This is a genomic window from Caballeronia sp. LZ032, from assembly GCF_031451315.1.
In the GTDB taxonomy this organism is placed as follows: Bacteria; Pseudomonadota; Gammaproteobacteria; order Burkholderiales; family Burkholderiaceae; genus Caballeronia.
Map to the genome: position 1 here is coordinate 1,321,410 of NZ_JARUXP010000004.1, position 57,502 is coordinate 1,378,911.

A 57,502-nucleotide genomic window follows, 5' to 3' on the forward strand; every position below is an offset into this window, starting at 1 on the left:
AAAAATTGTCCAAAATGTCGCGGAGCACCTTTTCTCGTGTTCCAAAATCATGCCATGCGCATTCGATCCGTGCCTGTTCGCTGCGCCCGCCTCTGGGGTGAAAGCTTCGTTCAAGGGTACGATTCTCTGTCATGGTCTGGTGCTGAAGAAACGTTTTCCTCAGTAGAGACTCAGGAACTTCTTTAATTCCCTTACTCTTGATTTCGTGGGCTGCATGCAAGACTACTGAACTTACTACCAAACCTGCGCGGTCATGACGAGCATATAAGTCGAAAGGATCGCGATTCGTCACATGGAAGCTCTCGTGCAGCAACGTATTGCGTAGCGCTTCTGGATAAGAAGACTTCGTCAGGGCTTCAAGCGACTTGATTCCAGAAGCGAAGGCTAACATCAGATACGGTAGGTCATACTTCTCCCACGGACTGGGATGAAGTTGCAGTTCTTCGTTCTCCTCGGTCACGTAGCGCGGGGGTTCATCATCTACGGAACATGTTCCCATGATCATGCCAGGCTCACCCACAGCATATCGAATATCCTTCGACGGCCGCAGACTCTCCAAGACAAGCTTGGAGGTGCGGATTCGGCTTTTCAGTTTGGCAATAGTCAGATCACCGTGGTCTCCAAAAAAGATGTCCAAAAGACGATCTCGCGGGGCGCGCAAGGACAGATCGTCAATTGCCTCCAATGCTGCTTGCGATGAGGTGGTGCATGGGAAGGCCTCGTTGATCGGCAAGATGCCAGGAGACCGGTGGCAGAAGTTCGCCAATCGGCGGGCTTACTTCGGCTTCATGTGGACGCATCCGGGGAAAAGCTTTTGTTCATGGGCGGCGAGTTCGGGCAGGTTGCGGAGTTCAATCACGATGAATCGCCGCATCGGCATCTGCTCGACGATGCACTGCATGGCGGGTTGCAGAAGTGCGTGCGCGACTGGTTTTGCGGGCGGATTGAGAGAGTCTTCCGGTGCAGCCATACTTTCGCGTGCTGGCCGCTTCACGGCTGGCACGCGGCTCTCTGCCAGGCGCTAGCTTCGACTCCAGTCGAGAACCAGCCGATCGTCATGCAGGAACGCCTCGTAATCTGCGAAGAAGTCATCGAGCGCGGCCGGGTTCCTGTTCAGCATCGCCAGTCCGTCCACCACGCGCATGAAGGAGTCGGGGTTATCGAACATATAGGGCGCAAAGTTGTCCAGTATGTCGGCAAGCATGGCCTTGCGCTCCGATTCATTCGACCACACTCGTTCAAGCCTCGCTTCATCCAGTCCATCGTCTTCGGCCAGGAAGGTGGGCACGGGTTCGTGGATGGAGTCCTTCGTCCGATGCATGAGCAAGGTCTTCTTCAAAAGCAACTCGTGCACGTTTTCCGCGCCTTTCGTCAGGACTTCATGCGCGGCGTGCGTGATCAGTGGCGCGACGTCCGGCTTTCCATCGACCCTGTCTTCGTAAATATCGAACTCGATGGGATTGGTGACATGAAAGCTCTCGTGCAGCAGTGTCTCGCGCATCGCACCAGCATAGCGGGTCCCTTCCTGCTCTTGCATATCCCGCATGCCGGCGTCGTACGCATACATCAAATACGGCCCCCTCCCGGCGTCACCCTCGCTGCGATGCAAATGCAGGCTGCTTCCTGAGCCCGACGTGAAACGGGGAGGTCGGCCGCCATAGACCGTGGACATGAATGCCCTCCCTTCGGCGGCACGATAGCGGATCTCCAGCGACGGACGAATGCTCTCGAGGACGCGCCGCGATACACGTATTCGCCGTCCGAGTTCATGAACTAGCGCTTCAGAACTGCCACCGAAGAATATGTCCAGCAAGCGCTTGCTTGCCCCGCTCAGCGCCGGAGCGTCGAGCGCCTCCAGTGCCTGGCTTGTCGACCGCGCTGCGGCATCCCGCGCCTTGCGCAGATCCGAACGCATCTCGCGAGCGCGTGCTTCCGGAACATCCGGGTCCCGAAAGCCAAAAGGCTTCGAGTCGTATTGCCAACCCTTGATGCGCCATCGGGGACTCAACGCCCAGCCGGATCCCCGCCAGAACACAGTTGCGCGATGCCTCGCCTGAGCGTTGGAATCGGACAATCTGAACCATTCGGTTTCGCTCACATACTCCACCTCGTGGAGTTTGCCGCTCATCGTGATGAAATATCGCGTCTCGTCGTCCTCGATCAACTCCTGAACGCCAAAGAAGGTCGCGGAGGGTTTGAGTTCGAACGTTCCGGCAGCGGACGGCGGCAGGGACCCTTGTCCCTCGTCGCGCTGATATTCCGCCGGACGACGCCAGGACACGGCATCTTCATCCTCGTCGATCTCATGCAGCGCCTGTGCATGCTGCGACCATCGCTTGAGTTCACCGGAAGCTTTTTGCCGTGGCCTGGAAACGGTCTTTCGGGGCGCAAGCGCTTTCACATGATTGGGCATGGCTTGGAGCGGGCTATGTGGGTCAGTACGGCGCAGGGAACGAGTCGGCCCCTTTTCGGGACTGGTATCGGCGTCGACATTTCAACGTGTTCGGGATTGCCAATGTAGCCCTGTCGCATTCATTCGGCACGCGCTTCTCACGGACGAGCGGTAATTTTTGTTTGCAGGCGGAGCGTCGTTTCTTCGATCGCGCTAGTTCCACCAGAGATTCTCCAGATGCGCGATGCAAATTCGGTCATCATGCACACGATCACGCTCGATCTCGTCAATGCACAACTCGATGCGATCATGCAGGCATGTCCTTAGCGTCTTCGTTCTGGAAATGCTGCCAGAACAAGTTTTCAGAGGGATCGGACAGATATCTGTTGTAGGCGGCGAAGAAGCGGTCGAGGGCTCCGGAATCGCGACTCAACATCGACAACCCCTCTACCACGCACATGAAAGATTCCGCGTCTGCCTGAGCAAATCCGCGCTGACTCTTCTGGAACCCTTGCTTCTTATCTCGTGCGCCGCTCAGGACCCGTCCAAGTACCGTGCGTCCCTCACGATTCATTGCTTGATATACCTCGAAACGGCACTTATCCGTTGCGTGTACGCTCTCATGAATCAAAGCGGCACTCAAGCTATGAGCGAAATGCGCTGCGGAATCAGCATTCACTTCTCCCATTCCGTGTTGACAGGCCTTCATCAAATAAGCAGCGTCGAAAAGCCCGACCGGATGACGATGAAGCGTCAGGTCATCGCCTGCGCCCGTCTTGAAACAAGATGGGCGGTCATCCAATGCGACCGTCGACATGATGGAGTCTCCAAACTGTTGTTCATAGCGAAGATCCTTCGACGGCCTGAGACTTTCCAGCACAAGCGGCGACGTACGGATCCGCGTTCTGAGTTTTAGCGTCGTTGCGCGCGCTGTTTCATGAAACGCACGACGCGGCATGAGCAGTTCCCGAAGGGTCCCATTGACGTCGCGAGCCGGCACAGGAACGGGATGACTCAATGTGTCCCGTCCAACGGACAAATTCCTTCGGTCAGGCGAAAATCGCTGTGGCGCGTTTTTTGCCTATCGTTACGCCACGTTGTAAAGCCGCACGACAACCAAAAGGACAGGCCCCATGGCAAATGCACTCCCCGACAAGTTGCTCCCCGGCGCGCCCTACCCGCTGGGAGCCAACTGGGACGGACTGGGCGTGAACTTCGCAGTGTTTTCCTCCAACGCACATCGCATCGAGCTGTGCCTGTTCGACAGCACGGGCCGCAAGGAACTCATGCGCTTCGACCTGCCCGAATGCACGGACGAGGTCTGGCACGGCTACCTTCCCGGCGCACACCCGGGCACCGTCTACGGCTTCCGCGCCCACGGCCCGTATCAACCGCAGCAGGGCCATCGCTTCAATCCCCACAAGCTGTTGCTCGATCCCTACGCGAAGAAGCTCGTCGGCCCCTGGCGCTGGTCGGACGCGCTGTTCGGCTATCGCGTCCATTCGAACCGGCTCGACATGTCGATGGACCGCCGCGATTCCGCGCCCGCCATGCCCAAATGCATCGTCACCGACGACGCTTTCGACTGGTCGCGCGACGTGCGCCCCGACACGCCCTGGGGCGAAACCATCGTCTATGAAACGCATGTGCGCGGCACCTCCATGCTCCGCGACGACATCCGCCAGCACGAACGCGGTTCGTTCGCGGCCCTCTCCTCGCCATGGTTCATCGAACATCTGCAGAAGCTCGGCATCACGGCCGTCGAATTCCTGCCCGTGCACGCGTTCCTCAACGACCGCTTCCTCGTCGAACGCGGTCTCAAGAATTACTGGGGCTACAACACCGCGGCGTTCTTCGCGCCGGAGCCGTCGTATCTGTCCACGCACCGGCTCAACGAAATGCGCATCGCCGTGCGCCAATTGCACGCGGCAGGCATCGAAGTGATCCTCGACGTGGTCTACAACCACACCTGCGAAGGCAATGAACTCGGCCCGACCGTGTCATGGCGCGGCCTCGACAACGCCAGCTATTACCGCCTGATTCCAGGCGATGAACGCCATTACATCAACGAGACCGGCTGCGGCAACACCGTGAACCTGTCGCACCCGCGCGTGCTGCAAATGGTCATGGACTCGCTGCGCTATTGGAGCACGGCGTTCAACATCGACGGCTTTCGTTTCGATCTCGGCGTCACCCTCGGCCGCGAAGGTCATGGCTTCGATCCCGGTTCGGGTTTTTTCGACGCCATCCGCCAGGACCCGATCCTCTCCACCCGCAAGCTGATCTCGGAGCCGTGGGACATCGGACCGGACGGCTATCAGGTCGGCAATCATCCGCCCGGTTTCGCGGAGTGGAACGACAAGTATCGCGACGGCGTGCGGCGCTTCTGGCGCGGCGACGCCGGCATGCGCCCGGATCTCGCCGCGCGGCTCACGGGCTCGGCGGAACTGTTCAACCGGCGCTTCCGCAAGCCTTGGGCATCGGTCAATTTCGTGGCGTCGCACGACGGCTTTACGCTCGCCGATGTCACCGCCTACTCGCACAAGCACAACGAAGCCAACCAGGAAGGCAACAACGACGGCCATAACGAGAACTGCAGCGCGAACTGGGGCGTGGAAGGCGCCAGCGACGACCCCGCCCTGCTCGATGTCCGCGCCCGTCTCGCGCGTTCGATGATCGCGACGACCATGCTCTCGCTCGGCACGCCGATGATGCTCGGCGGCGACGAATTCGGCCGCACCCAGCGCGGCAACAACAACGCCTACTGCCAGGACAACGAGATCTCCTGGATCGACTGGGATGCGGCGGCTCGCCCGGAAGGCGTCGTGATGACGGAGTTCGTCGCGCGCGTTATTGCACTGCGAAAAAACTACCCGGTCCTGCGCGAAACGCGCTTTCTCTACGGCGATCGCGAGGTGCTCCCGGGTCTCTACGACGTCAGCTGGTTCGACGAACGCGGCAACGCGCTTGCCATCGAGGCGTGGCAGGATCCCGAAGGACGCGCCCTCACGCTGCGGCGCGCCGGGCCGGGCGTCGACGGCGAGATCGACGTGCTGCTGATCATGTTCAATGCATCGGCCCAAACGCTCACGTTCACCCCGCCCGCGCCGCACTTGGAATGGAATGTGCTCCTCGATAGCGCGGAACCTGACGCGATCACAAAACCGCTCGTCGGCAGTGAACTGGAGGTGGCCGCACACAGCATCGTCGTGCTGCTGGCCGAGCCTACCGGCGAGGCGGACTGGCAAGCGGTATGGATGGCAGGCGCCCACCAGGGGCCGCGTCTCCTGACCGCGCTGCCGCCCGATCCCGGCACGATGTCCCCGCAACGCGCGCCAGACTCCGATCCGTCCCAGTGACAAGCGGACCGTGCTGGAGCGCGGAACTTCGTCGAAACACAACTGCATTGCAGTCACGAGAACCAGGCAGGCCACCATGTCCGAACGTCCGATCGATCCGCACAAGCATCAACATGCGTATTGCCTTCCTTTCGGCGCTCATCTGACGGGCGCCGCGCGCGAACATCCGCGCACGCGCTTTCGTTTCTGGGCGCCGTCGCGCGAGTCCGTGCAAGTCGAAATCGAGCGCGCCGGCGGCGTGCCGGAGCAGATCGCCATGCAGCCCACCGGCGACGGCTGGTTCGAAGCGGAAGCCGATGGCGGCGCGGGCACGCTGTATCGCTACCGGCTCGACGAGAATCTGGCCGTCCCCGATCCCGCGTCGCGCTTTCAGCCTCAGGACGTACACGGGCCGAGCGAAGTGATCGACCCGCGCGCGTACCGCTGGACCCACACGAACTGGCATGGCCGTCCCTGGGAAGAGACGGTGCTGTATGAACTGCACGTCGGTGCGATGGGCGGCTATGCAGGCGTCACCGCGCGCCTTCCCGAACTCGCGCAACTGGGCGTGACGGCCATCGAACTGATGCCGCTCAACGACTTCTCCGGCAGCCGCAACTGGGGCTATGACGGCGTGCTGCCGTATGCGCCCGACTCGTCGTATGGCCGTCCGGACGAACTGAAGCAACTGGTCGATACCGCGCACGGACTGGGACTGATGGTGTTTCTCGACGTGGTCTACAACCACTTCGGCCCGGACGGCAATTACCTGGATGCCTACGCGAAGACCTTCTTCCGCGAGGGCGTGCATACGCCGTGGGGACCGGCCATCGACTTCGAACGGCCGCAGGTGCGCGACCTGTTCTTCGACAATGCCCTGTACTGGCTCAACGAATATCGCTTCGACGGCCTGCGCCTCGATGCGGTGCATGCGATCAACGACGACGAATGGCTGCGCGAGTTGTCGCAACGCATCCGCAGTTCGGTGGAGGCCGGCCGGCACGTGCATCTCGTGCTCGAAAACGAACACAACACCGCGAACCTGCTGGAAACGCACTTCGAAGCCCAATGGAACGATGACGCGCACAACACGCTGCACGTGCTGTTGACGGGCGAGAGCGAAAGCTATTACGGCGCCTATACCGACCATCCCATCGAGAAGCTGGCGCGAATTCTCACCGAAGGCTTCGCGTATCAGGGCGATCCCTCGCCGATCCACGACGGCAAGCCGCGCGGCGAGAAGAGCGCGCACCTGCCGCCGACCCGCTTCGTGATGTTCCTGCAGAACCACGATCAGGTGGGCAATCGTGCGATGGGCGACCGCCTGCGCGCGCTGACCAATGACGAAGCGCTCCATGCGGCAACGGGCCTGTTGCTGCTTTCGCCGCAGATTCCGCTGCTGTTCATGGAGGAGCAATACGGCTCGACGCAGCCGTTCCTGTTCTTCACCGACTATCACGACCAGCTCGCCGACGCGGTGCGCGAAGGGCGTCGGAAGGAGTTCGCGAAGTTCTCCGCGTTCACCGATGAAAAGCGCCGCGCGCAGATTCCCGATCCGAACGACGTCAAGACCTTCGAGATGTCGTCGCCTCATGCGGTCAGCAACATCGCCAGTTCGGCGCACAAACAGGACGAGGAAGACCGGCTCGCCTGGCTGCACTTCTATCGGTCGGCACTGACGGTGCGCGCGAAGCTCATCACGCCACGCCTGAAGGGTGCCAAGGCGCTGGGCGCGACAGTGCTCGGCGAAAAGGCGCTGGTCGCGCGCTGGAAACTCGGCGACGGCGAAACGCTCACGGTCGCTTTGAACCTCGATGAAGCGCCCGTCGCGCTCGGCGAGACGCCGCAGGGAAAGGTGATCTTCGAGACGCCCGCGCGTGCGCAGGATCGCAGCCGCGACGGCGAACTCGGCGGCCGCACCTTCCTCGCGTGGCTGACCGGCGATGTGAACGAGTACGCGATCGCGCACGATGCGCGCCATTTCGAACCGGCGTCGGCCGAAGGAAAGAAGCTGTGAGCGCCGCCGATAAATCCGCTGCCGGTGCGTCGAGCAGCATCGAAACCCTCGCGGCACGGGCCGGCTTCGAAGTCGAATGGCAGGACGCGCACAAGCAAATGCGGCGCGTTCCCGAAACCACGCTGCGCATCCTGCTGGAGAAGCTGGGCCTGCCCTGCGGGAATGCCACGCAGATCAAGCAGAGCATGGCCGCCATCGACGCCGAAACCAGCGGCCGCAAGCTGCCGCCGCTCATCACGGCCGAAGTGGACCGCGCCATCGCGCTGCCGGTGTCGGCGGCGAAGTCGGGGGCACGTTATCGGATCGAGCTTGAAAGCGGCGAAGTGATCGACGGGCGCTTCACGTCGCCGAAGGGCGAGACCGCACTGCTCTCGCCCATCGCCGAGCCGGGATATCACACGCTCGTCATCAACGACCATCGCACGACACTGGCCGTCGCGCCCGCGCGCTGCTACACGATCGACGACGCCTGGCGCGCGCTCGACGATGACGCTGGAAGCGCGCCGCCGCTGTGGGGCGTCGCGGCCCAGGTCTACGGACTGCGCCGCAATGGCGACGGCGGCATCGGCGATTTCACCGCTCTCGCCTCGCTCGCCACGCAGACGGCGCGGCGCGGCGGCCATGCGGTCGCCATCAGCCCGATGCACGCGATGTTCAGCGCCGAGCCGAACAAGTTCAGCCCCTATTCGCCGTCGTCGCGGCTGTTCCTCAATGTCGCGCATGTCGATCCCGCCGCGGTGCTCGGCGCGCCCGCCGTGCGCGCAGTCGTCGAACGACTCGGTCTCGCCGACGAACTCCGCGCGCTGGAAGAACTGACGCTGATCGACTGGCCACGCGCCAGCCAGGCGCGCCTCGCGATTCTCCGCGCGTTGTTCGACACCTTCTCGCAGGACCACGATTCCGCCTTCGCGAAGGACTTTGCCGCATTCGTCGAGGATGGCGGACGCCCGCTCGAAGATCACGCGCGTTTCGAGGCCTTGCAGGCCGTGCAACTCGCCGAGAACGGCGAAGGCCACTGGCGCAACTGGTCCGAAGCGTTGCGCGATCCGCGCAGCGAGGCGGTCGCCGAATTCGCCAGCGCCAATCGCCGGGAAGTGGACTTTTATCTCTTTACCCAATGGCTCGCGGCGAAAGGACTGCTGCATGCCCAGCACGCCGCGCGCGATGCAGGCATGGCCGTGGGACTGGTCGCCGATCTCGCCGTGGGCTGCGACAGCGCCGGCAGTCATGCGTGGTCGTATCGCGATGAAATGCTGACCGGCGTCTCCGTGGGCGCGCCGCCCGACCTGTTCAACCAGGCAGGTCAGTCGTGGGGGCTCACCACCTTCTCGCCGCGCGCGATGCGCACGCAAGGCTTCTCCGCGTTCATTGACATGCTGCGCTGTGCGTTCAAATGCGCCGGCGGCATCCGTATCGATCACATTCTCGGCTTGCGCCGCCTGTGGCTCGTGCCGGAAGGCGAAAGCGCCAAGGACGGCGCGTATCTGCGCTATCCGCTGGAAGACCTGCTGCGTCTGATCGCGCTGGAATCCTGGCGGCATCGCGCGATCGTGGTCGGCGAAGATCTCGGCACGGTGCCGCCCGGTTTCACCGAGCGTCTCCAGGAACACGGCCTGCTGGGCATTCGCGTGCTGTGGTTCGAGCGCGAAGTGGACGGCCCCGGTTTCAAGCCGCCGCGCGAATGGGACAGCGGCGTCACGGCGACGACCACGACGCACGATCTGCCGACGGTCGCCGGATGGTGGCGCGGCGAGGACATCGTGTGGCGCTCGAAGATCGGCCAGACGATGGCGCGCGCCGACGGACGCGATGCGGTGGAAGTAGCGCTGGAAGAACGTGGCGATGATCGCGAACATCTGTGGCGCGCGTTTCAGGAGGCAGGCATCGCGCCCGCCGACGTCGAAGCGCCCGGCGTGGACAATCCGCCCGTGGACGAGGCGCTGGCCTTCGTTGCCGCGACGCCCGCACCGCTCGTCACCTATCCGCTCGAAGACCTGCTGGCGCTGGTGGATCAGCCCAACCTGCCCGGCTCCATCGACGAGCATCCGAACTGGCGCCGGCGGCTGGCCCTGCCCGTGGATGAACTGTTTCTGGACGACACCTTCGCCGACCGGCTGCTTGCCGCCGACACCGCGCGCAAGCGTTCTGCCCAACCGAACGAACCCACTTCGAATCCGACCGACTCACCATGACCGTTCCGCGCTCCACGCTCAGGCTCCAGCTGCACAAGGACTTCACTCTCGACGACGCCGCCGCGCTCGTGGACTACTTCGCGTCGCTCGGCGTGAGCCATGCGTACGTCTCGCCGATCACGACCGCCACCGCCGGCTCCACGCATGGCTATGACGTCGTCGATTACACGCGGATCAATCCCGAACTCGGCGGCGAAGACGCGCTGCGCCGTTTTGTCGAGAAGCTCCGGGCGCATGACATGGGCCTCATCGTCGATATCGTGCCGAATCACATGGGCGTAGGCGGCTCGGAGAACGCGTGGTGGCAGGACATTCTCGAATGGGGCCGGCACGCGGCGCACGCGCGCTTCTTCGATGTGGACTGGCACTCGCCGGACCCGGCGCTGCGCGGCAAGGTGCTCGCGCCGTTCCTCGGCGCCTCCTATGGCGACGAGTTGCAGGGCGGCAAGATCAAGCTCGAATATCGCGCGGATGAAGGGCGCTTCGTGATCGCGTATTACTCGCACGCGTTTCCGGTGTGTCCCGTCGACTATCCTGCCGTGTTCCAGGAAGCGCCTGAACTGGCGCAGCGATTCGCCGGCCTCACGACGCAACCCGCCGACCAGCCGCGCGCCGCCGATGCGCGTACGGCGCTCATTACGATCGCGGGGACCGAAGGCGGTCAGGCCGCGATCGAGGCGATCCTCGCCGCGCATTCGTCCGATACACCGGCAGGCCGCGACCGTCTGCATCGCCTGCTGGAGCGCCAGCATTATCGGCTCGCGTGGTGGCGCACTGCCGCCGACGAAGTGAACTGGCGGCGCTTCTTCGATGTAAGCACGCTGGGCGGCGTGCGCGTCGAGCGTCCCGAAGTGTTCGAGGCTTCGCACGCGCTGATCTTCCGGCTCTTCACCGAAGGGCAGATCGACGGCGTTCGCGTCGATCACGTGGACGGGCTCGCCGAACCGCGTGAATACTGCCAACGTCTGCGCGCGCGGCTCGAAGAGTTGTCGGCGGCGCGGCCCGAAGCGTTGAGACACGGCAACGGCCATACGTACTTCGTGGTCGAGAAGATTCTCGGACGCGGCGAACCGTTGCGGCGTGACTGGCAGGTGGACGGCACAACCGGCTATGACTTCATGAACGACGTCGGCGCGCTGCTGCACGATCCGGCCGGCGCCGAACCGCTTGCCGCACTGTGGGCCGAGCTCACGGGCAAGAGCGCGAACTTCGCGGATGAAGCGCTCAGCGCGCGCCGCAAGATTCTCGCCGAGAACCTCGCAGCGGAATTGGATCGCGTGACGCGCGCGTTGCACCGTATCGCGCGCGATGCACAGAACACGCGCGATTTCACCTTTACGTCGATTCGCCGCGTGGTCGCGGAACTGGTCGTGCACTTTCCGGTGTATCGCATCTACCCGCTGGGCAGCGTGCGCAGCGCCGAGGACGAGCGCTTCTTTTCGCAAGCGCTGGACGCCGCGCGCGCGACGCTTCCGCGCGCGGATCATGTCGTGCTCGATCAGGTCGCGCAATGGCTCGGCGGCAAGCTGCCCGACGAAGCGCCGCAGGAGGCGCGCGTCGAACGGGGACGAGACCGCGCGGCGGAGCGCAGTCGTGATCGCGACCGGAATCATGCTCAAGCGCAAGGCCAGGCGCAGGCCGGACAGAATGCACAGCAGCCGTCGAGCGGCTCACAACGCCGCGCCGCCCAGACCTTGTTCTCGCAACTGACCTCGCCCGTGGCGGCGAAGGCGGTCGAGGATACGGCGTGCTATCGCTATGGCCGGCTCATCTCGCGCAACGAAGTCGGCGCGGACCCGGGCGAGTTCGCGTTGTCGGTCGCGGATTTTCATGCGGGCAACCAGGAACGATTCGCCGCGTTCCCCCACGCGATGCTGTGCACGGCCACGCACGATCACAAACGCGGTGAGGACGTGCGCGCCCGCATTGCGGCGCTGAGCGAGATTCCGGATGAATGGGCGGCGACGCTGCGGCAATGGTCCACGCTGAACACGCCGCTGCGGCGCGGCGCGAATGGAGGTCTGGCCGAAACCGGCGACATCAATGATTGGGCCCCCGGTCCCGCCGCGGAAGCGATGCTGTATCAGACGCTCGTCGGTTGCTGGCCGCTCACGCTTGCGCCGGACGATGAAGCAGGCGTTCACGAACTGGCCGAGCGCGTTGCACAGTGGCAATTGAAGGCATTGCGCGAAGCCAAGCTGCGCACCAGCTGGTTCGCGCCGGATGAAGCCTATGAACAGGCGTGCAAGGACTTCCTGTTCGATATCGTCTCGCCGCAAAGGCGCAATGGCTTCCTGCAGGAACTGTCGGCGTTCGTCGCACGGCTTGGGCCGCTGGGCGCGGTGAACAGCTTCCAGCAAACGCTCTTGCGGCTGACGGCGCCCGGCGTGCCGGATCTGTATCAGGGCACGGAGCTATGGGACTTCAGCCTCGTGGATCCCGACAATCGCCGGCCCGTCGATTTCGATCTGCGGCGCAAATGGCTTGCGGAGATCGAGGAGAAAGGCGCGCCGTCCGAGCAGATCGGCAACTGGCGCGACGGGCGTGTGAAGCTGGCGGTCGTGCGACGCGCGCTGGCATTGCGCAAGCATTGCGAGTCGCTGTTTGCACAAGGCGAGTACATTCCGCTCGAAGTAACGGGTGAGCAAGCCGGACATGTGATTGCCTATGCGCGGCATGCGGGCAGTGCGTTTGCAGTTGTTGTCGCGACGCGGCTCGCAGCGCCTCTGCTCGACGCAGACGCGGACCTGCCGCTGGTTGCAGCGGAGCGCTGGGGCGATACGGCTATCGTGCTGCCGGAAGCGCTGCACTCGCGTGCGCTGTTCGACTGGCTGAGCCCGAATGCCCCGAAGGCCGAAGGCGCGCAACTCCTCGTACGCGATGCATTGGGCGCGATGCCGGTGGCATTGCTCGTGGAAGAAGGGGTGCCCCGGCCTTGAGCGTGCGGTTCGGCGGGCAATTCGGCTTGCGGTGTCTCATTGGAACCACTTCCATAGCAAGGGATCGTTGACCCCCGCCTGTGAGAACCGCGTGGTGAAATCGGCGAATCTCGCCGGATCCGCCTTGATGTCGCTCAGCACGATGACGAGGTAGGAAAACAGATCGGGGTCCGCCGCCCTTGCGGCCGTCGCGCTCTCTCCGGGAGACAGCGTGCGATCTGTTCTGAGCAGGCTGGAGATATCCACGCCCACCTCGTCGCCCGTCGCATTCCATCCCCGCGAACCCGCTTCGACGAACGCCGCTGAAGGTCTTGCGCTTCGCGGCTGTCCCTCGAACAAAAAGATTCCATATGTCTGCGACAGTTGATCGATGAACAACTGTCTGTCTGCATCCGAAAGCGTTGCCAGACGCAGCGGCTCCGACGCCAACAGTGCATCCCACTTTCGAAGGGATCTTCTGTTGCTCGTCGTCGCGACGAATCCTTCCCGGATCACGTTCCGACAGAGCTCGTTCGCTCGCACGAGATACGCTGTGACGTCGTATTGATAGGCCGATACATCAAAGTTATCGTCCCGTATTGCCATCGGTATGATCTCTGACCGCGCAATGAATCGAGTGGGCTCGGTAATCCTGTTTTCGCTGACGAATCCCGGACCTGTTATGGCACCAGCCTGTTGATTGTGATCAGCGTCCACGTCGTTCCCGTTGATCGAAGCGGCCACATCGCGCGTCTGCGCAAGATCGAAAGCCGAGCCCGGCATGGCGGACAGCCACGCTCCTTCCTGATTGTTCAAGTAGGCTACATCGTTTGAAACGCTGACCTGTGCCAGGTATTCCGCCTTGTCGTCTACCTTATACTTGACTTCACCAAAATATACGCTTTGCCCTTTTCCATGGGCCGTGAGATTGGAGAGTGCTTCACCAAGATAAGACTGCATGGCCTTGAGTGCCTCGCCATAGTCTCGTACATCGTTAGCCGACATCGGCATTGCCGGCATCCATTCCATGCCGGTTTTCCACTCGGTAACACTCTTCTCAATCCTGGTGCTCCAACGCTCGGGCAATCCTTCTGTTGTCACGCTTTTTGAAATGAAATAGAACAGACATGAGTTGTCTCTCAGCTTGATGAAATGCGCCCGACTCTTCGCACCGACCCAATCGATGTCCAGATTCACTAAGCGTCCCCATCCCCAGCTTCCCAGGATCACGAGCCCGCCCGATACGAGAAGTGCGACGCCCGCATACTTCGCGACGCGATCACATGCTGCCGGAGTCGACGCGGATCCCGAAAGGACGAGAGGCATTTCAACAATCTGGGATGCGTCTGTTGCCAACGGTCTCAGCGAGACCGCATCGGCATGGCCTGTCTGAACTCGATCTTTTCTATTGCAGACTTGCGACACGACGTTCAGTGGCAGGTTGAACATCCGATTGAAACCCTGCCTCCGGTTCACGGATACGTCCTGTCGAGGCAGACCCGGCTCCTCGAACGGTGACCGGGACGTGTACCAGTAATAGGTAAGTGACAGCAGGCCAAGCACCGACAGTCCGACACCCATGCCGATTGCCGTCCAGGGTAATGTGGGCTGCGAAAGTGCCCGTACCGCCGCTTCGAGCTGCTCGCAAGTCAGCTGGAAGTCTGGGAGTGCATTCCTCAAAGCGTCGGCATCTTCGTATTCGCAGGTGCCTGACTCAATGACGTCCAACAGCGCTTGAACTTCTCGCAGGAGGGACTCGGCTTCGATGCGTGCCAGTTCCTCGGTTGCGTCATCGTCCGCACCCCCACGCATTTTGTGGATAGCTGTGATGAGCCAGTGCCCATCACGGAAAACAATGGCGGGGCCGGTAGAGTGTCCAGCTTCCATCGAGTCATCGGGCTTCACGAGACGGATGATCGAGAAGTGGTTATCGAATGCAATGCCGAACGTTTTGCCTTCTACCCGGATATAACGTCTGACCTCCTTGTAATAGAGGCCCCGAGGGTCCGGCTCGCCCTCCGCTGTGATTACCCTCTCCTCTTCCGACAACGCAACATCGCGATGCTCGTATTCAGTTGCCAAGCCCCATTCCGACAACCTGGTTTCATTCGGCTGCGCACCGTGTAGTCGCGCGATTGCGCTGCTGATCAAGGGTAACTGGAGCCTCTCTGCTGCCCGTTTGAGTAGAGGGCCAGCCACGCGCCCCTATTTTGGAGCCAGCGCGATCCACGCCGCGTACTGTGAATCCGCCCGGGGAAAAAGGAAATCAGCCTTGACGCCATGTCCTGTTTCTCCAATCAAGCGAGGTTCGACAAGACGGTTAAATCCGTTCCGAAGCGAAGTCGCCACCTGGTTTGCAAGCGCTTTTCTCAACCGAAAGACAGGCGGCGCATTGCTCTCCGCCAGCATCGAACTCAGCTTGGCGCTCCATTCGAACCACGTATCCGCCTCCGGCAGTTCACGCTTCACGAGCATTCTTGCTTCGTAGAGATCGGAGAGCAACGGAGCGAGCGTGGCAAGCGGTCCGGCCCATTCATGACCGTGTGCCCGCAGTGTCTCCAGCGTGGCGGCAAGCGTCCGCTGTCGCTCTACGCGCTCTGCTTCGCCGGCGAACAGCAGCAGATACACGTCCAGGGCGAGATGAACCTCCCAGATGCGTTGACCCATCCCCTCCAGGATGTTCATACCCGCGCGTATCGATCCCTCCAGCGCCGGAGACGTCGAGGCGAATCGCTTGAGACGCTCCTTGATTTCCATGGCGTTCGGGCGACCGTTGAGAAAATCTCGAGCAAGCGTCGTTGCGAGGTCTTTGTATGACTGTTGTTCCCGTCCCGACGGCGCATTCGCATCGTCAGTCAGAAGCGTCCATAGCATTGGCCTGAAAATGATCGAATACAAGGCGTCTGCAAGTAGCGCCATGCCTGGATTCGCCGCGATGAGCGATCTCGCCATCGCGCTCCGGACCATGCTCTCGAGTGCCTGAAGGACCGCCTCCACGGTGCGTTGGCGAGTCGCCGCATCCGGGTCGCTCAATGCCATACCCAGGCCAATGCCCTGCTCCACCACGGTTCCGACACCGTAGAGCACCGTGTTGTCGACGTAGAACAAGCCAGCGGACAGCGCTTGCCGTGCAACGCCAACGGCTTCGCGAGAACACAATGCCGAATGGACACTGGACACCGTCAGGTTGTTGCTGTTGATCAACGGCAGGAGGCGCTTCAACAGCATGAGTGCAGCATCGTTCTGGATCAAAGCGCTTTGCCAGCGCTTCATTCTGTCTCCGTCGGCACCCATCAGCAGTTGCAGCGTATCCGCTTTGACGAGGTGTTCCCGCACCCATACACGCTGACTATCCCAGGACCCCAAGGCCGGAAAGCGAACGATCTCGCGGTACAGCTTGATGGCGTTCTGCGCAGCCTCCTTATGTCGAGCAGGCACGCCTGACAGAATCAGTTTCCCGGCATCGGGATGACCGAGCCATCTCACCAGCGCGCCGAGCTTCCCGACCTTCGAGACCGCGTCCGCCGAATCGAGCCTGTGCGCGCTTCGGTCCGGCTCCAGCGATTGCAGGATCGAGTCGGCCAGGCCCGAGACCTCTTCAAGCGACTCGGAGAGCGCAGTCCCGGTGCCCCTCATGTTCATGAAGTCGCGCAAGAATGTTTCGAACGTGGCTTCGTGATGAAGCTGCTTCTCCAGCAGACCTGCAATGTCCAGCGCCTGTGAAATCGTTTCGATCACGCGTGCAATGTGCCTGCTCGCTTCGACACCCATCGACTTCCGCACTAAGGGACGTTCCACAAGCTCCTTCAATGCGTCCAGCCCTTTCGCGATCCGTTCCATCATCTGCTGTTGCGTGTCCATGGAACCGAAAGACAGCGCGGTTGCAAGTGTGTCAAGCGTCTGGGGCACATCGACGAGATCCGGGCGGATATCCTCCGGGATCAGCGTCGACTGCGATATCAGGCGAGCAAGGCGCTTGAGCTTCTTCAGTAGCGGCACGTCGCGGTCGACCTCCGCGACCAGGCGCCCATGGATTCCCCGACGGTAGCCGAAGCTTTCGCCCAGCCCAGCAAGCACTTGTGTGGCCAGCCCAAGCGATCCGGCGAGCCGTTCGCCGAGCAACTGCCTCATGGTGGACAGGTCAAGCGCCGCACTGACCTGCGCCAGCGCATCCATCGCAGTTTCGGCTGTCAGCGTGCCGCTCAGAACGACACGAAGGTTGGTCAAGTCTTTGCACCATTGGCTGATCTGGATGGCGACATCAGGACCCGGATCGCATGAAGGGGAAGACCCTTGAATGTCGATCAAGCCCTCCGCAATCAGCGCTTTAATGCCCGGCAACGCCTCGGAAACGCTGCGTACCGTGCCCAATTTCTCGAAGTGCTCGCGTAGCCGACCCATCTTGTCGCGATAGGCCGGCCAAAACTCGCTCTCAACCGGCAAGTCGTGGAGAAAGTTCTGCAGCGGCCTGGGCAATCCGGATGCGCTCCTTGCAATCTCGGACCGGAGTGCGTCAATCGCGTCGGGACCGCCGCTTTCCGCCGCTTTGCACCGGCTTTCGAAACACTGGATAGCTTGCAAGGATGTCGTGAACTGTTTCTGAGCCTCGGCTGCATAAGCAATCCACCTGCTGGCAGCATCCGGTAGCGCAAAGGCCGTGTTCTCGTCTCGAGCGAGCGCGGACCAGAGCAGTCCAGCCTTGTCGTGCCACGCGAGATCGGGATTGTCGATCGTCTGCCGAAGCGACAGGCAAAGATGCCAGAGCCGATCCACCTGATCGAGCGCGTCGCATGTCGCGGCGACTTTCGAGCGCATTGCTTCAGGGAGCAATGGCGCGCACCTGCGCATGAAAGCACTCAGGTCTTCGAGAATCCGGGTCCAGTCTTCTTCTTCGGATGAGCGGAGCCGCGCGTACATGCGTTGCAGGTCGCCATAGGCACCTTCCATGTCGCGATAGCCTGCAAAGAGCGCCGTCACGATTTCGAACGCCATTTGCCCCGCCAACGGCATCAGAATTTCGATGAAGCCGCCCTGCGCGCCGACAGGTAGATCAGCACTGCCCTCGTCCGCGTCCTGATCCGATTCGTGGCTTTCAGTCGAGGCATGACCGAACACACCATGCGTTGCACTTTCGGGAACAGTTCGACGCCTGCTGCGCCGAGCTCCAAGCGATGCTGCATTTTTCGGGCGTGTCTCTTCATCGACTTTGGCTTGCGGCATGAATTGCGCTCCCACGCAGCTAACAGACGGCAGGTCCCGAGCGAGCATCACGTCAAGCGCGCCAAGGAGATTCCGGGGGCGCAAGGCAGCCATGGCCGACGTCAGATCGATGGCGCTCGCGTGCGGAAGCATCCTGAGTCGCGCATGCGAATCACGCTTGGACAAGAGATGAGAGACTCGTGCTGAGCCGCGAAGACTGAGCGATGCCGGTCAGGGTATTTCTCGTTCTTATCGTATCCGGACCCTGTCGCATGACTTAACCAGCGACACTATTCGACAATTCGCAGACAAGCACCTGACGGGAAGTACTCTGCGTGCGTGCAGGCGTCAACCGGTCGATGAATCCATCAACCGGCGTGACCGTCGAATGATGTTGAGACCGGATTCAACGGCAAGCGTGCCTATGCGCCATGTCAGAACCTTGCACGCTCACTCCGTTTCTTCGAGCGCTTCTTCTCGTGGATAGACCCGCACCAGCACGATGCGCGGCCCCTTCATCTTCTTCACCACGATATCGAACTGGTCGAACGCCACGCGTTGCCCTTCGCCAGGCAGATCGCCCAGCGCATTGATGACAAGACCCCCGACCGACTCCGCGCGCCCTTCATCGATATCGATACCCAGCGCCCGTTCCAGCGACACGACAGGCAAGCTGCCCTTGCCCATCAGCGTGCCGTCGTCCATGCGCGACCAGTCCGCATCGCCTTGACGGAACTCGTCGTGGATCTGACCGACGAGCGCGCCGAGCAGGTTGTCGAGCGTGATGAAGCCGATCGGCTTCGCGCCCTTGCGTCCCACGATGGCCAGATGCGGCGCGCCCTTGCGGAAGCGGCGGAACAGTTCGAGCGCCGAGAGGTTCGGCGCCACATACTGCACCGGCCGCACATGACGGGCGAGTTGATCGAGCTTATCGGCGTGCTTCGTGAGATGGAAGTTGAAGCCGCGCCCCTGGCCGTCGCCTGCGAGAAGCAAATCCTTCAAATGAATCATGCCGATCACGCGTTCACCCGACGCATCCGCGAACAGCGGATAGCGCGAGAAGCGATGCCGCGAAATCACGGCGAGGTTATCGCGCATCGGCAGGTCGTTGCGCAAGCCGACCAGTTCGTGCGCGGGGCGCATCAGGTCGGACACGGTCATGCGGCTGAAATCGAGCGAGTGCGCGATGGTATTCCACTCGTCCTCGTTATACGAGGAAGCGCCGCCGTGCCGCCGGCCGCGCAGGATCAGCTTGAGTTCATCCGTCGAGTAATGCGTGTCGTGACCGTGTTCCTCCGACATGCCGAAGAGACGCAAAACGAAGTTGGCACTCGAGTTCAGCACCCAGATGAACGGATACATCAGCCAGTAGAATCCGTACAGCGGCATGGCGAGCCACAGCCCCACCTGTTCCGAGCGGCGGATGGCCCACGACTTCGGCGCGAGTTCGCCCACGACGATGTGCAGGAATGAAATGACCGTGAAGGCGAAGAACAGCGAGATGGAATCGATGAGCTTTTCCGACTCCACGCCAATCAGCGCGAAGAGCGGATGCAGCAAGGTCGCGAAGGCCGGTTCGCCGATCCAGCCGAGACCGAGAGAAGCCAGCGTGATGCCGAGCTGGCAGGCGGACAGATAGGCGTCGAGCTGCCCGTGAACCTTCGCGAGCAGACGGCCCGGCAGGCCGTTGGTCCGCGCGATTGCCTTGACGCGCGTGGGCCGCAGTTTGACGAGCCCGAACTCCGCCGCGACGAAAAAACCATTCAACGCGACGAGCAACAATGCGCCGATCAGCGCAACGACCTGAGCCAAGGCAACTCTCTTCGAAAGTGGAAAGCGTCAGTATAGAGGCGACAGCAAATCGAAAGTAAATTCACATCCCTGCGACAGGAATGCGCACCGACAACGTAACCTCGGCGTTATCCGCGATGTCGCTCTGCTCGAAGCCGCCGCCATGCGCCTCGGACACGCGCTTGCACAAAGCGAGCCCCCACGCGATGCGCCCGCCTTCACGCGGTTCCAGCGCCTGGCGGCGCGCGAACGCTTCGAGCACATGAGGGGAAGCTGTATCGCTGAGCGCCTGCGCCGACGCGGTGAAGCGCACATCGGTCCGCCACATGCTGCCTTCGATGTTGCTGGCCGCCCGTACGGCCGCGCCGGCCGGGCTTGCCTCGGCGGCAAACGCCAGCATCAGCCAGAGCGTTTGCAGAAGGCGCTCTGCATCGCCCTCCACTTGTTCTTCGGCGAGCGGCGTATCCAGTTCGATGGTCACGCCGCGCGCGTTTGCCACACTCGCACGCGCCAACGCCGCGCTTTGCTCCAGCAACGGACGCAAGGCGACCGGCGCGAGCGCGACCTGCAGGGCCTTGGTTTCGGCGCGCGTCGTATCGACGGACCGCTCGATCAGCTTCACCTGCTGCTCGACGCCCGAGCGAATGCCGGCCAGCGCGCGTTGCGCGGCGGGATCGTTCGCGTCGACCTTGCGCTCGAGTACATAACCCCAGCTGTGGATGGCGTTCAGCGGACCACGCAGATCATGCGACACGATGGACAGCACATGATCGCGCATGAAGAGCGCGGCCTCGGCGCGCAGATGCGCCACACGGTCAACGTGTTCTTCACCCCGTTCCGACGCCGACGGCGACACGATCAGCGTGACGCAATCCTGACCCGGCAGCGCGATGATCGCGAAGGAACGCGTCCCGGCGTCCGCGCCGATGCTCACCTGCGCGCGACGCGTGCCGTTGCCGGCCAGCGCGGCGTCGGCGACTTCGCCGAGCACGGCGGCAAGCGGACCGGGCAACGGCGTTTCCGCCAGCGTACGGCCGTTCAGTGAAGCGGAATCCAGATCGAAGAGATGAGCAAAGACGGCGTCGGCCGACAGGCACCGCTGAGCGGCGTCGAGCACCAGCACGCCGTCGTTACCTGCAACGGCCGCGTCGAAGGTCCGGGCGCCGCCCGGTTCGACCGTACTGGAAAAAGACGTTGTCACGGTTAGGGTCCTTGCTATTGGGCTGATGCGGTTGATGTCAAGGGAAGGCAACGCTTCGCAACGACGCTGAAGACATGCGGATCATGAAGGCAGACGGCTTTCATGAATGGATTCTGCAAGTCATTATATGTGAGTGCCTCCTGTGCATGCTGCCGCCCTCCGTGCTCGTTTCCCGTCTGAAGCCAACGCGCAAACGTTACACGTCATCACGTTGTGCGCTGCACCGGTTTCAGCGGACAAGCTTCCAGTCCGTAAGAACCGGACGCTTCGGGCTCGCAGCATGTTTCGCTCCTGACATAAAGCGGCGTTACTCGTCTTGCAAATTTTTAAACACGCGTTACAAATTCGTGGGTTATCTGTTTTGATATAACCACAGCAGGCAATTAATCAATGCGCGTATGCGGATCTCGAGCGGCGCCCGCAAACGCAATGGCGACGGGGCATTGCGCGTATCGATGAGTGAACGGAACTGTTTTGAACGGGATAAGCGCTTGAACCGGCTTGGCGTCCGCTTTCAAATATGCGCCGTCGCGCAAATAAAAAAATAAATCGGCAGCCGCGAATTTCCATGCGTGCGTACGCGAACATTCCCGGCTTACAACTCCCTATAGCATTCCACCTGACCAATGACGCATTGGACAGCCGGCGCGCATGAACCGGCCTCTGCCACGGTGGCCTCAATACCAACACTAACCGGTGACACGAGCTATGACACGCGTCCACAACGGTACTCGCAAGACCCTGCTGTCGGTGATCATTCCCGCGTATAACGTGGAGCATTTCATCGCCGCCTCGCTGGCGTCCGCGCTCTCGCAACCGCGCTCGGAGGAGATCGAGCTCATCGTCATCGACGACGGTTCCACCGATCACACGCTCGAACGCATTCTCGACGTGCAGCGCACGGAGCTGGGCCGCAACATCCGCGTGATCCATCAGGAGAACCGCGGCGTGTCCGCCGCGCGCAATCGCGCGATCGCCGAAGCAACGTCGCCCTACATCGGCTTCCTCGATTCGGACGATGTCTGGTCCGAGGACTTCACGCAGAAGATCATGCCGCTGCTGGACCAGAACGTCGCCGACATCATCGAGTTCAATGTCGGGATCATCAATTCGGCAGGCAAGGTGATCGACAAGGTGCAGCTGATCGATCCCGCGACCGTCGGCACGCGTCCGTGCAATCTCGACGCGCTGCTCGACTTCGCCCGCGTGTATCAGGTCTTCCCGGCGGCACGCGTGTACCGGCGTGCGCTGTGGGACGGCATCGAGTTTCCCGCAGGCCGCGTGTATGAAGATGCCGCGGCCATCCCGCTCGTCTATGCGCGCGCCAGCACGCTGTTCCGTCTCGCGGACAATCTCTACTTCTATCGGCGCCGCGCCGGCAGCATCACGACGAGAGCGACGCCCTATACGGTCACGTCGCTCACGATCTGCGCGGAAGAGACCATGGAACGCTGCAATGGCGGCCCGCTCGATGCCTTCTGGCTCGCGATGTTCCACAAGGTCTTCTCGTACGCGTGCCATCAGGCGGCGCGTGTCGATGCAAGTGCGTTCGCCGAAGCCATCCGGACCGTCGAGGCCACCGCTGCGCACTATCGCGCGTTTGCGGCGAATCGGCGGGATACGCCCAGTGAGTTGTTGTTCCACAAGAAGATCGTCGCGGATCGCCGCTGGTTTCAGGCCAAGCGCGTGGTCAAGCGGGTACTCGGACTCGAACTGCGTCCGCCTGCCGCGCCGGCGCGCGCCGTGCCGTCCGCCAATCTGCGCGGGCGTCCGTCCGCGGGCAGCCAACAATGATAAAAATGCCGTAAGGGGCCTTCAGCATGCAGATCTACCCGAAGAGGCCCGGCTTCACCGCGGGCGAGTCGTTCGAACTCGCGGTGCAGCCGGGTTCGCGTTTTTCTGTCGCGATCTATCACCAGGGCAATGACGAAACGCTGACCAGCATGGGCGGCATCGTCGTGCAGCCGGGCGGCGCCGTGCAGGCGCAGTTGCAGAACGGCAGATACGTGTTCCAGTCGCCGGGCCGCACGGGACGGCCGCGTCACGATGAAGACTGGAACTGGCCGACCATCTCAATCAGGCCGAATGCCGACGACATCGAAAGCGGCGCGTACGTTGCGATCGCCTATGAAGTGGGCGCGAACGGCGAGCCGCGCGACGAACTCGGCCGGCGCGCGGCCGCGCACAAGCCGATCTTCGCGGGACCGCCCGCTTCGGACAGCATGGCGCTCGTCATCGCGCGGCCACGCAAGCCGTCGGCGGAGATTGCGTACATCGTGCCGATCAACACGTACCACGCCTATAACTCGATGGGCGGCGGCTGTTATTACGGCGACCCGATCCACCGCACGCATCCGCAGACCACCGTGAGCGTCCAGCGCCCCGGCGGCGGGTTTGGCGCGCAACTGGGCGAGCCGACCGATCCTTATGATCCGCGCTCGCCGCGCCAGCAGTTCACACACTGGGATGCGAAGTTCATTCGCTGGCTGCGCGCGGAAGGCATCGCATGCGACTTCTATACCGATCACGATCTGCATCGCGGCACGGATCTGAAGCTCGAGAACTATCGCTGCATGTTGAGCGTCGGGCATCACGAATACTGGTCGACGCAGATGCGCGAGCGCGTGGCGCAATTCATCGCGCAAGGCGGCAATCTCGCGATCTTCAGCGGCAATACCTGCTTCCGTCCCATCGACTTCGGCGACGCGCCGATCGACGGCGACTATACGGTGATGAACCGGCTCGGCGAGAAATGGCCGGGCTATGACGAGTCCAACCTGATCGGCCTGAGCTACGCCTATGGCGGCGGCAAGTACGGCGTGTGGAAGCGTTTGCGCGGCGGCTGGATCAAGCGCGAACGCGAGGCGATCGGATATACCGTGCGGCAGGCGGACCATTGGATCTTCGCGGGTACGGGCCTCGTCGATGGGCAGACCTTCGGCGCGCAGGACCGCCTGGTGGGCTATGAGGTGGATGGCGTGCCGCCCGAGCCGAATGGCTTCGTGACGCTTGCGGACACGGTGCAGTTGACCGGATGGGACATGGGCGGCGTCGGCGCGATGGGCGTGTTCCAGCCGGATCGCAACGGAGGTCCGCAACAAGGCCTCGTCTTCAACGGCGGCACGACCGACTGGCCGCGCGTGCTGATGGACCCGGAAGCGGAGAGCCGTGTCATCGTCGATCAGATCACGCGCAACGTCGTGCGCCGCTTCATCGGTTTGCAGCCACGCGTGATTGCGCGCATGGACGTGGGAGCGGATGAGCCGTCGAAAGGGGTTGCAGCGTTGGCAAGAGACGGTGCCCTCAACGGCGCCCTCGCCTGAGCGGAAGCCCCCAGACTTCGCTGGTTTGCTGCCCGCACCCTGACAGTCCTAACAGGGGTGTGCCGGATTTTCAATCGCTCAAAATCGTTGCGACTCCGGCATTGCGTGGGCCAACCCACTGATGATTGCGGCCGCGGCCTGTCAAATGCATACGGTAGTACAAGTCGCGTCGTCACCGGGCAAGCGAGTGCTCGGAACCGGTGCGTTTCGTGCTGTACCCGTCCATCGACCTGAACAGCGTGCGGGCATGCAGACATGCTTTCGCTGCATGCTGCATTGACGGCGCGGCGTACAAGCGAAACTATTCGCCTGTGGCGCTGTCATGTTTAGGCCCACCGCTCAGGCGCAAACGCACGACGTTTGCAGCCTTTGCCCCTCAGTCATCAAGATCACGCACAGCTCCAAGCCGGGAAAACCGTTCAATGGCTTCATTCAAGAAGAACTTTACGATTTTGATGACGCTGCAGGTATCCACCTACCTTGCACCGCTCTTGACGTTGCCGTGGCTCGCACGCGTGCTGGGGCCAAGCGAATATGGACGCCTTTCGTTCGGCCTCGCATTTACCGCATATTTCATTTCACTCACGAATTACAGCTTCTCTCTTACCGCTACGCCGAAGGTCTCGATCAATCGTGGAGACCGCGCGTTGCGTTCGCAGGTCTTCTGGGAAACAATCCTCACGCAGGCTGCACTGGCCGTCGCCGGCCTGGTCGTCCTGATCGTGCTGACCTCCGTCATTCCTTATCTCGAAGAGAATCGCGAGCTACTGTTGCTCGGCTACGGCCAGGCCATCGGCGCCATGCTGATTCCGACGTGGTACTTCCAGGGCATCGAAGACCTGGGGATGCTGAGCGGCTTCGTCTTCGTAGGCCGCGCGCTCAGCATTCCGGCGATGTATCTGTTCGTGCGCCAGCACGACGATGTCTATATCGCGATGGCCGTGAATGCGCTTGTCCCACTTTTGTCGGGTGTCGCAATTTGCATTTATTTGTATTTTCGACACGAGCTCGATTTCGTCAGAGTGTCGTTCAAGACCATTGTCGAACGTCTGAAGGAAGGCTGGAGCGTGTTCATTGCGACGTCGCTGGTGGATATCTACGCCTCGAGCAACATCGTGCTGCTGACCTTCATCTCCGGTAACGTGGCGGCCGGCTACTTCGCTGCCGGCGACAAATTGATCCGCGCGGCATTGAATATGCTTCAGCCGCTCAAGACCGCTGCTTATCCCCGTGTCAGCTTCCTCATGCACCACGCAAAGGATGATGCGTTTGCGTTCTTGCGCAAGATGTTCGTGTTGCAAGGCTCGATCGTCTCGCTCATATCAGTCTGCATCTTCTTCGCGGCTCCGCTTGCAGTAAAGCTCTTGTATGGTCCGCAGTTCTTGCCTACGGTAGAAGTGCTGCGCTGGATGGCGTTCGTGCCGCTCATGGCCGGACTGTCGGATCTCTTCGGCGTTCAGACGATGCTTCCGCTCGGCATGAAGAGCCACTTCAGCCGTGTGCTGATCGGTTCGGCGGTGCTGAACTTCGCGTTGCTTGCCGTGCTGGCGAAGCTTTTCGGCGAGCAGGGCGCCGCAGCCACGGTGCTGATTGTCGAGACCTGCGTAGCAGGCGCGATGGCCCTGACGCTGCATCTGCAGAAGGTGCCGTTCCTGCGCCGGCCCATCACCGAAGGCGCGGGATCGGGCACGTGATCGCGTTATGTGACCTGCCTCTCCTAAGCCGCCGAGTTACACGGTCGAGCGCACGTAATGGCTAAAACAGTGCGTGCTATAAAAGCATCAAGTGTGTCGTGCAGGTTATGGAAGGCATTGGGCCAGCAGTGTGAATGACTGCCCCTCAATGAAGAATCCGTGCGCGGCGTTGGTGCGGCGCAGCGCTTTCGATAGCGACCTACTCCAAAAGTTGCATGCTTGTATGTGGAGCAGCGCACGGACCAGAGCGAGTCGAGTCGATATCGTATTGGTACGAACAGTTATTTAATTAAGTGAGCGGTCCGACATGGAATCAGAGGATACGTCGATCGAGCGTGTGCAGAAGCTGGTCGAACAGGCGCAGAGCCTGCGCATGCAATCGGTCGCGGTCCCGCTAAAGGATCTGCGCATGCTTCTGCAGGTCTGTGAAGCGGTGATCGCTCAGCAGAATTCTTCCACCGCCAAATAACGGCGATGAAGAAAGTAATGAAACAGCCATATCAGCAGAGTAAAGCTTTGTGTTGATGGGTCCTGAGCACGGGCTCAAGGAAAGTGCTCAGGCCGTTCCGAAAGGCACGGCTTCGAGAAGTCAAAAATATGATTGATCAATCGGGCTTTACGTCTCGCGGCAGGTGGTCGTAATCAGACGGCCGACCTGCGCCTTATCGGCGCGACGCGAAACAATTTTCGCAAAGACCGGTATCAAGGCGTCTTCCGGGCCTGCTCAGGCTGGCCCAGAGGCTCCTGGAATCCAGGCTTGGGGAGCAAGCTCGACGGGGTTTCTCGCGGAGGTCGTCGCGAGGAACGAGTAATGCTTGGGTCGGAGCGCGTGGCACGAATGGATCGGTTTGTTTTACGGTCCATTAGTACTCCAACGCGCACATTACCGGATTCTTTAATGTGCTCTTTGCAGGTGGGCTAGCGCCCGCCCACCTTGCATGCATTCGGCGTGCTTGAAAGTGTGATGTCCTTAACTGATAACGATTAGGCCGCTTCCTTCTCATGCGGTCGCCGCGGGCGCTCGGCGACACGCCAAACGATGAGTTCAATATGAAAGAGATCGTACATATAACCGAGGCTTTCGGAGGCGGAGTTCTGTCAATGCTGACGCAGCTTTCCAATCGCGCAGCGGCCGCTGGAGTCGGCGTAACGATCCTTCATTCGATCCGGCAGGAAACACCGATTAACTTTTCCAAGCTCTTTCATCCGGCCGTCAAGCTTACCTACGTCAGCATGTTCCGCGAAGTAAGCGTCAAGAACGACTGGACCAGCTTGTGGAACCTGGTGCGCAAGCTCAAGGAACTCGATCCTTCGGTCGTGCATCTGCATTCGTCGAAGGCCGGCGTGCTGGGCCGCGCCGCCGCACGCATTGCCGCGCCGCGTGCCCGCGTGTTCTATTCGCCGCATGGCCTGGCGTTCCTGCGGCGCGATGTCTCGCCCGTCAAGCAGTTTGCCTATCTGAGCTTCGAGCGCATCGCCGCTCGCATGGGCGGCACCATCGTCGCGTGTTCGAAGAGCGAGCTGAGCGAGATCGAAACTCGAATGGGTGCGCGCGAGGCGCGCATGATCGAGAACGGCGTGAACGTTCCTGAGATTCCGCCGCGCATCGAGCGCAATCCCGGCGATGTCGTCGTCGGCATGAGCGGTCGCGCTTCTTATCAAAAGAACCATCAGGCATTCGTGAAGCTCGCCACCGACCTGAGCGGTCCGTCGGTCAAGTTCCTGTGGATCGGCGGCAATCTCGAGGAGCTGCCGGGTCAGATGCCGAGCGGCGCCGTCACGTGCAGCGGCTGGGTCACGCGCGAACGCGCACTCGAACTGACCTCCGAACTCGACATCTACGTGCAGACCTCGCGCTGGGAAGGCATGCCGATCGCGCTGATCGAAGCACAGGTCGCGGGCATTCCCGCCGTCGTGACCGACGTGGTCGGCAACCGCGATGTCGTGCAACACGGCGTGACGGGCTTCGTTGCATCGAGCGTGGAGGACATGGCCAGGTACGTTGCCATGCTGCGCGACGACCCCGCATTGCGCGCCCGCATGGGCGCTGCAGCGAGGGAATCCGCCAGCAAGCGCTTCTCGATGGACGCCATCTTCCGTCAGTGGCTCTCGGTCTACCAGCTCGGCTCCGACCGGCCCACGCGCGAGCCGCTCGCCTCCAAAGAGGCAGCCTCGTATGAAACCAGCTCCGACTCCCAGTTCTGACGCCTCTCCCATGGACACTTCCATCGCTACGAACAAGCTTGTCTATAACGGACGCTTCACGAGCCAGAAAACCACCGGCGTCCAGCGCGTCGCGCGCGAACTCGTCGCCGCGCTCGGACAACTGCCGCAGGGTTCGCATGTGACGCTCGCCGTGCCGCCGCAAACCGGTCTGGATCCCGTCGATGGCGTCGAGACCGTCAAGCTCGGCTTCGGCAAGGGCGTCTTCTGGGAGCAGCTCGTATTGCCGCTGTTCGCAGGACGTTCGCGCATCGTGAATCTGTCGAATTCCGGCTCGATCTTTCGAGCGAACCAGATCATCTACATGCACGATGCCGCGGTGTTCGACACCCCGTCGCATTTCTCGTGGAAGTTTCGCACCTGGTATCACGTGATGTTCTGGATCCTCGCGCGTACCTCGAGTTGCGTGCTGACCAATTCGAAGTTCTCGCGCGATCGCCTGGCGCATCATGTGGGCGTGCCCGCGGAGCGCATCGGCGTCGTGCCGCTCGCGGCGGATCATCTCGATCACATCACGCCGGATACGTCGGTGCTCGACGAACTCAAGCTCACGAAGAACCGCTATGTGCTAGCCGTGAGCAGCATGAATCCGACCAAGAATTTCAAGCGGCTGGTCGAGGCTTTCATGCGCCTGAACGATCCGTCGATCGATCTCGTGATCGTCGGCATGAAGAACGCCACGATCTTCGGCAAGGCCCAGGACCTGTCGAGCGCGCCCAACATCAAGCAGGCGGGCTATGTGAGCGACGAACGACTCCGGGCGCTTTATCAACATGCCGCATGCTTCCTCTATCCTTCCATCTATGAAGGCTTCGGCATTCCGCCGCTGGAAGCCATGCGCAACGGCTGCCCGACGCTCGTCGGCCGTGCCGCTGCCCTGCCGGAAACCTGCGGCGATGCCTCGGTGTACTGCGATCCCTATTCGGTCGATGACATCGCGGGCAAGCTGCGCGAACTGCTCGACTCACCCACGCTGAGCGAAGAGTTGCGCCGGCGTGGTCTCGCGCACGCCGAACGTTTCCGCTGGACGGAGAGCGCGCGTCTGCTCAAGCAGTTCATCGACAAGCCGCAATGACGGGCGCACGCGCGCTGCAAGGGAGAAAGCCGGTGAAGTTGGGAATCTATTGCGACTCGGGCGTCAACGGCGGCCATGAGGAAATGCTGAAGCGTTTCATGCTGGCGCTGGTCGCGAGCGCGCAGGTCGAGACCTTGCACGTCCTCGTGCCGGCTGCTAACGAAGCGTTGTCGCGTCATGTGCGCGAACTCGCGGCCCAGCATCCGAAGGTCAAGGTCATCGCGCTGACCTACACGGCCGAGTCCATCCGCGGCAACATCTTCGCGCTGCTGCGCATGATTCGCTCGACCGCGGCCACGCTGCGCACGCTGCATCTCGACAAGCTCATGATCGCGCAAGGCACGATCGCCTCGGGGCTCGCAGGACTGATCGCCGCGCGCCGCGCGCGCACGACGGCGGTGAGCTATCTGCCGCTGGTGGATGACGCGCCCGTGAAGGCCGGCCGCGCGGAACAGGTCAAATGGCTCGTGAAGCGCGTGCTGTACCGCATGCCGGACGAATACGTGACGCTCAACGATCATCTGCGCGACAAGCTGCGCAAGCTCGCGCCCAAGGCGCGCACGATGATCCTGGAGAACTACGTCGACGACCGTTTCAGCCGTTCGACGCTCTCGAAGGAAGCCGCGCGCGAGTCGCTCGGGCTGCCTGATGACGGCACGACCATCGTCGCGCAGATCGGCCGGCTGAATTTCCAGCAGAAGCGTCAGGACTTCTTCATGGAGGCCATCGAGCGCAATGCGAAGGCTTTCAGTCATACGCTCGTGCTGATCGTTGGAGAAGGTCCGGATGACCCGCGCCTGCGCGAGCGCATCGCGGCCAGTCCCGCGCTGTCCGCGTGCGTGCGCATGGTCGGACCGCAGAAGGACGTGCTGCCCTATATCGTCGCAAGCGATGCCCTCGTGCTGCCATCGGCCTATGAAGGCGTGCCGCTCGTGATGATCGAGGCCGTGCTCGCTGAGCGGCCGATTGTCGTATCGCGGGTCTCGGGACTCGATTCGTACTTGCCCGACGCACTGCTGTTCCCTGCCGATGACCGCGAAGCCTTCGTCGAGCGCATTTTCACCGCACGCGACTTCTCCATGGCCTCGCTGCGCGGCGAATTCAGGCGTCGCTTCTCGCGTGAAGCCTTCGACGCGCAAGCGCAACAGGTGCTGCTGCACACCAGCGCTCCGCGCGATGCAGGCGCTCATTCCGCGCCCAACCATACCGACGTGCTGGCCAAGTAACCGCGCGCACCTTTTCAGAGGTCAACGCCGATGCGTACCTTCCTGGTCGCCGTATCCGTATTGGGCGCATTGTCTTGCGCGGCCCTTCTGATGTCCTCGCGCAGCGGCTCGCCTGATGCGCATCACAGCAACCGCTCGATCATCGCCGATGCCGAAGCCGCCGAGCCGCCCCCGCCGAAGCTCGCTTGCGGCAAGGGCACGACCGGCGTGTTCTATGGCATTGCGGGTCATCTCGAACATCGCGGCGCGTATCGCATGAGCGATTACGATCTGCAGATCTCGCAGTTGCGCGACCTGGGCATCACCATGTATGCGCAGGATGTCTCCAGCGAAGGCAGCGCGCACATGGTCGCGGATTTCGCGCGCGCGGCCGCGAAGCAATGCATCGGCGTACTCGCGCTCGTCACGCCCTTTGAACAGGAGAAGCGCGCGAACGAGCAGGAGACATACGAACGCGCCTATGCGCTCGGGAAGACCGCGGGCCGCGTGCTCAAGGGGCTGGTTACGTACTACCAGGTGGGCAACGAGTACGACAACTGGACCATCAAGGGCGCCGACCGCAGCGGCGAGCATCCGTCAGACTATGACAATGCGATGTTCATGAAGGCGCGCGGCTCGATTCTCGGGCTCATCAAGGGCATTCGTGAGAGCAATCCGGATGCGAAGATCCTGCTGACGTCGTTCAGCTGGCTTCACTACGGCTTCACAGACATGCTCTTTGCGGGCACGCAGCCGGACGGTTCGAGCGGTCACCCCATTCCTCAATGGGACATCACCGCGTGGCACTGGTATTCGAACATGGGTTCCATCACGGCGGCTGGCCAGAACAAGGTCAACGTGCTGGAACGTCTGCGCGACAGCTATGGCAAGCCCATCTGGATCACCGAGTATGGCGTGCGTCCGAATCATCAGGATCCGGGCGGCTATCTCGTGGGCAAGGATGCATTGAAGGGTTTCGTGTCGCTTGCGAAGACCTACAATGTTCAGAACGTGACGCTCTATGAGCTCTATGACGATCAGCGCTATGGCGGCGACGGCAACTACGGCGTGATCGGCGACGATGGAAAAACACGCAAGCCCCGCTTCAATACCGTGCGCGATTTCATCAAGGCTAATCCAATGCCTTAAATTTTTAACGCTTTGATGCTACCAATACTGTCGCAGCGGAACCGCCGATTATCGCGCGAAACAGGCCGTGCGCAAGTGCCGTTCCCGACCTTGCAAGGCATCGAACGTTCGCTACTTAACAGACGCGCCCACCTCGTGACCGGAAGATGGCCTTGATGCTAATTGCTTCAAGGCCTTTCGTGTCGTTGCGCAAGCGAATCGTCGCAATGAAGGTGCGGTGACGCGCACGAGGCGGCAGCCACGGTGTCGAGGCACGAAGTGTGCTTCCATTCACCAGCGATCGTACTCCGACGGGCCCACGTGTTCCGTCAATGCGAACCAGAAGCGCCACGCGCTTCGCTCGTTCTACCTGCCTCTCGCGTCTCTGGTCTTGAAGTTCCAACGGCCATGCGCCGGATCAACAACAACGTAAGTCGCAACGCGGACATGCCGCGCGGATCTTCGCTTTTTCAATGGTCCGGGAATAACTGCTCAACTTATCGAACTGAGGACGGCGCCTTTGAACACCCTCTATGTCAACTCAGCATCTTCGCGGCACGGCAAGGAAGACGGTGAATTTACCGCGGGCGACATGCTCCGGCTGCTGCGCGATCACCTCGGCATGCTGCTCCTGTTCGTCGGGGTCGCGGCTGCCCTCGCGTCCGCCTATGCATTTCTTGCCAAGCCCATCTATTCATCGGATGTAGTCGTGCGGGTCGATCCGCCGGATCCGAATGCGCTCGGCATCGCGCCGCAAAACCAGCAGCAGATGCAGCAGCAAGGGCAAACCGTCAACCAGATTGCGCCCGCCGAGATCTCGGTGATGCAGAGCCGCTCGGTGCTCGAGCCGGTCGTCAAGCAGTTCCACTTCGACATCCGGGTCAAGCCCAACACGTTCCCGATCCTCGGCCAGCTTGCGAACATGTTCGCCAAGAAGGGGCATCTTGCACCGGCGTGGTTCGGTCTCGACTCGTACGCTTGGGGCGGTGAAGACCTGCAGATCGGCCGCCTCGATGTTCCGCCCGCACTGGAAGACCAGAAGCTCGACTTCGTTCTCCTCGACAACAACCAGTACGAGCTGCGCGATCCGGACGGCGAAGTGATCCTGCACGGCACGGTGGGCCGCCCGGCGTCGGCGAACGGCGTATCGATGCTGGTCAATCATGTCGTGGGCCACCCTGGCGTGCATTTCGACGTGACCCGTCTCAACACGCTCGACGCCATCGCGCTGATGAAAAAGACGACGAAGGTCGCGGAATCGTCGAAGGATACGGGCGTCGTGCAGATCACCTTCAACGCCGACGATCCGCAACTCACCGCCGACGTCGCCGACGCGCTGGCTCAGGCGTATCTCGGCGCCGCCGTGCAGGCGCGCCAGGCCAACGATACGAAGACGCTCGAATTCATCCGCGGAGAACTGCCGCGTCTCGAATCCGATCTGAAGAAAGCCGAAGGCAACCTGAGCGCCTATCGCGCGAAGTCGCAATCGGTCCAGCCGATCAACGAAGCGCAAGCCTATTTGCAAGGCAGCATCGTGTCGATGCAGCAGCTCGCCACGCTCAAGCTGCAACGTACGCAGATGCTGCAACGCTTCCAGCCGAGCAGCCCGCAGGTGCAGAATCTCGATCAGCAGATCGCGCAGCTCGAGTCGTCGAACCAGCAGATCCAGTCGCGCTTCGACAGCATGCCGGCATCCGAGCGCCAGAACGCTGAACTGACGCGCGATGCGCGCGTGGCCGAGACCATCTATATGGGCATGGTCAACAAGGCCGAGGAGCTCTCGGTGCGCCGTGCGAGCACGAGCGGCGGCGCGCATATCGTCGATACCGCGCTGCGTCCGTATCGTCCGGTGAAGCCTAACAAGCCGCTCGTGATTCTCGCGGGCACGGGCCTGGGCTTTTTCGTCGGCACGTTCTTCATCTTCCTGCGCCGTCACGCAATGATCGGCGTCACGGATCCGATGTTCGTGGAGCGCCGCTTGTCCGTACCGGTGCTGGGCGAAGTGCTGTACAGCCGCCAGCAGGCAATGCTGGATCACGAGATCGCAGTGTCGCCGGTCGAGCATGCGCCGCTCACCTATGCGGGTGCGCAAGGGCATGCCGCGCCCAAGGCGCTGGCCTACACCGAGGCGCCGCGGCATGATGCCTTCGCGATGCCGCACGTGCCCGAGTCTCATCGCGACGCCCGCGTGCTTGCCTCGCGCTATCCGCACGATCCTGCCGTGGAAGCCCTGCGCGCAGTGCGAACCGAGCTGTATCGCGACCTGGCCAACGCGCCGAACAACATCGTGATGCTGACCGGCCCGATTCCTTCAGCGGGCAAGAGCTTCGTCGCGGCGAACCTGGCCGTGCTGCTCGCGGAAATCGGCCTGCGCGTGTTGCTGATCGACGCCGACATGCGTCGTGGTCATATCGCCTCGTTCTTCAAGCAGTCGAATCCGGGCGGTCTCTCCGAAGTGCTGAAGGGCGAGATGCCGCTCGGCGACGCGCTGCGCTATGTGGGCGTGCCGGGGCTGTCGTTCCTGTCGTGCGGCGGCTATCCGGAGAATCCGTCCGAGCTGCTGATGATGCCCGGCTTCCGCGATACGCTTGCGCGCATGAGCGATCAGTTCGATCTCGTGCTGGTGGATACGCCGCCGTTCCTCGTCGTCACCGACGCGGCGATCGTGGCAAGCGATGCCGGCTCCACGGTGCTCGTGCTGCGCTCCGGCATCCAGAGCGAGGAAGAGATCGAAGAGACGGTGAAGAAGGTGCAGCGTGCGGGCGGCAGGCTCGTGGGATCGGTATTCAACGCGATTCCGCGTCGTCCGAGCAATCGCCGCAGTTACGGTTATGCGGCGGCTTATACGAGCACCTTCAAGGCACAGAACTGACGTCTGCATTCCGATGTCGAACACAGCGCCGCGTGACATGTCACGCGGCGTTTCAAGTTGTAGGGCGACAAAAGGCTGAAGGGGTTGCGGCGCGGATGCCGACGTGTGGCGCGCAGCCGACCGGATCGGGGAAGAGTACGCACAAGGTGACCCAATGGGCGCGCGTTTTTCCTTCAGGCATCGGCTCAAGCAGTGTCCGCGTTGTCGCAGGCCGGTCGGGGCCGATGTTCCGGTCTGTCCGCATTGCGACTTCCATCGGCTGCCGGAGCGCGCCTTCGTACCGAGGCTGCCCGCGCCGGCGAATTCGACGCCGCAGCCACGCGTCGTGAAAGCCGCCCGCAGGCGACCGCCGTTGCGGGCACTACTGGTTCTCGTGATGGCGCTGCTGTCCATCAGCGGTTACATCTCGCTGCGCGAATCAGGCATCGAAACTCGCCTGAAGTCGCTCAGTTCGCATCACTGGCTCGGCTCCGTCGATGAACAGCCGAACCATGCACCCGAAAACGAAGCTGCAAGCAGTGCGCCGGTTCCGATCGGATCACTGAATTTTGAAGAAGCCCGTTCCACGCGGGTATAACCATTCGACGATGAAAGAAAAAGCGGCGCTGACCGACCTCTACTACAGGATCTGGGCCTTCGCGATGCCGGTGACGTCGTTTTTGCTCGTCCCGTCCATCCAGGGCACGACCATCGGCTACATGATGTGCTTCCTCTCGGTGCCGCTCGTGCTGCTGTTCGGCGGCCGGGCGCGCAAGAGCTGGATGCACTTCGTGGGCGCGGCGCTCGTGGTATGGCTGCTGATGCTCTGCACGACGCAGGTCGCGGACGTCATGGCCCCCTACGATCCCGACTTCTCCAGAATCGTGCTGGTCGAGGAAACCGATCCGTTCACGTTCATCCTGCGCAAGAGCATGTTCACGCAGTCGGTCTATGTGGCCGCCGTCGTGCTCTACGCGGCCTACGTGTACCACTACTACAAGCCGACCTGGGACCAGTGGCTGCTCGCCGCCATCACGCTCTTCGCGCTCTACGGGATGTTCGAAGTCGCGTACTTCGTCATCACGGGCCAGCCGGGCGACTTCATCTCCAACCGTGCATTCGGCGACCAGTTCGGCAAGGGTATCGTGCGCTCGGACGGCACGGTGAACGGCAGTTCGTTCCAGCAGATGGACATCGGCGGCATGCGCTTCCAGCGCCTCAAGGCGCTGACCGGCGAACCCTCGATGTACGCCATGTCCATGTTCCCGTTCTGGGTGTATTTCAACGCCACCTCGCGGGTGCGCTGGCCGGTCTGGATCATCGGCATCTCGCTGCTGATGAGCACCTCGTCCACCGTGCTGATCGGTTATGCGGTGTTCGCGCTGATCCGCATGCGCAAGCTCGGCATCAACCCGGTCAAGGCGCTCATCGGGCTGTTCGTGCTGTGCGTGATCGCGTATATCGCGCAGGACTACATCGCCGATCTCTTCAAGCAGATGGTGACGAACAAGCTCGAACAGAAGGACGAGTCGGGCTCTGACCGTGCGCTGCTGTTCGTCGAGTCGATGCGCCTCTGGTTCCACGGGACGCCGATGAACCAGCTGTTCGGCATCGGTTTCGGCTACGTCCGCTCGACCGACCTGTTCTCCACGTTGATGGTCAACACCGGCATTATCGGCACGATCTTCATCAGCGGGCTGATGCTCTATCCGGCATTCAAGCTCGACTGGGATGCGCGCGGCATGGCGTTGCGCCAGTGCTGCGTGGCTACCTGGACGATGATGATGGTCTCGGTGCCGGAGTTCGCCTATCTCGCGCCGTGGACCCTGGTCGCGATGGCCTATGTCCGGGTGCGTGCGCTCAAGCTCGCGAGACAACAGCGCGGCGACGAAGCCGCTGCCTCGGCCATGGAAGACGCGCAACTGGGCGCGAACATCGGCACGTCGATTGGCCGGCATGTCGCGCCGGAACTCGGGCCGCGCATCGGCTCGCGTTTCGGGCCGCGCGGCCGGCATCTCTGAGGACTTTCAACCCTTCCACGCATGAGGTTCGCGCGCCGCCTGCTTCCGGCGGCGTTCTACAATGGCGGTTTCGACCACCGACAACCTGGGAGCAACCATGTCGACTGTCACGACCGATTCCGGTCTCAAATACGAAGATCTCACTGTCGGCGAAGGCGCCGAAGCTGTCGCCGGCAAGACGGTCAGCGTGCATTACACGGGCTGGCTCACGGATGGCCAGAAGTTCGATTCGAGCAAGGACCGTAACGACCCGTTCGCCTTCGTGCTGGGCGGCGGCATGGTCATTCGCGGCTGGGACGAAGGCGTCCAGGGCATGAAGGTCGGCGGCGTGCGCCGTCTCACCATTCCGCCGCAACTCGGCTATGGTGCACGCGGCGCGGGCGGCGTGATTCCGCCGAACGCCACGCTGGTGTTCGAAGTCGAACTGCTCGACGTCTGAGCCAGGTTTGCGTGAACGCGCCGCGGCCCCGCCCCGCCGTTGCACTGCGCCGCTATGCCGCGACGCAGGCGTCCGAGGTCCACGACTTCCATCAGATCGTGCTGGGTGTAGAGGGATCGATGGAGATGGCCGTGGACGGACGCGGCGCGCGTATCGACCGAAGCGGCGCGTGGATCATTCCAGCGGGCGCGCGCCACGATTACTGGGCCGCCGGCGACAACCGCCAGCTCGTGCTCGATCTTCCGCTGGCGTCGCTCGCCGTGCCCGAGCGCTTCTTCGAGCAGGCGCGTTGCATCACGCTTCATCCTTCCATCACGCGGCTGGTCGCCGGGTTCGCACCTGGCGCGGGCGTCGGTCAATCGCATGAGTGTCATCGCTTTGCCTGGCAAGCGGCCGCGCATCTGTGCGGCGCGCTCATGCACGATGCCGGCAATGCCGCATTCCCTTCGAAAGGCCTCGATTTCGCCCGCATCGACGCGTGGCTGCGCCGGCATCTCGCCGAGCCGCTGCGCATCGCCGATCTCGCGGCGCATTGCGGCTTCGGCATGCGGCGGTTCCACCAGCTGTTCAACGATGCCTTCGGCGAGACGCCGCATCGCTATGTGCAACGTCTGCGGCTCGATACCGCGCTGACACGATTGGCCGATCCGCTCGCCGCGCTCACGGACATCGCGCTCGATTGCGGCTTCGCCGATCAGAGCACGTTCACGCATGCCTTCACGAAACGTTTCGGCATGGCGCCGGGACAATGGCGTGCGGGCAGCACGCGCACGCACTGATTCTGCAAAAAGCCCGCTCGTCCTCACAGACGAAGCGGGCTCCCAAGATCACGCCGTAAAGCGCGTTACTCGACCGATAGTTGCAGATGCAACTGTGAGCGCGCCATGCCGCCATCCATCGCTTCGCTCGCAGCATCGCGATCCGATTGCGACTGCGGCGCCAGACGCGCCGACTCGATGCGATCCAGATAATCGGTCGTCACGTCGCCGGTGATGTAGTTGCCGTCGAAGCACGAGGCCTCGAAGTCCTTCAGTTCCGGATTGATGTCACGGATCGCGTTCTTCAGGTCTTCCACGTCCTGATACACGAGATAGTCCGCGCCGATCATGCGCGCCACTTCCTCATCCGTGCGGCCGTGCGCCACGAGTTCGCCGCGCGTCGGCATGTCGATGCCGTACACGTTCGGGTACTTCACCGGCGGCGCCGCCGAAGCGAAGATCACCTTGTTTGCGCCCGCGTCACGCGCCATCTGCACGATCTCGTGGGACGTCGTGCCGCGCACAATCGAATCATCGACGATCAGCACATTCTTGCCCTTGAACTCGATGCCCATCGCATTGAGCTTCTGGCGCACCGACTTCTTGCGCACTGCCTGGCCCGGCATGATGAAGGTGCGGCCCACGTAGCGGTTCTTGAAGAAGCCCTCGCGATACTCGACGCCCAGCTTCGCGGCGACCTGCATCGCGGCGGGACGCGAGGAATCGGGAATCGGCATGACGACGTCGATGGCCACGTCCGGCAGCACGCGCTTGATCTTCTCGGCGAGGTAATCGCCCATGCGCAGGCGCGCGTTGTAGACCGGCACGCCGTCGAGGCACGAGTCCGGACGCGCGAGATAGACGAGCTCGAAGATGCACGGATTCAGCGCGGGCTTCTCGGCGCACTGGTGGCTGTGCAGGTTGCCGTCGCTGTCGATGAAGATCGCTTCGCCCGGTTCCACGTCACGCACGAATTCGAAACCGATACCTTCGATCGCCACCGATTCCGATGCCACCATCCACTCGACGCCCGTCGTCGTTTCCAGCTTGCCGAGCACCAGCGGACGAATGCCGAACGGATCGCGGAAGGCCACGAGTCCATAGCCCGCGATCAGCGACACGATCGCATACGAGCCCTTCACCCGGCGATGCACGCCGGCCACGGCCTTCCACAGCGCGGCGGCGTCGAGCTGCAGGCCGGAGCTGGCGAGCTGCAGTTCGTGGGCGAAGACGTTGAGCAGAACTTCGGTGTCGGATGCGGTGTTGATGTGCCGGCGGTCGATGCGGAACATCTCGTCCTTTAACTGCGGCCAGTTCGTCAGATTGCCGTTGTGCGCGAGGATGATCCCGAACGGCGCATTCACGTAGAACGGCTGCGCTTCTTCCTCGCTCGCGGCGGAACCGGCGGTCGGATAACGCACCTGGCCGATGCCGACGTTGCCCGGCAGGCTGCGCATGTTGCGCGTGCGGAACACGTCGCGCACCATGCCGTTGGCCTTGTGCATGTGGAAGTTGTTGCCGTTCGCCGTGGCAATGCCCGCTGCGTCCTGGCCGCGATGTTGCAGCAGGAGCAGGCTGTCATAGATCAGCTGGTTGACGGGGCTTTGGGAAACTACACCTACGATGCCGCACATGGCATGGTCCTTCAAAGAGTCGAAACGGGGTGAGAAGGCGTTGCTGGTCCAGCGGACGCATTCACGCGTCCGGCTGCACGAAGCTGCCCTTACCGGGTCGAGGTGGGTCTTCGAGCCGTCGCGCGCCCCATGTAGCCGGCCGTTCGTCTATTGTGCGGCGTTTGGCGCCATGCCGCTGGAGCCAACAGCGGGGGCGACGTGCACATACGCGGCGAGCGTATCGGGGAGCAGCAGTTTCAGTTCACGCACGCCCTGCTCGGCCGTCGGCCTCAGCAGCGCATTGCGCCAGAAATCTTTCTGAGGTAGTTCGGTCAAGCCCGCCAGGCCGACCAGAATGACTACCAATATAGCGCCTCTGACGAGGCCGAAAAGCAAGCCCAGCGAGCGGTCCACGCCGCGCAGGCCGGTCACTTCCGTGACGCGCGTCAGCAATGCGGACAGTACGCTTGACAGCAACAGCACCGCCGCCACGACCAGCAGGAACGCCACCAGCCATTGCGTGAGAGCGCCGCCCGGCCAGGTGTCCGGAATATACGGAACGACGAGCCCGACAAAACGCCCCGCGATCAGGATGGCGGCGATCCACCCGACCAACCCGAAGGCCTCGGCCAGCAGGCCGCGCCACATGCCGCGCAGGGCGGACAGGCCGATCACGGCCATCACGCCATAGTCGAAAGCGGTGAACATCGGAGGCGCTTAGTTCGATGTCGACCGGGTGCCGCCGCCGAGACCGGCCTGGCGCACCTTGACCAGCGCCGCCTGCGCCGCCGCGCGATCCGCGAACGGCCCGGCGCGCAGCAGCGAACGGGTCGAGCCGTCCGATTGCTTGCGATGTTCGAGATATGCGGGCACACCCGCGGACTTCAACTTGCTGACCCAGTTCTGAGCGGCGGTTTCGTCGTCGAACTGGCCGATCTGCAGCACGAAGCGGCTGCCGGCCGGCGATGCCGGCGTGTTCGCGGCGCTCGCAGCGGCGTTGGCCGCGGTGGTCGCGTTGGCGTCTTCGGAAGGTGTCGTGGCCTGCGGCTTGGCTGCGGGGGGCTTGGCAGCCTGAGTAGCGGTGGCGGCAGGCTTCGATGCCTGCGGCTTCGCTTCGGGCTTGGGTGCTTCCTTGGCGTCCGGCTTGGCCTGCGCCACCGCCGCCGACGACGCGGCCTGCGGCGGCGTCATGCCGCCGGTGACACTACCCGACGCGTTCACCGGGCCATCGTGGGCCACGCCCGCTTGCGTGTCGGCGTCGTTCGCGTCGCGCGACGGCTTCATGGCCGGCGCGGGGCGATTCGGAATGTCGATGGAGATGTCGTCGGTGACGGGCTTCGGGCGGGAGTCGAGCACCATCGGCAGGATGATGACCGCCGCCAGCACCAGCGCAATGGCGCCCACCAGCCGGCGGCGCGCGCGCTGCTTTTCCGGCAGCGTGGGGTCGAGCATCATGGCGTCGGCGTCGGTGCGCTCGGATCTGCGCGTGCGGCGTTCCGTGCGGACGGTTTGACGCGAACCGCGTCCGGAGTCCGAATATGCGTCGCGACCGGAGTCGTCTTTCTTGCCGAACGAGAAGAGTCCCATGTATCGCTTGGTGCAGATGGGTGCCCGCGAGTGCTGATCCTGCGAATGCTGCCGATCAGCGCCGACGGCCGCCCGTCTCAGTGATGCCGCTCAATGATGTTGCGACTTGCGGAAGGCCATGACGCCGGCCACCGTGTAGAAACTGCCGAAAACCAAAATTCTATCATTTTCGGAGGCCCTGCTTAATGCGTCTTGAAAGGCGGCGGCAGGGTTTTCAAAACGGGAAACGCTGCTGTCGGGTCCGTCGTTGACCCCGGCATCGCGCAAAGCGCTCTCCAGCAGCTCCGCCGATGCACCCCGCGGCGTTGGCAGCGCGGTCACGTTCCAGTGATCGATCTCGCCTTTCAGATGCGTCAGCACACCTTCGATGTCCTTGTCGCGCATGGCGCCGAACACCGCGTAAGTGTACGGAAAGTAGCCCATGTTGCCGAGATTTTGCGCCAGTACCGCGGCTGCATGCGGATTGTGCGCGACATCGAGAATGACTTGCGGCTTGCCGGGCAACACCTGGAAGCGGCCTGCCAGCTCCACGTTGGCAAGTCCGAGCCGGATGTCCTGCGCCGACACCGGCACGCGGTCGCGCAAGGATTCCAGCGCCGCCAGCGCCGCCGACGTGTTGATCAGCTGGTTCGCGCCGCGCAGCGCCGGATAGGCGAGCGCCGAACGACGCTGCTCACGGCCGAGATAGCTCCACTGCTGGCGCTCGTTGCCCGGCTGCGCTTCGTAACGGAAGTCGCGGCCGACCAGCCAGAGATCCGCACCGACTGCTTCGGCATGATCGATCAGGCTTTGCGGCGGCGACGGATCGCCGCAGATCGCGGGCTTGCCCGAGCGGAAGATGCCTGCCTTCTCGAAGCCGATCTTCTCGCGCGTGTCACCGAGAAAGTCCGTATGGTCGATGTCGATGCTCGTGATCACCGCGCAATCCGTATCGACGATATTCACCGCGTCCAGACGTCCGCCGAGCCCGACTTCGAGCACCACCGCGTCCAGCCCGCGCGACGCGAACAGATGCAGGATGGCCAGGGTCGTGAATTCGAAGTACGTCAGCGACACCGGCTCAGGCAGGCTCGCGCGCGCCTTTTCCACGGCCTCGAAGTGCTCGAGCAGGTCGGCATCGCTGGCCTCGGCGCCATCGATGCGCGCCCTTTCGTTGAAGGTCAGCAGATGCGGCGACGTGTGGCAGCCCACGCGATAACCCGCGCGCAGCAGGATGGTTTCGAGGATCGCGCAGGTCGAGCCCTTGCCGTTCGTGCCGCCGACCGTGATCACCGGGCAGTCGAAGTGCAGGCCGAGCGCGTCCTTGACCCGGCCGATGCGCGTCAGCCCCATGTCGATGCCGACCGGATGCGCGGCTTCCAGATGGGTAAGCCAGGCGTCGAGGGAGGGAAAAGTGTTCATATGCGGAATGATGAAAGCAAAAACGCCGCGCGGAACCTTGAGGGTTCACGCGCGGCGCGGCGCTGCGTGGGGCACGCTCAGGCGACGGCGTCGGCCGGCTGCCGGGTCATCAGCGCCATCAACTGGGCGATTTCCTCGCGCAGCTTGCGGCGGTCCACGATCATGTCGACCGCGCCCTTCGTCAGCAGGAATTCGGCACGCTGGAAGCCTTCCGGCAATTTCTCGCGCACGGTCTGCTCGATCACGCGCGGACCGGCGAAGCCGATCAGCGCCTTCGGCTCGGCGATGACCACGTCGCCCAGGAACGCAAAGCTCGCCGACACGCCGCCCATCGTCGGATCCGTCAGGACGGAGATGAAAGGCAGCTTGGCGTCAGCCAGCTTGGTCAGCAAGGCAGTGGTCTTGGCCATCTGCATCAGCGAAAGCAGGCTTTCCTGCATGCGGGCGCCGCCCGAAGCCGTGAAGCAGATGAACGGCACGTTTTGTTCGAGCGCATTGCGCGCGCCGCGGGCGAAGCGTTCGCCGACCACCGAACCCATCGAGCCGCCCATGAAGGAGAACTCGAAGCAGGCGACCACGCAGGGAATCGTATGGATGGCGCCGCCCATGACGACCATGGCGTCGGTTTCGCCGGTGTCGTCCATTGCTTCCTTGATGCGGTCCGGGTACTTGCGGCTGTCCTTGAACTTGAGCGCATCGACCGGCACGACTTCCTGGCCGATTTCATAACGGCCTTCCGGATCCAGCAGGCGGTCGAGCCGCTCGCGCGCGCCGATGCGCATGTGATGGCTGCACTTCGGGCAGACATGCAGGTTCGCCTCGACGTCGTTGCGATACAGCACGGCCTCGCACGACGGGCACTTCACCCACAGGCCTTCGGGAATGCCCTTGCGGCTTTTGGGATCGGTTTGCTTGATCTTGGGCGGCAGCAGTTTGTCGAGCCAGCTCATCGTTTTTCCTTGACTATTCAGTCGCCGCACGGCGCGCCCAGAATCGGGCGGGCCGCGGCGGCGCGTATTTTACTCAGGCATCGAGCGCCTGACGAATTTCCGCGATGAAACTCGTCAGCGACGCGGCAGCGGTGTCGGGCTTGGCTTCCTCGAGCAGTTGCACGAGGCGGCTGCCGATCACGACGGCATCCGCGACTTCGGCGACGGCGCGGGCGGTTTGCGCGTCGCGAATGCCGAAACCGACGCCGATCGGCAGGGGCACATGCGACTTGATGGCCGGGATTTTACTCGCGATGCTGGAAACGTCCAGATTTGCCGAGCCGGTCACGCCCTTGAGGGAGACGTAATAGACATAGCCGCTCGCAATTTTGCCGACCGCCGCCACGCGCGCGTCGGTGGACGTGGGCGCGAGCAGGAAGATCGGATCGATGCCGGCCGCGGTCATGGCCTGACCGAAGTCCGCAGCTTCCTCGGGCGGGTAGTCCACCACCAGCACGCCGTCCACGCCAGCTTCCTGGGCGGCTTTCGCGAAGTGCTGGGCGCCCATGCGTTCGATCGGATTGGCATAGCCCATCAGGACAACGGGCGTCGTGTCGTTGGTTTCGCGGAAGCGCGCCACGTCGGCGAGCACGCGCTTCAGCGTAACGCCGCGCGCCAGCGCCCGTTCCGAGGAACGCTGGATGACGGGACCGTCCGCCATCGGGTCGGAAAACGGCACGCCCAGTTCGATGACGTCCGCGCCGCCCTTGGCCAGCGCATGCATGAATTCGACCGTCTGTTCCGGGTTCGGGTCGCCGGCGGTAATGAACGGGATCAATCCCTTCCGGCCTTGCGTGGCCAGCGCCGCAAAAGTGTTCTTGATACGGGACATGAGAATTCTCGATTCGGATTCGTTGGCCTCTGAAGTCGTGCGAACATCGGAGGCGATCTGCGACGAAAATGCGTGCTACGGGCGTTATTCGGCCGTTTCAGTCGCGGCGTCGATCACGAGCGGCGGTCGGCGGCGGGTCTCCGGCAGTTTCGGCTTGCGATCCTCGGCCAGCCGGTTTTCCGCAATTGCACAGTAATCCGCGTTGATCTCGTAGCCGGTAAAAGCTCGGCCGTGACGGGCACAGGCCACTGCGGTCGTGCCGCTGCCCATGAACGGATCGAGCACGCGCCCGCCCGGCGGACAGCTCGCCAGCACCATGCGTTCGACGATCTCCAGAGGCTTTTGCGTCGGATGATCGACCCGCTCCGCGTGCTGCCGATGCAGCCGCGATACGGACCAGACATCCTTCGGGTTATAGCCGAGCTCCAGCCACTTGCTGCCTTCGAAGATCTTGCGCGAGCGCGCCTTTTTCGTCTCTGCGTCGTAGGGGATGCGCACCGGATCGAGATCGAAGTAATAATCCTTCGATACCGCGAAATAACCGATGTTGTCATGCACTGACGTGAATTTACGCGTCGTTCCCCCCATGCTCGGCACACGGCGGTCCCAGACGATCTCGTTGATCATCAGCAGGCGCCGCTTCAGGAACACGAAGAGTTCGGGCGAGTATTGCCACGTGCAGAAGATGTACAGCGAGCCGCTGGGCTTCAGCTTCGGTATCGCCAGGTCAAGCCATCGATACGTCCACTCCAGGAAAGCCTCGCCGGACAACATGTCCGAGTCGTTCCCGTAATCCTTGCCCAGACCATAAGGCGGATCGGCGACGACCAGATCAATCGACGCATTGGGGATGTTCTCGGCATCGGCCAGAAAGTCACGGTTGCGAATGTCGCTGCCGGCGCTGGTGAGAGCGCCGGCGGACAAGGGCTCGTCGATGACGGTGCGCATCTATCGGGGGCTCAGAACTGGATGCCCGATCGCTCGGCGACCGTATGCATGTCCTTGTCACCCCGGCCCGACAGATTGACGAGCAGCACCTTGTCGCGCGGCAGCGTCTGCGCGAGCTTCGCGCCGTAGGCGAGCGCGTGGCTCGATTCAAGCGCAGGGATGATGCCCTCGATGCGGCAGCAGTCGTGGAAGGCCTTGAGCGCTTCGTCGTCGGTGATGCCGACGTATTCGGCACGACCCTCGTCCTTCAGCCATGCGTGCTCGGGGCCCACGCCCGGGTAGTCCAGGCCCGCCGAGATCGAATGCGTCTCGATGATCTGCCCGTCCGCGTCCTGCAGCAGATAAGTACGATTGCCGTGCAACACGCCGGGGCTTCCGCCCATCAGCGAGGCAGCGTGACGGCCGGTGTCGATGCCGTCTCCCGCCGCTTCGACGCCGATCAGCCGCACGTCCTTGTCGTCGATGTAAGGATAAAAGATGCCCATCGCATTCGATCCGCCGCCAACGCACGCGATCACCGCGTCCGGCTGACGACCGGCCATCTCAGGCATCTGCACGCGGCATTCGTCGCCGATCACGCGCTGGAAGTCGCGCACCATCATCGGATAGGGATGCGGACCCGCTACCGTGCCGATGATGTAGAACGTGTTCTCGACATTCGTGACCCAGTCGCGCATCGCTTCGTTGAGGGCGTCCTTCAACGTCTTCGAGCCGGATTCCACCGGCACGACCGTCGCACCGAGCAACTTCATTCGATAGACATTCGCGGCCTGCCGGCGCACGTCTTCCGCACCCATGTAGACCACGCATTCCATGCCGAAACGCGCCGCGATGGTCGCCGTCGCCACGCCGTGCTGGCCCGCGCCGGTTTCCGCGATCACACGCGGCTTGCCCATCTTGCGGGCGAGCAGCGCCTGACCGATCACGTTGTTGACCTTGTGCGCGCCCGTGTGATTCAGGTCCTCGCGCTTCAGATAAAGCTGCGCGCCGCCCAGCATCTCGCTCCAGCGCCGCGCATGATAAATGGGCGACGGACGGCCCACGTAGTGCTTGAGCTCGTACTCGTACTCAGCGATGAATTCGGGATCTTTTTGAGCCGCTTCATACGCGACGCGCAATTCGTCGAGCGCGTGGATGAGCGTTTCGGAGACGAAAACGCCTCCAAACTGGCCGAAATGGCCTCTTTCGTCTGGCAAGTTGTACATTTGCGTCACTCTCGGTTACGCAGACCGGCTGTGCGTTCCGCGTTCGATTTACCCAGCATCCGCTGCGCGCACCGCGCGCACGAATGCCGCCATTCGGGCGGGATCTTTCACGCCCTTGGCGCCCGGTACTTCGATGCCGCTGGAGACATCGACCGCGTACGGGCGCACACGCCGAATGGCGTCATGGACGTTTTGCGCGTTCAAGCCACCACTCAAAACGGCCTGATGCCCGAGATCTGTTGGGATAAGTGACCAATCGAATACCTTTCCACCGCCGCCGAAGCCCTCGACGAGGGCGTCGAGCAGAAGGCCGCCTGCGGCTTTGAACTGATTTGACGATTCTATCAAATGGCCTGGGGACGCATCAGGCCCAATTCGCAGTGCGCGCCAATAGGACAAACCCGCAATGCGCGCCAGTTCCTCGCATTGTTCGGGGGTTTCATCGCCGTGGAATTGCAGCAGCGAGAGCGGCACATTCGACGTGACTTCGCGGATCCAGTCGGGCGTCGCATTCACGAACAGGCCGACGATCGAGACCAGCGGCGGCACATGCCGGGCCAGTTCGGCCGCCTGCGCGACGCTCACCGAGCGCGGGCTGGGCGGATAGAACACAAAGCCGACGGCGTCCGCGCCAAGCGCCACGGCATGCTGCACGTCCTCGACGCGCGACAGTCCGCACAGTTTGATGCGGGTTCGATGCAGATCGGTTTCGTTCATGTCGGCTCGGCCCAGACGGCGCTCCAGGGCATGGCAGCGAGGTGCGGCGGCGGCACCGCAAAGTGTTCAGGATAGCCGACCTCGGCAAGATACAGCCCGTCCGGCATGAAAGTGGGCGCGGCGATGCGCCGGTCGCGCGCGGCGAGCACGTCGGCCATCCATGACGCCGGATGACGCCCCCGGCCGATCGCCACGAAACATCCCATCAGGTTGCGCACCATGTGATGCAGGAACGCATTGGCGCGCAAGCGGAAGTGGATGAAGTCGCCCTGTTCCCGCACATCGATCTGATGGAGATGCTTGACCGGCGTCTTCGACTGGCAATCGGCGGCGCGGAACGACGAAAAATCATGCTCGCCGATCAGGCAGGCAGCCGCGTCGCGCATCGCGGCGACATCGAGCGGCGTATGGACCCAGCCCGCGCGCCTCGCCAGCATCGGCGAGCGCACCGGATTCACATACAGCACGTAATAGTAAGTGCGCTCGAACGCCGCGAAACGCGCGTGGAAATCGTCGGGCATCGGCCGGGCCCATTGCACGGCGACGGTCTCCGGCAGAAAGGCGTTGGTGCCGCGCACCCAGGAGAACTCGGCGCGGTCCAGGTCGGTGTCGAAGTGCACGACTTGTCCCAGACCGTGAACCCCGGTATCCGTGCGGCCAGCGACGATCGTCGGCAGCGGCGTCTGCGCAAACTCCGCGAGCGCGCGCTCCAGCGCGTTCTGCACGGTCTTGCCGTGCGGCTGGGACTGCCAGCCGCAAAACGCCGAGCCGTCGTACTGAATGCCTAAAGCAATGCGCATTTCAGGAGTGCGGCGCGAGCGTCGAGAGCAGCGTGGCGGCCTGCTGGCGCGTGGCGGAATCGTTCGATTCGATCACTTCCTGCAACAAGGTGCGCGCGCCCTGAAGATCGCCCAGTTCGATGTACTCGGCAGCCAGTTCGAGCTTGTTGCGGGCGATGGTCGCGAGCTGCGCGGGCGTCAGCGCGGGCAGCGGCTCGGTCGCGCTCGACGACGGCCCCAGATCGAAATCGAGACTCAGCGGCCCGAAGCGCGTTGCGCCGAGCCCCGCCACGGATGCCGCGCCTGCTGTGCCCGCTTCGATCTGCGACGCCACGGACGGTTGCTCCGAAGCCTGCGCCGGAGGATTCGCTACCGGCTGCGGCACGAAAGGCGCCTGCTCGATCGGCGTCTGGTCGATCTCGTGTTCACCGGCGGACCGCGCGCTGACCGGCGGCGTGTCCGGCAGTGCCTCGCGCGGAGGCGGTTCCAGCGCCGCTGTCGGCGCGGGTTCGACCGGCGCCGCGGGTGACGGCTCTGCCTTCAGTTCCATGCGTGGCGGCAACGCCATGTCGAGCGAATCGAGCGCCTGGATAGCCTCCTGCGGGAACTTCGGCATCGGGAAGCTGTGCCTGAGCACGGGTTCTTCATCAGGCGCGAGATCAGGCGAGTGCGCCGGCTCATCGGCCGTACGGGCCTGCAAGTCACGCAGTTCCGCTTCCCGCCCGACGATCTCCTTCTCCGCCGCTTCCCGTGCCTGTTCTTCGCGCTCCGTCATCTTGCGCAGTTCGGCTTCGCGGGACTCGGCTTCGCGAGCGACGGCTTCGCGCACGCTCCTCTCGTGCTCCAGCGCCTCTTGTGCTTGCTGCTCCGTGGCGTCGCCGCCTGCCAGCGTACCAGGCATCGGCGGAACGAAATCGGGGTGATGCGCGGCCGGCGCGACGGGTGTGAACGCTTCGGTAACGGGGACTTCGCGCGGCGCTTCCGGCGTCGCGCGGGCGGACGTCGAAGGGTGTGCCTCGGTCGTCGGGGGCAAGTCGGATTCGGAGCGTGCCGCCGGAATCTGCGGCGCCTCGGCACGTTCGAGATTCGCCGCGGCTGCGTCGATTTCAGGCTGGCTTTCCTCGACAGGCTCATCAGCACGCGCAAGCGCCGCAGCAGCCGCGCCAGCTTCAGGTCCACGCTCTGAGCGAGCGTCGTCCGCGGCCTCGGTCGGACGCTGCTTGCCTCGCCGCATCCGCATCACCACCATCAGCACGACGATGACCGCGATCACGAGGCCGATCAGCATCGGCGACATGCCGCCGCTTTTGGCGGGCGCGGTGCTGGCGGAGGCGCTGGCGGTGACGGCAGGTGCGGGCGCCGGTTCGGTCGTCTGTGTGGGCGTCGATGCCGTGTCCGCCGGCGCGCTCGCGGCGGGTGCAACCGACGACGCGGGCGCCGCGCTCGCAGCCATGGCCGGCGCGCTTTCCGAAGCTGGCGCGACCGGCGCGGAAGCGGCAGTGGCCGCCTCCACCGGCGCTGAAGCTGAGGCAGAAGCCGAAGCCGCTGCCGGCGCCGACGCGCCGCTCAGATCGGCGGGCACGTTCAGCACGGCGCCGAGCTTCAGCTTGTTGATGTCGTGATTACCGAACGAGGTCGGATTCGCGTCGAACAGTGCGCGCGCCGCACGTGCCTTGACGTCACGATCCTTCGATCCCGTCAGCTCGCCGGCAATGTCATTGAGCGACTGCCCCGGCTTGACCGCATAGGTCTGACCCGGCGCGGCGGCAGAGGCCGCATCGCTGGCCTGGGCGAACGCGTCGCCGGGATGCGCCCAGAACATCGCGCATACAGTGAGGCTGACCGCGGCCAACGCTGCACGCGACGTCGAAACGAGAGACCGGCGAGGTCGTTGGATCATTGAGGCTCCGGAATACGGCGAGATTGACGCGACGCGGGCACGGCCCGCCCGCTCGAAAACGGTTGTGCCCCGATACGGCACGCGATCGCCCAAAACAAAAGGCGCCGCGTGAAACGCGACGCCTTCCTGTTTCAGCTACACGCTTCAGGCGCGTAGTTTACTTTACTTGTCCAACAGAATGCGCAGCATCCGGCGCAGCGGTTCTGCGGCGCCCCACAGCAGCTGGTCGCCGACCGTGAACGCCGACAGATACTCGCCGCCCATGGCCAGCTTGCGCAGGCGGCCCACCGGCACCGTGAGCGTGCCCGTGACGACCGAAGGCGACAGATCGCGCATCGACGCTTCACGTTCGTTCGGCACCACGTTCACCCAGTCGTTGGCCGAAGCCAGGATGTCGTTCACTTCGTCGAGCGGCACATCCTGGTTGAGCTTGATGGTCAGCGCCTGCGAATGGCAGCGCATGGCGCCGATACGCACGCACAGGCCATCGACGGGAATCGAGCCCGGCTGGCCCATCGCCGGCTTGCCGAGAATCTTGTTGGTTTCCGCGCCGCCCTTCCATTCTTCCTTCGACATGCCGTTGCCGAGATCCTTGTCGATCCACGGAATCAGCGAGCCGGCGAGCGGCACGCCGAAGTTGTCGACCGGCATGCGTTCGCCGTTCATCGCGGCGAGCACGCGGCGGTCGATGTCGAGAATGGCCGAGGCTGGATCCGCCAGATCTTCCTTGGCCGCGCCGTAGAGCACGCCCATTTGCTGGAGCAGTTCGCGCATGTTCTGCGCGCCCGCGCCCGATGCGGCCTGGTACGTCATGGCCGTCATCCAGTCGACAAGGTTTTCGCGGAACAGGCCGCCCAGCGCCATCAGCATCAGGCTGACCGTGCAGTTGCCGCCGACGAAATCACGGCCGCCCTTGACCAGCGAATCCTTGATGACGTCGAGATTGACCGGATCGAGGATGATGACTGCGTCGTCCTTCATGCGCAGCGCCGACGCCGCGTCGATCCAGTAGCCCTTCCAGCCCGCCGCGCGCAGCTTCGGATACACCTCGTTGGTGTAGTCGCCGCCCTGGCACGTGATGATGGCGTCGCACTTCTTCAGGTCGTCGATGCTCGTTGCATCCTTGAGTTTCGTCTCGTTTTTGGCGAACGACGGCGCGTTGCCGCCCGCATTGCTGGTGCTGAAGAACACCGGTTCGATCAAGTCGAAATCGCCTTCCTGCTGCATGCGTTGCATCAGGACGCTGCCGACCATGCCGCGCCAACCAACGAGACCTACGTTCATGACTCACTACCCTTGAAGTGGACGCTTCCCCGCATCTTTACCCGGCGTGGCCGCGCGGGGAAGACGCTCGGACACGAGGGACGATCAGCGAATCGTGATCGCTTTGATGGAGATTTTCGTAATGCGCGTGGTTTTGGAGAACCCGGACGCAACTTGAATGGCGTCGATACGCGTGCCGATGGCGAGTTCCGTGGCGACGGCATGTGCGCCGCGTCCGATGGAAACCAGAGAGAATTGAGAGTTCTTCGCCATGACGAAAGAATATACACGATAAGCCGCTGTTTTCGTCGGTGCGATGCGTCTTCCGGGTGAAATTCGTATCGATCGTGCAGGAACAGCGGTAAAAAGAGACGATCGGCCGCTTTATCCGCGATGCGGCCAATCGCCTCCCGCGATTACAGCGCCTTCAGCACCGCATCGCCCATTTCCTTCGTGCCGACGATCTTGCCGTCCGGCGTGGCGATATCACCCGTCCGGTAGCCCTGCTCCAGCACCTTCTTCACCGCGCTTTCCACGCGCTCCGCCTGTTCGGTCTTGCCGAGCGAATAGCGCAGCATCATCGCGGCCGAGAGGATGGTGGCAAGCGGATTGGCGACGCCCTTGCCCGCGATATCCGGCGCGGAGCCATGCGACGGCTCGTACAGGCCCTTGTTGTCCTTGTCGAGCGAAGCCGACGGCAACATGCCGATGGAGCCCGTCAGCATGGCCGCTTCGTCGGACAGGATGTCGCCGAACATGTTGCCGGTCACGACCACGTCGAATGCCTTCGGCGCCTTGACCAGCTGCATCGCGGCGTTGTCGACGTACATGTGCGACAGCTCGACGTCCGCGTATTCCTTCGCCACGTCGATCATCGTGTCGCGCCACAGCTGCGAGGTTTCGAGCACGTTGGCCTTGTCGACGCTGGTCAGCTTCTTCTGGCGCTTCTGCGCTGCCTGGAAAGCGACGTGCGCGATGCGGCGCACTTCGGGTTCCGAATAGCGCATCGTGTCGAAGCCTTCCTGCGCGCCTTCGAACGGACCATCCGGCGCCTGACGCACGCCGCGCGGCGCGCCGAAGTAGATGTCGCCGTTCAGTTCGCGCACGATCAGGATGTCCAGACCCGACACGATTTCCGGCTTCAGCGACGACGCGCCCGTCAGCTGCGCATAGCAGATCGCCGGACGGAAGTTCGCGAACAGCTGCAAGTGCTTGCGCAGGCCGAGGATGGCTTGCTCGGGACGCAGCGCGCGTTCGAGCTTGTCGTACTTCCAGTCGCCTACTGCGCCGAACAGGATGGCATCGGCTTCCTTCGCCAGCTTGAGCGTGGACTCGGGCAGCGGATGACCGTGCGCCTCGTAGCCCGCGCCGCCGACCGGCGCTTCTTCCAGCTCGAACTTCTCGCCGAGCGCGTTCAGCACCTTGACCGCTTCGGCCATGATTTCCGGACCGATCCCGTCGCCGGGCAGCACTGCAATCTTCATCGTGTGTTCCTTTCCTGATCGTGATGGATTTAGCCGGCGAGCCGGTGATTCAGCCACGGCTGCTTCGCAAGACGCTCGGCTTCGTACTGGCGGATCTTGTCGGCGTGGCGCAGCGTGAGGCCGATATCGTCGAAACCGTTCAGCAGACAGTACTTGCGGAAGCCCGGCACGTCGAAGGTGTACTCGGTGCCGTCGCCGGTGCGCACGACCTGCGCTTCGAGATCGATGGTCAGCTTGAAGCCGACGAACGCATTCGTCTCGTTGATGAGCTTGTCGACATCCTGTTCCGACAGCACCACCGGCAGCAAGCCGTTCTTGAAGCAGTTGTTATAGAAAATATCCGCGAAGCTCGGCGCGATGATCGCGCGGAAGCCGTACTGGTCCAGCGCCCACGGCGCGTGCTCGCGCGAACTGCCGCAGCCGAAGTTCTTGCGCGTCAGCAGGATGGACGCGCCCTGATAGCGCGGCTGGTTCAGCACGAAGTCCGGGTTCAGCGGACGCTTGCTGTTGTCCTGGCCGGGCTCGCCGACATCGAGATAACGCCATTCGTCGAACGCGTTCGGGCCAAAGCCGGTGCGCTTGATCGACTTCAGGAACTGCTTCGGGATGATCGCGTCGGTGTCCACGTTCTCGCGATCGAGCGGCACTACGAGGCCGCTATGCACATTGAATTTTTCCATGACGTTCGGACCTTTTCGAAATGTTTAAGCGAGCTTGCGGACGTCGACGAAGTGACCTTCGATCGCCGCGGCAGCAGCCATGGCCGGGCTCACGAGGTGCGTGCGCCCGCCCGCGCCCTGACGGCCTTCGAAGTTGCGGTTCGACGTCGACGCGCAGCGTTCGCCGGCATCGAGCCGGTCGGCGTTCATTGCGAGGCACATCGAGCAGCCCGGTTCGCGCCATTCGAAACCGGCGTTCGTGAAGATCTTGTCGAGGCCCTCGCGCTCGGCTTGCGCCTTCACGAGTCCGGAGCCCGGCACGACCATCGCCAGACGGATGTTCGACGCCACGCGCTTGCCCAGCGACTTCACGACGTAGGCGGCAGCGCGCAGATCCTCGATGCGCGCATTGGTGCACGAGCCGATGAAAATCTTGTCCGGCTTGATCGATTCGATCGGCGTATTCGGCTGGAGCGCCATGTAGGTCAGCGCGCGTTCCATTGCGTCGCGTTTGACCGGATCCTTTTCCTTGTCGGGATCGGGCACGCGGCCGTCGATGGACGTCACCATTTCCGGCGACGTGCCCCACGTCACCTGCGGCACGATCTCGGCGGCATTGAGTTCGACGACGCGGTCGAACTGCGCGTCCGGGTCCGACTTGAACTGGCGCCAGTACTCGACCGCATGGTTCCACTCGACACCCTGCGGCGAGTACGGACGGTCCTTCAGGTAACTGATGGTGGTGTCGTCCACGGCGACCATGCCGGCGCGCGCGCCCGCTTCGATGGCCATGTTGCAGACGGTCATGCGGCCTTCCATCGACAGCGCGCGGATAGTCGAGCCGCCGAATTCGATGGCGTAGCCTGTTCCGCCCGCCGTGCCGATCTTGCCGATGATGGCCAGTACGATGTCCTTCGCGGTGCAGCCGCGCGGCAACTGCCCTTCCACCTTGACGAGCATGTTCTTGCTCTTCTTCTGCAGCAGCGTTTGCGTGGCGAGCACGTGCTCGACTTCCGACGTGCCGATACCGTGCGCCAGCGCGCCGAATGCGCCGTGCGTGGACGTGTGCGAGTCGCCGCAGACGATGGTCATGCCGGGCAGTGTCGCGCCCTGCTCAGGTCCGATGATGTGCACGATGCCCTGACGCAGGTCGTTCATCTTGAACTGCGTGATGCCGAAGCTATCGCAGTTCTGGTCGAGCGTGTCGACCTGCAATTTCGAGACGGGATCGGCGATGCCGTGCGTACGGTCCGTGGTCGGGACGTTGTGATCGGACACCGCCAGATTCGCGCTGATGCGCCATACCGGGCGCTGTTCGAGCTTGAGGCCTTCGAAGGCCTGCGGACTCGTCACTTCGTGCAGCAGATGACGGTCGATGTAGAGGATCGAGGTGCCGTCCTCTTCCGTGTGGATCACGTGTGTGTTCCACAGTTTGTCGTAGAGAGTCTGTGCCATGGTGAGCGCTTTCGTATGTGACTGCGGGGAATGTGCCGCCGTGTAGCGACGGCTTGTTAACCGATTATGCCACCTCTGCGCGCGTCCCGGGTACTAGGATGAGGGAAAAACCTATTAAAAACAATGCTTTATGCTAGTGGTGCCAGTACCCGGATCAGCACTACCAGCCTGCTTTGTTTCTCGCGGCGGATCGGCCATCTGGCTGAATGGCGGTGTGGCCGCCGCGTCGGTAGCCTGTGTTGAAGCGCGGGGTTTCGCGCGCGTACCAACATTGTATTGAGCGCATGCCCATGGAGTTATAACATCGTGCTTCCTGTTCAGATCACGAGCGATTCCATGAAAACCACTATCCGGAAGATGGGCAACTCCCAGGGCGTTCTGATTCCGAAACCGTTGCTCGCCCAGCTGGGCCTGGAGAAGGAGGTCGAAATGGAAGTCGAAAATGACGCAATCGTCTTGCGTCGTCCGCGCAACAAGGCGCGCCACGGCTGGGCGGAAGCCAGCAAATCCATCTCGCAGAGCGGCGGCGACCGTCTCGTCGTGGGCGAGTTTGCAAATGGCGAAGATGCGGAGCTGGAATGGTAGCCCGCGGCGATATCTGGCTGACCGCGCTCGACCCAACCCTGGGCAGTGAGATCCAGAAAACGCGACCTTGCGTCGTCGTTTCACCGCCTGAGTTGCACGATCATCTGCGCACGGCCATCGTCGCGCCGATGACCACCGAGGGCAGGCCGGCGCCCTTCCGCATTCCGGTCACGTTGAACCGCAAGCAGGGGTTCATCCTGCTGGATCAGATCCGTATGGTGGACAAGGTACGGCTGGTCAAGCTGGAAGGATCGATCGATGCCAGCACGCTGGGATCCGCGCTGGGCGCGTTGCAGGAAGTGTTTGCGGACTAGGGGCTCGCCGCTGCCCCGTCGCTTCATGCTGCGCGTAGCCCGGCATCAGCCCGTCGCGCGGACATGAAAAAACCCCGGCGGTTGCCCGCCGGGGTTCTCTTGCAGCGTTCCGGAACGTACGCGCCTTAGCGCTTCGACACCGGCTTTGCTTCGCGCGGCGTCTGGCCGATGAACAGCTGACGCGGACGGCCAATCTTCTGCTCCGAGTCCGCAATCATCTCGTTCCATTGCGCGATCCAGCCCACCGTACGCGCCATCGCGAAGATGCACGTGAACATCGAGGTCGGGATGCCCAGTGCGCGCTGCACGATGCCCGAGTAGAAGTCGACGTTCGGGTACAGCTTGCGCGACACGAAGTATTCGTCTTCCAGCGCGATCTTTTCGAGTTCCATCGCGAGCTTGAAGAGCGGGTCGTCATGCAGGCCGAGCTCGTTCAGCACTTCGTGGCACGTCTCGCGCATCAGCTTTGCGCGCGGATCGTAGTTCTTGTAGACGCGGTGACCGAAGCCCATCAGCTTCACGCCCGAGTTCTTGTCCTTCACTTGCTTGATGAACTCAGGAATGTTGTCGACCGAGCCGATCTCTTCCAGCATGTTCAGCGCGGCTTCGTTGGCGCCGCCGTGCGCCGGGCCCCACAGGCAGGCGATACCGGCCGCGATACACGCGAACGGATTCGCGCCCGACGAACCCGCCAGACGCACGGTGGACGTCGAAGCGTTCTGCTCGTGGTCCGCGTGCAGGATCAGGATGCGGTCGAGGGCGCGCACGAGCACGTCGTTGACCTTGTACTCTTCGCACGGGTTCGAGAACATCATGTACATGAAGTTCGCGCTGTACGAAAGTTCGTTCTTCGGATAGACGAACGGCTGGCCCACGCTGAACTTGTAGGCCATCGCGACGAGCGTCGGCAGCTTCGCGATCATGCGGATCGCGGAGACTTCGCGGTGACGCGGATCGTTGATGTTCAGCGAGTCGTGATAGAACGCCGACAGTGCGCCCACCGCTGCCGTCAGCACCGCCATCGGGTGCGCGTCACGGCGGAAGCCGCGGAAGAAGAAGTGCATCTGCTCGTGCACCATCGTGTGACGCGTGACCGTGTCCACGAACTCCTTGGCTTGCGCTTCATTGGGCAGTTCGCCCTTCAGCAGCAGGTAGCAGGTCTCGAGGAAGTCGGCGTTGACGGCCAGTTGCTCGATCGGGTAGCCGCGGTACAGCAGCTCGCCCTTGTCGCCGTCGATGTAGGTGATCGCGGAATTGCACGCAGCCGTCGACATGAAGCCCGGGTCATACGTGAACTTGCCGGTCTGACCGTACAACTTGCGGATGTCGATCACGTCCGGGCCCATCGTGCCCTTGTAGATCGGCATTTCGACGCTCGGCGAGTTGTCGCTGAACGATAGCGTGGCTTTAACATCTGACGGGGTCATAGCACATCCTCAATCGAAGTATGGATACAGGTTTTCGATAATTTGCACGACGGAAGCTGCGCGGCAAAAACTGTACTGTCGGCCGTTGGTCTCAGTACGGCCTTGTCATTTCAGCCGAAGCGTTGCAAATCGCAACCATCGGCCTATTTTGCAAAACTCCGCGCATTCCTGCTGAAGTCACACGGTGCGCAGCATGCCAAGCAAGCGGATCACATCCGGCGTTGCCAGGTCGCCTTCCGGCTCCGTGCGGGCCAGCAGCAGGTCCATCAGTTCGTTGTCGCTCAGCTCGAGCAGACGGGTCAGTGCGGCCACGTCGGCGTCACTGAGCTCTTGCTCATATCGGCTGAAGAAACGATCGAAGATCAGATCGTTTTCCAGCAGGCCGCGCCGGGCACGCCAGCGAAGGCGTGCGCGACGAAGGGGGTCGGACTGATGCGGAGAATCGTCTTGGGTATCGACCATCACATTGCCCATCCTCAGACCGCCCGGCGCACCATCAATTCCTTGATCTTGCCGATCGCCTTGGTCGGGTTGAGCCCCTTCGGGCACACGTCGACGCAATTCATGATCGTATGGCAG

Annotated in this window: 44 protein-coding genes and 2 pseudogenes (1 of these 46 running past the window's edge); 20 read left to right on the top strand and 26 right to left on the bottom strand. The window is 62.7% G+C overall.

The annotated features are described in order from the left end of the window. Positions 1-733 carry the 5' portion of a hypothetical protein gene (locus QCE69_RS33890; RefSeq protein WP_309935453.1) on the bottom strand. The gene continues 53 nt to the left of window position 1, outside the view, so 733 of the gene's 786 nt are visible here — the first part of the coding sequence; its start codon is at positions 731-733; its stop codon lies off the left edge, out of view. On the opposite strand from QCE69_RS33890, the pseudogene QCE69_RS33895 reads away from it, so the two are divergent. Then, positions 696-928: pseudogene (locus QCE69_RS33895) on the top strand (1,4-alpha-glucan branching enzyme); the annotation flags it as partial. The gene QCE69_RS33890 and the pseudogene QCE69_RS33895 sit on opposite strands and share 38 nt — an antisense overlap. A gap of 93 nt (positions 929-1,021) precedes the next feature. Here the strand turns inward: QCE69_RS33895 and QCE69_RS33900 are convergent. Together QCE69_RS33900 and QCE69_RS33905 are read right to left on the bottom strand one after the other, a co-directional pair. Next, positions 1,022-2,413 (bottom strand): hypothetical protein, encoded by a 1,392-nt coding sequence (locus tag QCE69_RS33900; protein WP_309935455.1) that lies wholly within the window; start codon positions 2,411-2,413, stop codon positions 1,022-1,024. 286 nt (positions 2,414-2,699) lie between these two features. Next, positions 2,700-3,350, bottom strand: coding sequence for a hypothetical protein (locus QCE69_RS33905; protein ID WP_309935283.1), 651 nt, complete (start codon positions 3,348-3,350; stop codon positions 2,700-2,702). Positions 3,351-3,525: 175 nt separating this feature from the next. On the opposite strand from QCE69_RS33905, the gene glgX reads away from it, so the two are divergent. The 4 genes from glgX (at position 3,526) to treY (ending at position 12,878) form a co-directional block, all read left to right on the top strand. Then, positions 3,526-5,751 carry a glycogen debranching protein GlgX gene (gene glgX, locus QCE69_RS33910; protein ID WP_309927207.1) on the top strand — a complete coding sequence of 742 codons (2,226 nt, stop codon included), beginning with the start codon at positions 3,526-3,528 and terminating at the stop codon, positions 5,749-5,751. A gap of 76 nt (positions 5,752-5,827) precedes the next feature. Continuing rightward, the gene (treZ, locus tag QCE69_RS33915; protein ID WP_309935284.1) at positions 5,828-7,747 is read left to right on the top strand and encodes a malto-oligosyltrehalose trehalohydrolase; all 1,920 of its coding nucleotides are present in this window, start codon (positions 5,828-5,830) and stop codon (positions 7,745-7,747) included. Then, positions 7,744-9,939 (top strand): 4-alpha-glucanotransferase, encoded by a 2,196-nt coding sequence (gene malQ, locus QCE69_RS33920; RefSeq protein WP_309935286.1) that lies wholly within the window; start codon positions 7,744-7,746, stop codon positions 9,937-9,939. Before treZ ends, malQ begins: the two co-directional genes overlap by 4 nt. Continuing rightward, positions 9,936-12,878 (top strand): malto-oligosyltrehalose synthase, encoded by a 2,943-nt coding sequence (gene treY / locus QCE69_RS33925; protein WP_309935288.1) that lies wholly within the window; start codon positions 9,936-9,938, stop codon positions 12,876-12,878. The genes malQ and treY overlap by 4 nt, the downstream gene beginning before the upstream one ends. Before the next feature lie 36 nt (positions 12,879-12,914). On the opposite strand, the gene QCE69_RS33930 is transcribed toward treY, so the two are convergent. The 4 genes from QCE69_RS33930 to QCE69_RS33945 form a co-directional block, all read right to left on the bottom strand. Then, a complete protein-coding gene (locus QCE69_RS33930) occupies positions 12,915-14,939 on the bottom strand; it encodes a hypothetical protein (protein WP_309935290.1) in 2,025 nt (674 codons plus the stop codon). Between the two features lie 123 nt (positions 14,940-15,062). Then, the gene (locus tag QCE69_RS33935; protein WP_309935291.1) at positions 15,063-18,077 is read right to left on the bottom strand and encodes a hypothetical protein; all 3,015 of its coding nucleotides are present in this window, start codon (positions 18,075-18,077) and stop codon (positions 15,063-15,065) included. A 429-nt stretch (positions 18,078-18,506) separates the two neighbouring features. Further along, entirely contained in the window at positions 18,507-19,868 is a 1,362-nt protein-coding gene (locus QCE69_RS33940) for a hemolysin family protein (RefSeq protein WP_309927219.1), read from the bottom strand. Positions 19,869-19,929: 61 nt separating this feature from the next. Continuing rightward, complete coding sequence (locus QCE69_RS33945; RefSeq protein ID WP_309927221.1) at positions 19,930-21,048, bottom strand: sensor histidine kinase; 1,119 nt, start codon at positions 21,046-21,048, stop codon at positions 19,930-19,932. 708 nt (positions 21,049-21,756) lie between these two features. Here QCE69_RS33945 and QCE69_RS33950 point away from each other — a divergent pair. The 13 genes from QCE69_RS33950 (at position 21,757) to QCE69_RS34010 (ending at position 37,786) form a co-directional block, all read left to right on the top strand. Continuing rightward, positions 21,757-22,842 (top strand): glycosyltransferase family 2 protein, encoded by a 1,086-nt coding sequence (locus tag QCE69_RS33950; protein WP_309821116.1) that lies wholly within the window; start codon positions 21,757-21,759, stop codon positions 22,840-22,842. A gap of 26 nt (positions 22,843-22,868) precedes the next feature. Then, on the top strand, positions 22,869-24,371 hold the full coding sequence (locus tag QCE69_RS33955; RefSeq protein WP_309935292.1) for a N,N-dimethylformamidase beta subunit family domain-containing protein: 1,503 nt from the start codon (positions 22,869-22,871) through the stop codon (positions 24,369-24,371). A gap of 422 nt (positions 24,372-24,793) precedes the next feature. Further along, positions 24,794-26,065 (top strand): flippase, encoded by a 1,272-nt coding sequence (locus QCE69_RS33960; RefSeq protein WP_309927565.1) that lies wholly within the window; start codon positions 24,794-24,796, stop codon positions 26,063-26,065. 307 nt (positions 26,066-26,372) lie between these two features. Beyond that, positions 26,373-26,534, top strand: a complete 162-nt coding sequence (locus QCE69_RS33965; protein WP_309927225.1) for a hypothetical protein — start codon at positions 26,373-26,375, stop codon at positions 26,532-26,534. 581 nt (positions 26,535-27,115) lie between these two features. Next, positions 27,116-28,270 (top strand): glycosyltransferase, encoded by a 1,155-nt coding sequence (locus tag QCE69_RS33970; protein ID WP_309935294.1) that lies wholly within the window; start codon positions 27,116-27,118, stop codon positions 28,268-28,270. A 10-nt stretch (positions 28,271-28,280) separates the two neighbouring features. Next, positions 28,281-29,363 carry a glycosyltransferase family 1 protein gene (locus tag QCE69_RS33975; protein WP_309935295.1) on the top strand — a complete coding sequence of 361 codons (1,083 nt, stop codon included), beginning with the start codon at positions 28,281-28,283 and terminating at the stop codon, positions 29,361-29,363. 32 nt (positions 29,364-29,395) lie between these two features. Further along, complete coding sequence (locus tag QCE69_RS33980; RefSeq protein ID WP_309935296.1) at positions 29,396-30,589, top strand: glycosyltransferase; 1,194 nt, start codon at positions 29,396-29,398, stop codon at positions 30,587-30,589. A gap of 90 nt (positions 30,590-30,679) precedes the next feature. Then, positions 30,680-31,717 carry a glycosyl hydrolase gene (locus QCE69_RS33985; protein WP_309927233.1) on the top strand — a complete coding sequence of 346 codons (1,038 nt, stop codon included), beginning with the start codon at positions 30,680-30,682 and terminating at the stop codon, positions 31,715-31,717. 499 nt (positions 31,718-32,216) lie between these two features. After that, a complete protein-coding gene (locus QCE69_RS33990) occupies positions 32,217-34,568 on the top strand; it encodes a polysaccharide biosynthesis tyrosine autokinase (RefSeq protein ID WP_309935298.1) in 2,352 nt (783 codons plus the stop codon). Between the two features lie 103 nt (positions 34,569-34,671). Next, positions 34,672-35,145 (top strand): hypothetical protein, encoded by a 474-nt coding sequence (locus tag QCE69_RS33995; protein ID WP_309927237.1) that lies wholly within the window; start codon positions 34,672-34,674, stop codon positions 35,143-35,145. Between the two features lie 10 nt (positions 35,146-35,155). Beyond that, on the top strand, positions 35,156-36,568 hold the full coding sequence (locus QCE69_RS34000; RefSeq protein ID WP_309935299.1) for a hypothetical protein: 1,413 nt from the start codon (positions 35,156-35,158) through the stop codon (positions 36,566-36,568). Positions 36,569-36,665: 97 nt separating this feature from the next. Continuing rightward, positions 36,666-37,007, top strand: a complete 342-nt coding sequence (locus QCE69_RS34005; protein WP_309821126.1) for an FKBP-type peptidyl-prolyl cis-trans isomerase — start codon at positions 36,666-36,668, stop codon at positions 37,005-37,007. An 11-nt stretch (positions 37,008-37,018) separates the two neighbouring features. After that, positions 37,019-37,786 carry an AraC family transcriptional regulator gene (locus QCE69_RS34010; RefSeq protein WP_309935301.1) on the top strand — a complete coding sequence of 256 codons (768 nt, stop codon included), beginning with the start codon at positions 37,019-37,021 and terminating at the stop codon, positions 37,784-37,786. A 65-nt stretch (positions 37,787-37,851) separates the two neighbouring features. On the opposite strand, the gene purF is transcribed toward QCE69_RS34010, so the two are convergent. The 16 genes from purF to leuC form a co-directional block, all read right to left on the bottom strand. Continuing rightward, positions 37,852-39,399, bottom strand: a complete 1,548-nt coding sequence (gene purF, locus QCE69_RS34015) for an amidophosphoribosyltransferase (protein ID WP_309821128.1) — start codon at positions 39,397-39,399, stop codon at positions 37,852-37,854. Between the two features lie 147 nt (positions 39,400-39,546). Next, a complete protein-coding gene (locus tag QCE69_RS34020; protein ID WP_309935303.1) occupies positions 39,547-40,086 on the bottom strand; it encodes a CvpA family protein in 540 nt (179 codons plus the stop codon). A gap of 9 nt (positions 40,087-40,095) precedes the next feature. After that, the gene (locus tag QCE69_RS34025) at positions 40,096-40,965 is read right to left on the bottom strand and encodes an SPOR domain-containing protein (protein WP_309935305.1); all 870 of its coding nucleotides are present in this window, start codon (positions 40,963-40,965) and stop codon (positions 40,096-40,098) included. 90 nt (positions 40,966-41,055) lie between these two features. Then, positions 41,056-42,366 carry a bifunctional tetrahydrofolate synthase/dihydrofolate synthase gene (folC, locus tag QCE69_RS34030; RefSeq protein ID WP_309935307.1) on the bottom strand — a complete coding sequence of 437 codons (1,311 nt, stop codon included), beginning with the start codon at positions 42,364-42,366 and terminating at the stop codon, positions 41,056-41,058. A gap of 77 nt (positions 42,367-42,443) precedes the next feature. Next, positions 42,444-43,316: an acetyl-CoA carboxylase, carboxyltransferase subunit beta gene (gene accD / locus QCE69_RS34035; protein WP_309821132.1), complete on the bottom strand. Its 873-nt coding sequence runs from the start codon at positions 43,314-43,316 to the stop codon at positions 42,444-42,446. A gap of 73 nt (positions 43,317-43,389) precedes the next feature. Then, a complete protein-coding gene (gene trpA / locus QCE69_RS34040) occupies positions 43,390-44,187 on the bottom strand; it encodes a tryptophan synthase subunit alpha (RefSeq protein WP_309935309.1) in 798 nt (265 codons plus the stop codon). Between the two features lie 84 nt (positions 44,188-44,271). Further along, on the bottom strand, positions 44,272-45,135 hold the full coding sequence (locus QCE69_RS34045) for a site-specific DNA-methyltransferase (RefSeq protein ID WP_309935310.1): 864 nt from the start codon (positions 45,133-45,135) through the stop codon (positions 44,272-44,274). Between the two features lie 11 nt (positions 45,136-45,146). Continuing rightward, entirely contained in the window at positions 45,147-46,340 is a 1,194-nt protein-coding gene (trpB, locus tag QCE69_RS34050) for a tryptophan synthase subunit beta (protein WP_309927254.1), read from the bottom strand. Between the two features lie 48 nt (positions 46,341-46,388). Further along, positions 46,389-47,057 carry a phosphoribosylanthranilate isomerase gene (locus QCE69_RS34055; RefSeq protein WP_309927256.1) on the bottom strand — a complete coding sequence of 223 codons (669 nt, stop codon included), beginning with the start codon at positions 47,055-47,057 and terminating at the stop codon, positions 46,389-46,391. Then, entirely contained in the window at positions 47,054-47,857 is an 804-nt protein-coding gene (truA, locus tag QCE69_RS34060; RefSeq protein WP_309935311.1) for a tRNA pseudouridine(38-40) synthase TruA, read from the bottom strand. Before truA ends, QCE69_RS34055 begins: the two co-directional genes overlap by 4 nt. A gap of 1 nt (position 47,858) precedes the next feature. Further along, positions 47,859-49,736, bottom strand: coding sequence for a FimV/HubP family polar landmark protein (locus QCE69_RS34065; RefSeq protein WP_309927261.1), 1,878 nt, complete (start codon positions 49,734-49,736; stop codon positions 47,859-47,861). A 162-nt stretch (positions 49,737-49,898) separates the two neighbouring features. Further along, a complete protein-coding gene (gene asd, locus QCE69_RS34070; RefSeq protein ID WP_309935312.1) occupies positions 49,899-51,020 on the bottom strand; it encodes an aspartate-semialdehyde dehydrogenase in 1,122 nt (373 codons plus the stop codon). Positions 51,021-51,104: 84 nt separating this feature from the next. Then, positions 51,105-51,272 carry a hypothetical protein gene (locus QCE69_RS34075; protein WP_309935313.1) on the bottom strand — a complete coding sequence of 56 codons (168 nt, stop codon included), beginning with the start codon at positions 51,270-51,272 and terminating at the stop codon, positions 51,105-51,107. Between the two features lie 143 nt (positions 51,273-51,415). After that, the gene (leuB, locus tag QCE69_RS34080) at positions 51,416-52,483 is read right to left on the bottom strand and encodes a 3-isopropylmalate dehydrogenase (RefSeq protein ID WP_309927265.1); all 1,068 of its coding nucleotides are present in this window, start codon (positions 52,481-52,483) and stop codon (positions 51,416-51,418) included. Positions 52,484-52,512: 29 nt separating this feature from the next. Further along, positions 52,513-53,163, bottom strand: coding sequence for a 3-isopropylmalate dehydratase small subunit (gene leuD, locus QCE69_RS34085; protein WP_309935315.1), 651 nt, complete (start codon positions 53,161-53,163; stop codon positions 52,513-52,515). A 24-nt stretch (positions 53,164-53,187) separates the two neighbouring features. Beyond that, positions 53,188-54,597 carry a 3-isopropylmalate dehydratase large subunit gene (leuC, locus tag QCE69_RS34090; RefSeq protein WP_309927267.1) on the bottom strand — a complete coding sequence of 470 codons (1,410 nt, stop codon included), beginning with the start codon at positions 54,595-54,597 and terminating at the stop codon, positions 53,188-53,190. Between the two features lie 336 nt (positions 54,598-54,933). Between leuC and QCE69_RS34095 the strand changes: the two genes are divergently transcribed. Next, positions 54,934-55,182 (top strand): AbrB/MazE/SpoVT family DNA-binding domain-containing protein, encoded by a 249-nt coding sequence (locus QCE69_RS34095; protein ID WP_309927269.1) that lies wholly within the window; start codon positions 54,934-54,936, stop codon positions 55,180-55,182. Then, positions 55,176-55,496, top strand: a complete 321-nt coding sequence (locus QCE69_RS34100) for a type II toxin-antitoxin system PemK/MazF family toxin (protein WP_309935316.1) — start codon at positions 55,176-55,178, stop codon at positions 55,494-55,496. The genes QCE69_RS34095 and QCE69_RS34100 overlap by 7 nt, the downstream gene beginning before the upstream one ends. Before the next feature lie 125 nt (positions 55,497-55,621). Here the strand turns inward: QCE69_RS34100 and QCE69_RS34105 are convergent, their stop codons facing one another. The 3 genes and pseudogenes from QCE69_RS34105 to sdhB all read right to left on the bottom strand — a co-directional run. Continuing rightward, positions 55,622-56,923, bottom strand: a complete 1,302-nt coding sequence (locus QCE69_RS34105) for a citrate synthase (protein WP_309927274.1) — start codon at positions 56,921-56,923, stop codon at positions 55,622-55,624. A 177-nt stretch (positions 56,924-57,100) separates the two neighbouring features. Then, entirely contained in the window at positions 57,101-57,397 is a 297-nt protein-coding gene (locus tag QCE69_RS34110) for a succinate dehydrogenase assembly factor 2 (RefSeq protein WP_309821147.1), read from the bottom strand. 2 nt (positions 57,398-57,399) lie between these two features. After that, positions 57,400-57,502: pseudogene (gene sdhB, locus QCE69_RS34115) on the bottom strand (succinate dehydrogenase iron-sulfur subunit); the annotation flags it as partial.

Coding starts and splice junctions, on each gene's coding strand:
- QCE69_RS33900 (WP_309935455.1), bottom strand. CDS start 2,413: ATGCCCAATCATGTGAAAGCGCTTGCGCCCCGAAAGACCGTTTCCAGG.
- QCE69_RS33905 (WP_309935283.1), bottom strand. CDS start 3,350: ATGCCGCGTCGTGCGTTTCATGAAACAGCGCGCGCAACGACGCTAAAA.
- glgX (WP_309927207.1), top strand. CDS start 3,526: ATGGCAAATGCACTCCCCGACAAGTTGCTCCCCGGCGCGCCCTACCCG.
- treZ (WP_309935284.1), top strand. CDS start 5,828: ATGTCCGAACGTCCGATCGATCCGCACAAGCATCAACATGCGTATTGC.
- treY (WP_309935288.1), top strand. CDS start 9,936: ATGACCGTTCCGCGCTCCACGCTCAGGCTCCAGCTGCACAAGGACTTC.
- QCE69_RS33935 (WP_309935291.1), bottom strand. CDS start 18,077: ATGCCGCAAGCCAAAGTCGATGAAGAGACACGCCCGAAAAATGCAGCA.
- QCE69_RS33950 (WP_309821116.1), top strand. CDS start 21,757: ATGACACGCGTCCACAACGGTACTCGCAAGACCCTGCTGTCGGTGATC.
- QCE69_RS33955 (WP_309935292.1), top strand. CDS start 22,869: ATGCAGATCTACCCGAAGAGGCCCGGCTTCACCGCGGGCGAGTCGTTC.
- QCE69_RS33960 (WP_309927565.1), top strand. CDS start 24,794: ATGGCTTCATTCAAGAAGAACTTTACGATTTTGATGACGCTGCAGGTA.
- QCE69_RS33965 (WP_309927225.1), top strand. CDS start 26,373: ATGGAATCAGAGGATACGTCGATCGAGCGTGTGCAGAAGCTGGTCGAA.
- QCE69_RS33970 (WP_309935294.1), top strand. CDS start 27,116: ATGAAAGAGATCGTACATATAACCGAGGCTTTCGGAGGCGGAGTTCTG.
- QCE69_RS33975 (WP_309935295.1), top strand. CDS start 28,281: ATGGACACTTCCATCGCTACGAACAAGCTTGTCTATAACGGACGCTTC.
- QCE69_RS33985 (WP_309927233.1), top strand. CDS start 30,680: ATGTCCTCGCGCAGCGGCTCGCCTGATGCGCATCACAGCAACCGCTCG.
- QCE69_RS34000 (WP_309935299.1), top strand. CDS start 35,156: ATGAAAGAAAAAGCGGCGCTGACCGACCTCTACTACAGGATCTGGGCC.
- QCE69_RS34005 (WP_309821126.1), top strand. CDS start 36,666: ATGTCGACTGTCACGACCGATTCCGGTCTCAAATACGAAGATCTCACT.
- purF (WP_309821128.1), bottom strand. CDS start 39,399: ATGTGCGGCATCGTAGGTGTAGTTTCCCAAAGCCCCGTCAACCAGCTG.
- QCE69_RS34020 (WP_309935303.1), bottom strand. CDS start 40,086: ATGTTCACCGCTTTCGACTATGGCGTGATGGCCGTGATCGGCCTGTCC.
- QCE69_RS34025 (WP_309935305.1), bottom strand. CDS start 40,965: ATGGGACTCTTCTCGTTCGGCAAGAAAGACGACTCCGGTCGCGACGCA.
- folC (WP_309935307.1), bottom strand. CDS start 42,366: ATGAACACTTTTCCCTCCCTCGACGCCTGGCTTACCCATCTGGAAGCC.
- accD (WP_309821132.1), bottom strand. CDS start 43,316: ATGAGCTGGCTCGACAAACTGCTGCCGCCCAAGATCAAGCAAACCGAT.
- trpA (WP_309935309.1), bottom strand. CDS start 44,187: ATGTCCCGTATCAAGAACACTTTTGCGGCGCTGGCCACGCAAGGCCGG.
- QCE69_RS34045 (WP_309935310.1), bottom strand. CDS start 45,135: ATGCGCACCGTCATCGACGAGCCCTTGTCCGCCGGCGCTCTCACCAGC.
- trpB (WP_309927254.1), bottom strand. CDS start 46,340: ATGTACAACTTGCCAGACGAAAGAGGCCATTTCGGCCAGTTTGGAGGC.
- QCE69_RS34055 (WP_309927256.1), bottom strand. CDS start 47,057: ATGAACGAAACCGATCTGCATCGAACCCGCATCAAACTGTGCGGACTG.
- truA (WP_309935311.1), bottom strand. CDS start 47,857: ATGCGCATTGCTTTAGGCATTCAGTACGACGGCTCGGCGTTTTGCGGC.
- QCE69_RS34065 (WP_309927261.1), bottom strand. CDS start 49,736: ATGATCCAACGACCTCGCCGGTCTCTCGTTTCGACGTCGCGTGCAGCG.
- asd (WP_309935312.1), bottom strand. CDS start 51,020: ATGAACGTAGGTCTCGTTGGTTGGCGCGGCATGGTCGGCAGCGTCCTG.
- QCE69_RS34075 (WP_309935313.1), bottom strand. CDS start 51,272: ATGGCGAAGAACTCTCAATTCTCTCTGGTTTCCATCGGACGCGGCGCA.
- leuB (WP_309927265.1), bottom strand. CDS start 52,483: ATGAAGATTGCAGTGCTGCCCGGCGACGGGATCGGTCCGGAAATCATG.
- leuD (WP_309935315.1), bottom strand. CDS start 53,163: ATGGAAAAATTCAATGTGCATAGCGGCCTCGTAGTGCCGCTCGATCGC.
- leuC (WP_309927267.1), bottom strand. CDS start 54,597: ATGGCACAGACTCTCTACGACAAACTGTGGAACACACACGTGATCCAC.
- QCE69_RS34095 (WP_309927269.1), top strand. CDS start 54,934: ATGAAAACCACTATCCGGAAGATGGGCAACTCCCAGGGCGTTCTGATT.
- QCE69_RS34100 (WP_309935316.1), top strand. CDS start 55,176: ATGGTAGCCCGCGGCGATATCTGGCTGACCGCGCTCGACCCAACCCTG.
- QCE69_RS34105 (WP_309927274.1), bottom strand. CDS start 56,923: ATGACCCCGTCAGATGTTAAAGCCACGCTATCGTTCAGCGACAACTCG.
- QCE69_RS34110 (WP_309821147.1), bottom strand. CDS start 57,397: ATGGGCAATGTGATGGTCGATACCCAAGACGATTCTCCGCATCAGTCC.